Origin of the sequence: Nocardioides marmotae (genome assembly GCF_013177455.1) — a bacterium.
Taxonomy (GTDB): domain Bacteria; phylum Actinomycetota; class Actinomycetes; order Propionibacteriales; family Nocardioidaceae; genus Nocardioides; species Nocardioides marmotae.
The window spans coordinates 4,190,243-4,246,498 of sequence record NZ_CP053660.1 but is presented as its reverse complement, the minus strand read 5'-3'; the positions used below and the strand labels follow the sequence as shown (position 1 = coordinate 4,246,498).

Annotated in this window: 54 protein-coding genes and 2 pseudogenes (2 of these 56 only partly in view); 30 read left to right on the top strand and 26 right to left on the bottom strand. The window is 74.3% G+C overall.

Annotated elements, in window-relative coordinates:
• The 11 genes from HPC71_RS20155 to HPC71_RS20105 form a co-directional block, all read left to right on the top strand.
• A protein-coding gene (locus HPC71_RS20155) for a TetR/AcrR family transcriptional regulator (protein ID WP_253943820.1) crosses the window boundary here: on the top strand, positions 1–307 show its final stretch. 350 nt of this gene lie to the left of the window's left edge; only the last 307 of its 657 coding nucleotides appear in the window; its start codon lies beyond the left edge, outside the window; the stop codon is at positions 305–307.
• A complete protein-coding gene (locus tag HPC71_RS20150) occupies positions 304–1,110 on the top strand; it encodes a TIGR03084 family metal-binding protein (RefSeq protein ID WP_154616553.1) in 807 nt (268 codons plus the stop codon). Before HPC71_RS20155 ends, HPC71_RS20150 begins: the two co-directional genes overlap by 4 nt.
• Positions 1,103–2,875, top strand: coding sequence for an acyclic terpene utilization AtuA family protein (locus HPC71_RS20145; RefSeq protein WP_171897108.1), 1,773 nt, complete (start codon positions 1,103–1,105; stop codon positions 2,873–2,875). The genes HPC71_RS20150 and HPC71_RS20145 overlap by 8 nt, the downstream gene beginning before the upstream one ends.
• Positions 2,872–4,041, top strand: coding sequence for an acyl-CoA dehydrogenase family protein (locus tag HPC71_RS20140; RefSeq protein WP_253943819.1), 1,170 nt, complete (start codon positions 2,872–2,874; stop codon positions 4,039–4,041). The genes HPC71_RS20145 and HPC71_RS20140 overlap by 4 nt, the downstream gene beginning before the upstream one ends.
• A 65-nt stretch (positions 4,042–4,106) precedes the next feature.
• Positions 4,107–5,663: an acyl-CoA carboxylase subunit beta gene (locus HPC71_RS20135; RefSeq protein ID WP_154612694.1), complete on the top strand. Its 1,557-nt coding sequence runs from the start codon at positions 4,107–4,109 to the stop codon at positions 5,661–5,663.
• A 5-nt stretch (positions 5,664–5,668) separates the two neighbouring features.
• On the top strand, positions 5,669–7,594 hold the full coding sequence (locus HPC71_RS20130; protein WP_154612459.1) for an acetyl/propionyl/methylcrotonyl-CoA carboxylase subunit alpha: 1,926 nt from the start codon (positions 5,669–5,671) through the stop codon (positions 7,592–7,594).
• The gene (locus tag HPC71_RS20125) at positions 7,591–8,772 is read left to right on the top strand and encodes an acyl-CoA dehydrogenase family protein (protein ID WP_154612460.1); all 1,182 of its coding nucleotides are present in this window, start codon (positions 7,591–7,593) and stop codon (positions 8,770–8,772) included. Before HPC71_RS20130 ends, HPC71_RS20125 begins: the two co-directional genes overlap by 4 nt.
• Before the next feature lie 520 nt (positions 8,773–9,292).
• Positions 9,293–9,886 (top strand): hypothetical protein, encoded by a 594-nt coding sequence (locus tag HPC71_RS20120; RefSeq protein WP_154616554.1) that lies wholly within the window; start codon positions 9,293–9,295, stop codon positions 9,884–9,886.
• The gene (locus tag HPC71_RS20115; RefSeq protein WP_154612462.1) at positions 9,883–10,191 is read left to right on the top strand and encodes a hypothetical protein; all 309 of its coding nucleotides are present in this window, start codon (positions 9,883–9,885) and stop codon (positions 10,189–10,191) included. The genes HPC71_RS20120 and HPC71_RS20115 overlap by 4 nt, the downstream gene beginning before the upstream one ends.
• Positions 10,188–11,969 carry an alpha/beta hydrolase gene (locus HPC71_RS20110; RefSeq protein WP_154616555.1) on the top strand — a complete coding sequence of 594 codons (1,782 nt, stop codon included), beginning with the start codon at positions 10,188–10,190 and terminating at the stop codon, positions 11,967–11,969. The genes HPC71_RS20115 and HPC71_RS20110 overlap by 4 nt, the downstream gene beginning before the upstream one ends.
• On the top strand, positions 11,966–12,478 hold the full coding sequence (locus HPC71_RS20105; RefSeq protein ID WP_154616556.1) for a hypothetical protein: 513 nt from the start codon (positions 11,966–11,968) through the stop codon (positions 12,476–12,478). Before HPC71_RS20110 ends, HPC71_RS20105 begins: the two co-directional genes overlap by 4 nt.
• Positions 12,479–12,525: 47 nt before the next feature.
• Here the strand turns inward: HPC71_RS20105 and HPC71_RS20100 are convergent, their stop codons facing one another.
• From HPC71_RS20100 to HPC71_RS20085, 4 genes are all read right to left on the bottom strand, one after another.
• Positions 12,526–13,254, bottom strand: a complete 729-nt coding sequence (locus HPC71_RS20100) for a VIT1/CCC1 transporter family protein (RefSeq protein ID WP_171897107.1) — start codon at positions 13,252–13,254, stop codon at positions 12,526–12,528.
• 16 nt (positions 13,255–13,270) lie between these two features.
• Positions 13,271–14,338, bottom strand: a complete 1,068-nt coding sequence (locus HPC71_RS20095) for a DUF2776 family protein (RefSeq protein WP_154616557.1) — start codon at positions 14,336–14,338, stop codon at positions 13,271–13,273.
• A 136-nt stretch (positions 14,339–14,474) separates the two neighbouring features.
• A complete protein-coding gene (locus HPC71_RS20090; protein WP_154616558.1) occupies positions 14,475–15,647 on the bottom strand; it encodes an acyl-CoA dehydrogenase family protein in 1,173 nt (390 codons plus the stop codon).
• Positions 15,648–15,689: 42 nt separating this feature from the next.
• A complete protein-coding gene (locus HPC71_RS20085; RefSeq protein WP_171897106.1) occupies positions 15,690–16,544 on the bottom strand; it encodes a 3-hydroxybutyryl-CoA dehydrogenase in 855 nt (284 codons plus the stop codon).
• A gap of 127 nt (positions 16,545–16,671) precedes the next feature.
• Here HPC71_RS20085 and HPC71_RS20080 point away from each other — a divergent pair, with 127 nt between their 5' ends.
• On the top strand, positions 16,672–17,349 hold the full coding sequence (locus tag HPC71_RS20080) for a TetR/AcrR family transcriptional regulator (RefSeq protein WP_253943818.1): 678 nt from the start codon (positions 16,672–16,674) through the stop codon (positions 17,347–17,349).
• A 22-nt stretch (positions 17,350–17,371) separates the two neighbouring features.
• On the opposite strand, the gene HPC71_RS20075 is transcribed toward HPC71_RS20080, so the two are convergent.
• Positions 17,372–18,391, bottom strand: a complete 1,020-nt coding sequence (locus tag HPC71_RS20075; protein WP_154612469.1) for an LLM class flavin-dependent oxidoreductase — start codon at positions 18,389–18,391, stop codon at positions 17,372–17,374.
• A 14-nt stretch (positions 18,392–18,405) separates the two neighbouring features.
• Positions 18,406–18,723 carry a hypothetical protein gene (locus HPC71_RS20070; RefSeq protein WP_171897105.1) on the bottom strand — a complete coding sequence of 106 codons (318 nt, stop codon included), beginning with the start codon at positions 18,721–18,723 and terminating at the stop codon, positions 18,406–18,408.
• 345 nt (positions 18,724–19,068) lie between these two features.
• On the opposite strand from HPC71_RS20070, the pseudogene HPC71_RS20065 reads away from it, so the two are divergent.
• The 4 genes and pseudogenes from HPC71_RS20065 to HPC71_RS20055 form a co-directional block, all read left to right on the top strand.
• Positions 19,069–19,887, top strand: a pseudogene (locus HPC71_RS20065) (SGNH/GDSL hydrolase family protein); the annotation flags it as partial.
• An 83-nt stretch (positions 19,888–19,970) separates the two neighbouring features.
• Positions 19,971–20,123, top strand: a pseudogene (locus tag HPC71_RS21280) (hypothetical protein); the annotation flags it as partial.
• A 242-nt stretch (positions 20,124–20,365) separates the two neighbouring features.
• Positions 20,366–21,160 (top strand): inositol monophosphatase family protein, encoded by a 795-nt coding sequence (locus HPC71_RS20060; protein WP_154616562.1) that lies wholly within the window; start codon positions 20,366–20,368, stop codon positions 21,158–21,160.
• A gap of 102 nt (positions 21,161–21,262) precedes the next feature.
• Positions 21,263–21,850 carry a hypothetical protein gene (locus HPC71_RS20055; RefSeq protein WP_154612472.1) on the top strand — a complete coding sequence of 196 codons (588 nt, stop codon included), beginning with the start codon at positions 21,263–21,265 and terminating at the stop codon, positions 21,848–21,850.
• Positions 21,851–21,908: 58 nt separating this feature from the next.
• Here the strand turns inward: HPC71_RS20055 and HPC71_RS20050 are convergent, their stop codons facing one another.
• From HPC71_RS20050 to HPC71_RS20020, 7 genes are all read right to left on the bottom strand, one after another.
• Positions 21,909–23,357, bottom strand: a complete 1,449-nt coding sequence (locus tag HPC71_RS20050) for an MDR family MFS transporter (protein WP_253943817.1) — start codon at positions 23,355–23,357, stop codon at positions 21,909–21,911.
• A gap of 112 nt (positions 23,358–23,469) precedes the next feature.
• Positions 23,470–24,237 carry a tyrosine-protein phosphatase gene (locus HPC71_RS20045; RefSeq protein WP_154616563.1) on the bottom strand — a complete coding sequence of 256 codons (768 nt, stop codon included), beginning with the start codon at positions 24,235–24,237 and terminating at the stop codon, positions 23,470–23,472.
• Between the two features lie 52 nt (positions 24,238–24,289).
• On the bottom strand, positions 24,290–25,057 hold the full coding sequence (locus tag HPC71_RS20040) for an anti-sigma factor (protein ID WP_154616564.1): 768 nt from the start codon (positions 25,055–25,057) through the stop codon (positions 24,290–24,292).
• A 1-nt stretch (position 25,058) separates the two neighbouring features.
• Complete coding sequence (sigK, locus tag HPC71_RS20035) at positions 25,059–25,658, bottom strand: ECF RNA polymerase sigma factor SigK (RefSeq protein WP_171897103.1); 600 nt, start codon at positions 25,656–25,658, stop codon at positions 25,059–25,061.
• Positions 25,659–25,697: 39 nt separating this feature from the next.
• Positions 25,698–26,366 (bottom strand): fasciclin domain-containing protein, encoded by a 669-nt coding sequence (locus HPC71_RS20030; protein WP_154616565.1) that lies wholly within the window; start codon positions 26,364–26,366, stop codon positions 25,698–25,700.
• 127 nt (positions 26,367–26,493) lie between these two features.
• Positions 26,494–27,513, bottom strand: coding sequence for a CNNM domain-containing protein (locus tag HPC71_RS20025; RefSeq protein WP_154616566.1), 1,020 nt, complete (start codon positions 27,511–27,513; stop codon positions 26,494–26,496).
• On the bottom strand, positions 27,513–28,871 hold the full coding sequence (locus HPC71_RS20020) for a hemolysin family protein (RefSeq protein WP_154616567.1): 1,359 nt from the start codon (positions 28,869–28,871) through the stop codon (positions 27,513–27,515). The genes HPC71_RS20025 and HPC71_RS20020 overlap by 1 nt, the downstream gene beginning before the upstream one ends.
• A 192-nt stretch (positions 28,872–29,063) precedes the next feature.
• On the opposite strand from HPC71_RS20020, the gene HPC71_RS20015 reads away from it, so the two are divergent.
• Positions 29,064–30,617: a molybdopterin-dependent oxidoreductase gene (locus HPC71_RS20015; protein ID WP_253943816.1), complete on the top strand. Its 1,554-nt coding sequence runs from the start codon at positions 29,064–29,066 to the stop codon at positions 30,615–30,617.
• A gap of 716 nt (positions 30,618–31,333) precedes the next feature.
• On the opposite strand, the gene HPC71_RS20010 is transcribed toward HPC71_RS20015, so the two are convergent.
• Positions 31,334–32,599 carry an HNH endonuclease signature motif containing protein gene (locus HPC71_RS20010; RefSeq protein WP_154612479.1) on the bottom strand — a complete coding sequence of 422 codons (1,266 nt, stop codon included), beginning with the start codon at positions 32,597–32,599 and terminating at the stop codon, positions 31,334–31,336.
• Between the two features lie 255 nt (positions 32,600–32,854).
• On the opposite strand from HPC71_RS20010, the gene HPC71_RS20005 reads away from it, so the two are divergent.
• Entirely contained in the window at positions 32,855–33,604 is a 750-nt protein-coding gene (locus HPC71_RS20005; RefSeq protein WP_154612480.1) for an enoyl-CoA hydratase-related protein, read from the top strand.
• Positions 33,605–33,862: 258 nt separating this feature from the next.
• Here HPC71_RS20005 and HPC71_RS20000 read toward each other — a convergent pair whose 3' ends face one another.
• Positions 33,863–34,870: a hypothetical protein gene (locus HPC71_RS20000; protein ID WP_154612481.1), complete on the bottom strand. Its 1,008-nt coding sequence runs from the start codon at positions 34,868–34,870 to the stop codon at positions 33,863–33,865.
• 169 nt (positions 34,871–35,039) lie between these two features.
• Between HPC71_RS20000 and HPC71_RS19995 the strand changes: the two genes are divergently transcribed.
• The 5 genes from HPC71_RS19995 to zwf all read left to right on the top strand — a co-directional run bounded on the left by HPC71_RS19995 (position 35,040) and on the right by zwf (position 42,756).
• Positions 35,040–37,265: a HelD family protein gene (locus HPC71_RS19995; protein ID WP_154612482.1), complete on the top strand. Its 2,226-nt coding sequence runs from the start codon at positions 35,040–35,042 to the stop codon at positions 37,263–37,265.
• A 266-nt stretch (positions 37,266–37,531) separates the two neighbouring features.
• The gene (locus HPC71_RS19990) at positions 37,532–39,457 is read left to right on the top strand and encodes an anthranilate synthase family protein (RefSeq protein ID WP_154612483.1); all 1,926 of its coding nucleotides are present in this window, start codon (positions 37,532–37,534) and stop codon (positions 39,455–39,457) included.
• A gap of 4 nt (positions 39,458–39,461) precedes the next feature.
• Positions 39,462–40,031 carry an anthranilate synthase component II gene (locus HPC71_RS19985; RefSeq protein ID WP_171897102.1) on the top strand — a complete coding sequence of 190 codons (570 nt, stop codon included), beginning with the start codon at positions 39,462–39,464 and terminating at the stop codon, positions 40,029–40,031.
• Positions 40,028–41,290: an anthranilate synthase component I family protein gene (locus HPC71_RS19980; RefSeq protein WP_253943815.1), complete on the top strand. Its 1,263-nt coding sequence runs from the start codon at positions 40,028–40,030 to the stop codon at positions 41,288–41,290. The genes HPC71_RS19985 and HPC71_RS19980 overlap by 4 nt, the downstream gene beginning before the upstream one ends.
• 14 nt (positions 41,291–41,304) lie before the next feature.
• Positions 41,305–42,756, top strand: coding sequence for a glucose-6-phosphate dehydrogenase (zwf, locus tag HPC71_RS19975; RefSeq protein ID WP_216656665.1), 1,452 nt, complete (start codon positions 41,305–41,307; stop codon positions 42,754–42,756).
• A gap of 28 nt (positions 42,757–42,784) precedes the next feature.
• Here the strand turns inward: zwf and HPC71_RS19970 are convergent, their stop codons facing one another.
• From HPC71_RS19970 to HPC71_RS19955, 4 genes are read right to left on the bottom strand one after another with little or no spacing between them, the layout of a single operon-like run.
• Positions 42,785–43,630 carry an acyl-CoA thioesterase domain-containing protein gene (locus HPC71_RS19970; RefSeq protein ID WP_154616569.1) on the bottom strand — a complete coding sequence of 282 codons (846 nt, stop codon included), beginning with the start codon at positions 43,628–43,630 and terminating at the stop codon, positions 42,785–42,787.
• Positions 43,631–43,677: 47 nt separating this feature from the next.
• Positions 43,678–44,271 carry a DUF3558 family protein gene (locus tag HPC71_RS19965; RefSeq protein ID WP_154616570.1) on the bottom strand — a complete coding sequence of 198 codons (594 nt, stop codon included), beginning with the start codon at positions 44,269–44,271 and terminating at the stop codon, positions 43,678–43,680.
• Positions 44,268–45,671, bottom strand: a complete 1,404-nt coding sequence (locus HPC71_RS19960; RefSeq protein ID WP_154616571.1) for a sensor histidine kinase — start codon at positions 45,669–45,671, stop codon at positions 44,268–44,270. Before HPC71_RS19960 ends, HPC71_RS19965 begins: the two co-directional genes overlap by 4 nt.
• Entirely contained in the window at positions 45,668–46,366 is a 699-nt protein-coding gene (locus tag HPC71_RS19955; RefSeq protein WP_171897101.1) for a response regulator transcription factor, read from the bottom strand. The genes HPC71_RS19960 and HPC71_RS19955 overlap by 4 nt, the downstream gene beginning before the upstream one ends.
• Before the next feature lie 195 nt (positions 46,367–46,561).
• On the opposite strand from HPC71_RS19955, the gene HPC71_RS19950 reads away from it, so the two are divergent.
• Positions 46,562–48,862, top strand: a complete 2,301-nt coding sequence (locus HPC71_RS19950; protein ID WP_171897100.1) for a PQQ-dependent sugar dehydrogenase — start codon at positions 46,562–46,564, stop codon at positions 48,860–48,862.
• 3 nt (positions 48,863–48,865) lie between these two features.
• On the opposite strand, the gene HPC71_RS19945 is transcribed toward HPC71_RS19950, so the two are convergent.
• The 4 genes from HPC71_RS19945 to HPC71_RS19930 are packed head-to-tail and all read right to left on the bottom strand — an operon-like array spanning position 48,866 to position 51,359.
• Positions 48,866–49,738, bottom strand: a complete 873-nt coding sequence (locus HPC71_RS19945; RefSeq protein ID WP_154612489.1) for a fructosamine kinase family protein — start codon at positions 49,736–49,738, stop codon at positions 48,866–48,868.
• 1 nt (position 49,739) lies between these two features.
• The gene (locus tag HPC71_RS19940; protein WP_154616573.1) at positions 49,740–50,240 is read right to left on the bottom strand and encodes a low molecular weight protein-tyrosine-phosphatase; all 501 of its coding nucleotides are present in this window, start codon (positions 50,238–50,240) and stop codon (positions 49,740–49,742) included.
• Positions 50,237–50,629 (bottom strand): phage holin family protein, encoded by a 393-nt coding sequence (locus tag HPC71_RS19935; protein WP_171897099.1) that lies wholly within the window; start codon positions 50,627–50,629, stop codon positions 50,237–50,239. The genes HPC71_RS19940 and HPC71_RS19935 overlap by 4 nt, the downstream gene beginning before the upstream one ends.
• A gap of 55 nt (positions 50,630–50,684) precedes the next feature.
• On the bottom strand, positions 50,685–51,359 hold the full coding sequence (locus HPC71_RS19930; RefSeq protein WP_154612491.1) for a GntR family transcriptional regulator: 675 nt from the start codon (positions 51,357–51,359) through the stop codon (positions 50,685–50,687).
• A gap of 120 nt (positions 51,360–51,479) precedes the next feature.
• Between HPC71_RS19930 and HPC71_RS19925 the strand changes: the two genes are divergently transcribed.
• Positions 51,480–52,370, top strand: coding sequence for a dimethylarginine dimethylaminohydrolase family protein (locus tag HPC71_RS19925; RefSeq protein WP_253943813.1), 891 nt, complete (start codon positions 51,480–51,482; stop codon positions 52,368–52,370).
• Positions 52,371–52,418: 48 nt separating this feature from the next.
• Here HPC71_RS19925 and HPC71_RS21205 read toward each other — a convergent pair whose 3' ends face one another.
• Positions 52,419–52,541: a hypothetical protein gene (locus HPC71_RS21205; protein WP_257866244.1), complete on the bottom strand. Its 123-nt coding sequence runs from the start codon at positions 52,539–52,541 to the stop codon at positions 52,419–52,421.
• A 101-nt stretch (positions 52,542–52,642) separates the two neighbouring features.
• Here HPC71_RS21205 and HPC71_RS19920 point away from each other — a divergent pair, with 101 nt between their 5' ends.
• Genes HPC71_RS19920 through HPC71_RS19900 form a run of 5 tightly spaced genes read left to right on the top strand, consistent with a single transcriptional unit; the run spans position 52,643 to position 55,809 of the window.
• Positions 52,643–52,975: an SAV_915 family protein gene (locus HPC71_RS19920; protein ID WP_216656485.1), complete on the top strand. Its 333-nt coding sequence runs from the start codon at positions 52,643–52,645 to the stop codon at positions 52,973–52,975.
• A complete protein-coding gene (locus HPC71_RS19915; RefSeq protein ID WP_154612492.1) occupies positions 52,972–53,280 on the top strand; it encodes a hypothetical protein in 309 nt (102 codons plus the stop codon). The genes HPC71_RS19920 and HPC71_RS19915 overlap by 4 nt, the downstream gene beginning before the upstream one ends.
• Complete coding sequence (locus HPC71_RS19910) at positions 53,277–54,464, top strand: hypothetical protein (protein WP_154612493.1); 1,188 nt, start codon at positions 53,277–53,279, stop codon at positions 54,462–54,464. The genes HPC71_RS19915 and HPC71_RS19910 overlap by 4 nt, the downstream gene beginning before the upstream one ends.
• Before the next feature lie 12 nt (positions 54,465–54,476).
• A complete protein-coding gene (locus HPC71_RS19905) occupies positions 54,477–55,247 on the top strand; it encodes a PH domain-containing protein (protein ID WP_154612494.1) in 771 nt (256 codons plus the stop codon).
• 10 nt (positions 55,248–55,257) lie between these two features.
• Positions 55,258–55,809 carry a VanZ family protein gene (locus HPC71_RS19900; protein ID WP_154612495.1) on the top strand — a complete coding sequence of 184 codons (552 nt, stop codon included), beginning with the start codon at positions 55,258–55,260 and terminating at the stop codon, positions 55,807–55,809.
• Positions 55,810–55,828: 19 nt separating this feature from the next.
• Here the strand turns inward: HPC71_RS19900 and HPC71_RS19895 are convergent, their stop codons facing one another.
• Both HPC71_RS19895 and HPC71_RS19890 read right to left on the bottom strand, forming a co-directional pair.
• Entirely contained in the window at positions 55,829–56,131 is a 303-nt protein-coding gene (locus HPC71_RS19895; protein WP_154612496.1) for a hypothetical protein, read from the bottom strand.
• Positions 56,128–56,256, bottom strand: the 3' portion of a protein-coding gene (locus HPC71_RS19890; RefSeq protein WP_154616574.1) for a DUF7674 family protein. 270 nt of this gene lie beyond the right edge of the window; the window shows 129 of its 399 coding nt (coding positions 271–399); its start codon lies beyond the right edge, outside the window — the gene reads right to left on this strand; the stop codon is at positions 56,128–56,130. The genes HPC71_RS19895 and HPC71_RS19890 overlap by 4 nt, the downstream gene beginning before the upstream one ends.

The window sequence follows — 56,256 nt, the reverse complement described above, 5'->3', positions numbered from 1 at the left end:
GTGGGTCGCCGCGCGCACCGACGAGACGCTGCTCGAGGCCGTCGCCCCGCTCGAGCAGCGGATCGGCCGCGAGACCCACCAGATGGCCGTCGAGCTGCTCGGGGCCGACGAGTCCCGGCCGGGCGTCCGCGAGCTGGTGCAGGCCACGCTCGACCTGGTCCGCGGCCTCGGCCTGGCCAACACGATCACCGACGACGCGCGCCGGCGCCGCCGGATCCTCGACCAGTGGGCCGACACGCTCGACGAGGCCCTGGCCGGGGGAGCCCGCGACGCCCGCGACGCCCGTGACACGGAGGGGGAGCGATGACCCTGCTCGAGGACCTGCTGGCCGACCTGCGCGCGGAGGGCGACCAGCTCGCCGCCGTCGTGAGCGGCCTGGACGCCGACGGCTGGGCGCGACCCACCCCTGCGCCGGGCTGGTCGGTCGCGACCCAGGTGGCGCACCTGGTGTGGACCGACGAGGTGGCCCTGCTCTCCGCGCTGTCCGCGGCCGGGGACGAGACCGCCACGGTCGCCTGGACCGCGCTCGTCGGGCAGGCCGCTGCCGACCCCGAAGGCTTCGTCGACGCCGGCGCCCACGAGATCGCCCGGTTGGCCCCGCAGGCGCTGTTGACCCGCTGGGGCGCGGCCCGCGTGGCGCTCGCCCGCGTGCTGCGCGACCTCCCGGCCGGGGTGAAGATGCCGTGGTTCGGCCCGCCGATGTCGGCCGCCTCGATGGCGACCGCGCGCTACATGGAGACCTGGGCGCACTCCCTCGACGTCCACGAGGCGCTCGGCCTCGAGCCGACCGTGACCGACCGGGTGCGCCACGTCGCGCACCTCGGCGTCCGCACCCGCGACTTCTCCTTCGCCACCCGCGGCCTGACGCCGCCCACCGAGGAGTTCCGCGTCGAGCTGGCCGCGCCCGGCGACGCGACCTGGGCCTGGGGCCCCGAGGGCGCCGCGCAGTCGGTGACCGGCTCGGCCGCGGACTTCTGCCGCCTGGTCACCCAGCGCGTGCACCGCACCGACACCGACCTGGTCGCCGTCGGCGCCGACGCCGACCGCTGGCTGGACGTGGCCCAGTGCTTCGCCGGGCCCCCGGGAGAGGGGAGGCGGCCCCGTGGCTGACCCGACCCCCACCACCGGCCCGATCCGGATCGGCAACTGCTCGGGCTTCTACGGCGACCGGCTCTCCGCGATGCGCGAGATGCTCGAAGGTGGCCAGCTCGACGTGCTCACCGGCGACTACCTCGCCGAGCTGACCATGCTCATCCTGGGCAAGGACACGATGAAGGACCCGTCCCTGGGCTACGCCCGGACCTTCGTGCGCCAGCTCGAGGACTGCCTCGGCCTCGCGATCGAGCGCGGCACCCGCATCGTCAGCAACGCCGGCGGGCTCAACCCCGCCGGGCTGGCCGACAAGGTCCGCGAGATCGCCCGCGGCCTGGGCCTCGACGTCGCGGTCGCCCACGTCGAGGGCGACGACGTCCGCGCGCTCGGCCCTGCGATCGGCGCGGAGGGCGCGCTGACCGCCAACGCCTACCTCGGCGGCTTCGGCATCGCCGCCGCCCTGGGCGCCGGCGCCGACGTCGTGGTCACCGGCCGGGTCACCGACGCCAGCCTGGTCGTCGGCCCCGCCGCCGCGCACCACGGCTGGACGCCGTCGTCGTACGACGAGCTGGCCGGCGCGGTCGTCGCAGGCCACGTGCTCGAGTGCGGCACGCAGGCCACCGGCGGCAACTTCTCCGGCTTCCGCGAGCTGATCAAGAGCGGCCGGATGGACCCGACGCGGCCGCTCGGCTTCCCGATCGCCGAGGTCGCCGCCGACGGCTCCAGCGTCATCACCAAGCACGCCGGCACCGGCGGCGCGGTCACCGTCGACACCGTCACCGCGCAGCTGGTCTATGAGATCCAGTCCACCCGCTACCTGGGCCCCGACGTCACCACCCTGCTCGACACCGTCCGGCTCGAGGAGGTCGGCGAGGACCGGGTCGCGGTCACCGGCGTTCGCGGCGAGGCCCCGCCCGAGCAGCTCAAGGTCTGCGTCAACGAGCTCGGCGGCTTCCGCAACACCGCGGAGTTCGTGCTCACCGGCCTCGACGTCGACGCCAAGGCCGACTGGCTGCGCGAGCAGCTGGCCCCCGCGTTCACCGCGGAGTCGGTCGACTGGACCCGCACCGCGCTCCCGCCCGCGGACGCCGACACCGAGGAGGGCGCCTCGGCCCTGCTCCGGGTCACCGTCATGGACCCCCAGGCCGGCCCGGTCGGCAAGGCGTTCACCGGCCCCGCGGTCGAGCTCGCGCTGGCCTCCTACCCCGGCTTCACCATGACCGGGCCGCCCGCCCAGCCCACGCCGTACGGCGTCTACCGCCCGGTGTACGTCGACCGCGCGGACGTCACCCACACGGTCGTCCATCCCGACGGCCGGCGCGAGGTGGTGCCCGACCCGCCGACGGCCCCCGCGGCCGCGGCCGAGGAGGCGGCCGACGCCGGCCGGCGGCCCTCGCCGTACCCGGCGCCGCTGGACTCCCTGACCCGCCGGGCCCCGCTCGGCACCTTCGTCCACGCCCGCTCGGGCGACAAGGGCGGCGACGCCAACCTCGGGCTGTGGGTCGCCCGGACCGGTGACGCCGCGCTGGACGAGGCCCGCACCACCTGGCTGGCCAAGCTGATCACCCCGCGCAAGGTGCGCGAGCTGGTCCCCGAGGCCGCCGACCTCCCGCACGACGCCGTGGAGGTCTACCTGCTGCCGAACCTCGGCGCGGTGAACGTCGTCATCAAGGGCCTGCTCGGGCGGGGGGTCGCCGCGTCGACCCGCTTCGACCCTCAGGCCAAGGGGCTCGGCGAGTGGGTCCGCTCGCGCGTCGTGCACGTCCAGGAAGGACTGCTGTGAACAACCAGGCGACCCAGAACCAGAGCGAGAACCCGAGCGACCACCGGCAGGCGCTGACCGAGCTGGGGGCGGAGTTCACCCGCCGCGAGGTCGCCCCGCGCCTCGCGGAGTGGGAGGCCGCCCGGGAGGTCCCGCGCGAGCTGCACCGCAGCGCCGCCAAGCAGGGCCTGCTCGGGATCAGCTTCCCCGAGGAGCAGGGTGGCGAGGGCGGCGACCTGCTCGACACGGTCGCGCTCCAGGAGGGGATGCTCTCCGCCGGTGCCTCCAGCGGGCTGCTCTCCGCGCTGTTCACCCACGGCATCGCGCTGCCGCACACGTCCGCGCACGGCTCGCCCGACCTGGTCGACCGCTACGTCCGCCCGACGCTGGCCGGGGAGAAGATCGGCTCGCTCGCCATCACCGAGCCCGGCGGCGGCTCCGACGTCGGCAACCTGCGCACGACCGCGGTGCGCGATGGCGACCACTTCGTCGTCAACGGGTCGAAGACCTTCATCACCAGCGCCACCCGCGCGGACTTCGTGACCACCGCGGTGCGCACCGGCGGCCCGGGCGCCGGCGGGGTCAGCCTGCTGGTCGTCGACACCGACACGCCCGGCTTCAGCGTCACCCGCAAGCTGGAGAAGATGGGCTGGCACTGCTCGGACACCGCCGAGCTGTCCTACGTCGACGTGCGGGTGCCGGTGGGCAACCTGGTCGGCGAGCAGGACGCCGGCTTCTGGTACATCGCCGAGCAGTTCGTCGTCGAGCGGATGGCCATCGCCGTCCACGCCTACGGCATCGCCGCCCGGTCGCTCGCGCTGGCCAAGGAGTACTGCCAGCAGCGCGAGACCTTCGGCGAGCCGCTCATCAAGCGCCAGGTCGTGCGGCACAAGCTGGTCGAGATGCACCGCCAGGTCGAGGTCGCCCGGGCCTACACCCACGCGGTGGCGCGCCGCCACGTCGCCGGCGAGAGCGTCATCGCCGAGGCGTGCCTGGCCAAGCAGACCGCCTGCGAGACCGCGACCTTCGTCTGCCACGAGGCCGTCCAGCTCTTCGGCGGCGCGGGCTACATGAACGGCACCGAGGTCGAGATGCACTACCGCGACGCCCGCCTGCTGCCCATCGGCGGTGGCGCCACCGAGGTGCTCACCGACCTCGCCGCCAAGCTGCTCGGCTACACCAAGTGAGTGGCGGGGTGACCGAGGCCGAAGGCGGGGTGACCGACCGCGCGGCCCCGACGAACCGGGAGGCGATGCTCACCAAGCTCGCCGACCTCGACGCCGAGCACGCGAGGGCGGTCGCGGGCGGCGGCGAGCGGTACGTCGAGCGCCACCACGCCCGCGGGAAGCTCACCCCCCGCGAGCGGATCGAGCTGCTCCTCGACGAGGGCTCGGCCTTCCTCGAGCTCTCGCCGCTGGCCGGCTGGGGCTCGGACTTCACCGTCGGGGCCAGCGTGGTCACCGGGATCGGCGTCGTCGAGGGCGTGGAGTGCCTCGTCGTCGCCCACGACCCGACCGTCAAGGGCGGCGCGTCGAACCCGTGGACGCTGAAGAAGATCTTCCGCGCCAACCAGGTCGCGGAGGAGAACGGGCTGCCGACCATCTCCCTGGTCGAGTCCGGCGGCGCGGACCTGCCCACGCAGAAGGAGATCTTCATCCCCGGCGGGCGGCTCTTCCGCGACCTCACCCGCTCCAGCGCCCGCAAGGAGCCGACGATCGCGCTGGTCTTCGGCAACTCCACCGCCGGCGGCGCCTACGTCCCCGGCATGTCCGACTACACCGTCATGGTCCGCGAGCAGGCCAAGGTCTTCCTCGGCGGCCCGCCCCTGGTCAAGATGGCCACCGGCGAGGAGGCCGACGACGAGTCGCTCGGCGGCGCGGAGATGCACGCGCGCACCTCCGGCCTGGCCGACTACCTCGCCGAGGACGAGCGCGACGCCATCCGCATCGGCCGGCGCATCGTCGCCCGGCTCAACTGGCGCAAGGCGGTCGACCGGCCGGCGGCGGTGACGTACGCCGAGCCCGACGCCGACCCCGACGGCCTGCTCGACCTGGTCCCCGCCGACCTCAAGGAGCCCTTCGACCCCCGCGAGGTCATCGCCCGCGTCGTCGACGGGGTCAGCACGGGGAACGGCGTCGCCTTCGACGAGTTCAAGCCGCTCTACGGCACCTCGCTGGTCACCGGCTGGGCCCGCATCCACGGCCGGCCGATCGGCATCCTCGCCAACGCCCAGGGCGTGCTGTTCTCCGAGGAGGCGCAGAAGGCGACCCAGTTCGTCCAGCTCGCCAACCAGACCGACACCCCGCTGCTGTTCCTGCACAACACCACCGGCTACATGGTCGGCCAGGAGTACGAGCAGGGCGGGATCATCAAGCACGGCGCGATGATGATCAACGCGATCTCCAACTCCACCGTGCCGCACCTGACCGTGGTGATGGGCGCGTCGTACGGCGCCGGCAACTACGGCATGAACGGCCGCGCCTTCGACCCCCGGTTCCTCTTCACCTGGCCCTCGGCGAAGTCCGCCGTCATGGGCCCGGCCCAGCTCGCCGGGGTGATGAGCATCGTCGCGCGGGCCGCGGCGGAGGCGAAGGGCCGCGACTTCGACGAGGCCGGCGACGCCGCGATGCGGCAGTTCGTCGAGGCCTCGATCGAGGAGCAGAGCCTGCCGTTCTTCCTCTCCGGGATGGTCTACGACGACGGGGTCATCGACCCCCGCGACACCCGGACCGTGCTCGGCATCTGCCTGTCCGTCATCGAGAACAAGCCGATCGTCGGCACCGACCGCTTCGGCGTCTTCAGGATGTGAGCCGGATGATCACCAGACTCCTCGTCGCCAACCGCGCCGAGATCGCCGGCCGCGTCTTCCGGACCTGCCGCGACCTCGGCATCGAGACCGTCGCGGTCCACTCCGACCCCGACGCCCACCTGCCCTACGTCCGCGAGGCCGACCTCGCCGTGCGGCTGCCCGGGTCCACGCCGGCCGAGACCTACCTGCGCATCGACCTCGTGCTCGACGCCGCCCGGCGGGCGGGCGCGGACGCGGTCCACCCCGGCTACGGGTTCCTGTCCGAGAACGCCGACTTCGCCCGCGCCGTCCTCGACGCCGGGCTGGTCTGGGTCGGCCCCGCGCCGGAGTCGATCGAGGCGATGGGCTCCAAGATCCGCGCCAAGGAGATCATGCGCGCCGCCGGCGTACCCGTCCTCGAGGCGCCCGAGCAGCCCACCGACGCCGACCTGCCGCTGCTGGTCAAGGCCTCCGCCGGCGGCGGTGGCCGCGGCATGCGCGTCGTGCGCACGCTGGCCGACCTGGGGACCGAGGTCGCCCGGGCCCGGGAGGAGGCGGCCTCGGCGTTCGGCGACGGCACCGTCTTCGTCGAGCCGTACGTCGAGCGCGGCCGCCACGTCGAGGTCCAGCTGGTCGGCTCCGTCGTCTTCGGCGATCGCGACTGCTCGGTCCAGCGCCGCCACCAGAAGGTCGTCGAGGAGTCGCCCGCCCCGGGCATCCCCGACGAGGTCCGCGCCGCCATGCACGAGGCGGCACGCACGGCCGCCGAGGCGATCGACTACCGCGGCGCCGGCACCGTGGAGTTCCTCTACGACCCGGCCACCGAGCGGTTCTGGTTCCTGGAGATGAACACCCGGCTCCAGGTCGAGCACCCGGTCACCGAGCTGGTCCACGGGGTCGACCTGGTCGCCCTCCAGCTGCGCGCCGCCGAGGCCGGCCCGTCCGCGGGGCAGGCTGGTGTTCTCCAGGCCGGCCTGCCGCAGGGTCACGCGATCGAGGTGCGGCTCTACGCCGAGGACCCGGCCGCGGACTACCAGCCGCAGAGCGGCACCCTGACCACCTTCGAGGTCCCGGCCGCGCCGGGCATCCGCGTCGACGCCGGCTTCGCGTCCGGCTCGGAGGTCTCGACCCACTACGACGCGATGCTCGCCAAGGTCGTCGCGCACGCGCCGACCCGCGAGCAGGCCGCGCGGACGCTCGCCGGCGTGCTCTCCCGCGCCCGCATCCACGGCCTGGTCACCAACCGCGACCTCCTGGTCGACGTGCTCCGCTCGCCGGCGTTCCTCGCCGGGGACCTCAGCACCGCGTTCCTGGGTGATCGAACGTTCGACCAACGCCCCGAGCATCCCCAGGACCCCGACGCCGCCGTCGCCGCGGCCCTCGCGCTCGCCGAGCGGGCCGGCGCGGCCCGCGCCGTCCAGCGCGGGATCCCCGTGGCCTGGCGCAACGTGGTCAGCCAGCCCCAGCGCACGGAGCTCGAGCAGCGCGACGGCACGGTCACCACGGTCGAGTGGCTGGGCACGCGCGACGGGTACCTCGTGGACGGGCTCGCCGTCGTCGCGGCGGCCCCGAGGCAGGTCACGCTCGAGCGGGACGGCGTGCGGACGACGTACGACGTCGTGGTCGGCGGGCCCGCGGGCGCCGAGACCGTCGACGTGGACTCGCCGCGCGGTCACGTCCGGCTGGTCCGGGTGCCGCGGTTCGTCGACCCCGCCGACCAGGTCGCCAGCGGCAGCCTGCTCGCGCCGATGCCCGGCACGGTCGTGCGGGTCGCGGTGGAGCAGGGACAGCAGGTCCGGGCGGGCGACCCCGTCCTGGTCCTGGAGGCCATGAAGATGCAGCACACCGTGGCGGCGCCGACCGCCGGCACGGTCACCGAGCTCCCGGTCACCACCGGGCAGCAGGTCGCAGCCGGCGAGGTGCTCGCCGTCGTCGAGGAGGAGCAGGCATGACCACCACCCCCATCGCCCACGCGTTCGCCGAGCCCGAGGAGCGCCAGGAGCTGCGCAAGGCGGTCTTCGCGCTGGCCTCGAAGTACGGCCACGAGTACGTCGCAGAGAAGGCCCGCACCGGCGGCAAGACCACCGAGCTGTGGCAGGACATGGGCCGCCACGGCTTCCTCGGCGTCAACATCGCCGAGGAGCACGGCGGCGGGGGCGGCGGCATGGGCGACCTGTCGGCGGTGCTCGAGGAGGCCGCGGCCGCCGGCGCGCCGATGCTGATGATGGTGGTCTCCCAGGCGATCTGCGGCTCGGTCATCGGCCGGTTCGGCACCGAGGAGCAGAAGAAGCGCTGGCTGCCCGACATCGCCTCCGGCGCCTACACGATGGCCTTCGCCATCACCGAGGCCGACGCGGGCTCGAACTCCCACAACATCACCACCACCGCCACGCGCGACGGCGACGGATGGGTGCTCAAGGGCCAGAAGACGTGGATCTCCGGCGTCGACGAGGCCCAAGGCATCCTCGTCGTCAGCCGCGCCGCCGACGCGAAGACCGGCAAGCTCAAGCCCTGCCTGTTCGTCGTCCCGACCGACGCGCCGGGGCTGGAGAAGCAGCCGCTGGAGATGACCTTCGACGCCCCCGAGAAGCAGTGGACGCTGTTCTTCGACGACGTCCGGCTCCCCGCCGACGCGCTGGTCGGCGACGAGGACGCCGGGCTGCTCCAGCTCTTCGCCGGGCTCAACCCCGAGCGGATCATGGGCGCGGCGTACTCCAACGGCATGTCGCGCTTCGCCCTCGCCAAGGCCGTCGAGTACGCCAAGACCCGCAAGGTCTGGAAGGACCAGCCGATCGGCACCCACCAGGGCATCGCGCACCCGCTGGCGAAGGTCAAGATCGAGCTCGAGCAGTCCCGGCTGCTGCAGCAGAAGGCCGCCGCGCTCTACGACGCCGGTGATGACATGGGCGCGGGTGAGTACGCCAACATGGCCAAGTACGCCGCCGGCGAGGTCGCCTGCAACGCCACCGACATCGCCGTGCACACCCACGGCGGCTCCGGGCTGACCCGCGAGCTGGGCCTGGCCAACATGCTGGTCGCCGCCCGCCTCGGCCGGATCGCCCCGGTCAGCCGGGAGATGATCCTCAACTTCGTCGCCATGCACTCCCTGGGCCTCCCCAAGTCCTACTGAGGCCCCGCGCTGTTGGTTGAGCAGCGAGCGCCAGCGTCCCCCGTTGGTTGAGCAGCGAGCGCCAGCGAGCGTGTCGAAACCCGGTGAGGGATCTGCGGCCTCAGGCTCTGCGCCTCTCACGGGGTTTCGACACGGTCGGCGCTGGGGCGCCTCCCTGCTCAACCAGCAGGAAAACGCCGGCGTCCTCCGCTGTTGGTTGAGCAGCGAGCGCCAGCGAGCGTGTCGAAACCCGGTGAGGGACCTGCGGCCTCGAGCCCTGCGCCTCTCACGGGGTTTCGACACGGTCGGCGCTGGGGCGCCTCCCTGCTCAACCAGCTGGAAAGCGCCGGCGCCAGCGAGCGTGTCGAAACCCGGTGAGGGACCTGCGGCCTCAGGCCCTGCGCCTCTCACGGGGTTTCGACACGGTCGGCGCTGGGGCGCCTCCCTGCTCAACCAGCGGGAAAGCGCCACCCGGTGAGATGCCCGCGGCGCCGGGGTGCCCGCGGGTGTGGACGCGGACGCGGGCGGGTATGCAGCCGACATGCCCAGCCCGCGCACCGAGCCCTTCGTCACCGGGGACGAGGCGGCCGAGCAGGTGGCGAGGGACCCGTTCTGGTCCGTCGTACGCCGCCGGCACCCCGACGTCGACGTCGTCGTCCTGCCGGCCACCGCTGCGGCCCGGCCGGACCCCGCTGAGGTCGCCGCTCTCCCCGCGGTGGACCCGGCCGCAGAGGCCGAGCGCGGCGAGGCCGACGCCCGCGCGACGTGGGCGGTCCTCGTCGGCGCCGAGCCGAGCGACGTGCGGGGGCGCTGGACGGCCGGGCGCGCCGCCGGCACGTCCCGCCTCGAGACCACGCTCCGGCTCGACGACGTCGACCCGACCGCCGCGGTCGCCGCCGTGGGGCGCGCCGGGGAGACCCTGACCGGCGAGGGCTGGCACGTCCTCGCGCCGGCCGACGGCCTGCCCCGCGCCCTCGCCGGCCGCGGCACCGGGCTGAGCCGCACCGAGCTCCAGCTGGTGCACGCGCCGGCCGAGGCCCGCCTCGTGCTCCGCCTCCGCTCGGCCGACGTCCACCTCGCCGAGCCGACCGAGCCGACCGAGCCGACCGAGCCGACCGGGGAGGCCCACGCGTGAGCACCATGGGCGCCGACTACAACCAGCTCTCCCTCGGCAGCACCAACTGGCTCGCCCTCGCCGAGCTGATGACCTCCACCTCCCGCGACCTCGCCGGCCAGGGCACCGGCGCGCTCGCCCCAGGCGTGCAGTCCGCGGCGCAGGCCTTCCTCACCGCGTGGTCCGGGTACGCCGCGGAGAGCTCGACGCTCGCCACCGGGTTCGCCGACGCGCTCGACGCCCGGGTCACCGACTACAGCACCACCGACCAGGGCGCCGAGAGCGGGTTGACCGACCTCGACGGACGTCTGGGGCCGGCCCGATGAGCGTCGTGATCGAGGTGCCACCGTCCCAGCCGGAGACCGTGGTCAAGCCCGAGGGCAACCCGGCGGGGGCCGACACGCTGGCCGAGGGGCTCTACACCGCGGCGGGCCGCTACGAGGAGTTCTCCGACGAGACCGCGCAGATCCAGTGGATCGGCGGCTGGTACGGGGACGCTGCCGACGCCTACCGCGAGGCGACCACCGAGGCCGGCGGCGAGCACGCGTCGATGGCGACGACGGTGCAGCGCGTGGCGCGGGCGGTGACGGCGTACGCCGACACCCTCCGCGACCTCCTGCGCACCTACGAGGAGCAGGTCGACCGCAAGGAGGCGCTCGACGGCCGGCGCACGGCGCTCATCGCCGACATCAACGCCACCGCCGAGGCGACGCCCGAGGTGGTCGCGGCGCTGCGGGAGCGGGCGACCGAGCTGCGGGGCGACTACGCCGAGCTGGTCACCGACCACGACGACCTCCAGCGGCGGGTCCGCGAGGCCGAGACGCTGCTGCGGCAGGCGTTCGAGGCCGCGACGTCCCTGGACGAGGCGCTCTCGGCGGACGGCGGCGTGCCGCAGTCGGCCCAGAACGCGATGGACAAGCCGGGCGCCCCGGGCTCCGGGGCGACCCCCGAGCAGGTCCGCGACTGGTGGGACGGGCTCACCGAGGCCGAGCGCGAGGCCGTCGTCACGGCCTACCCCGAGCGGATCGGCGCGGCCGACGGGCTGCCCGCCGCGGTCCGCGACGACGCCAACCGGGTCGTCCTCGACGACGACCTCGCGACGCTCGGCTCCAAGGCCGAGGACGGCACCATCTCCCCCGCCGAGGAGCGCGTGCTCGCCAACGCCGAGCAGGCGCGCCAGGCGCTCGAGGACGCCGACGCCTTCGAGGACCCGATCACCGGGGAGCGCCCCGGCGGGCTGCTGCACCTCTACGACCCCGGCGCCTTCGACGGCGACGGCCGGGTCGCGATCGGGGTCGGCGACCTCGACACCGCCGACGACGTCGCGGTCTTCACCCCGGGCATCACGACCACGATGGGCGACACCACCAGCTACACCGGCCAGATGATCAACCTCTACGAGTCGACCCGCTACAACGGGGACGGCTCGTCGGTGGCGACGCTGTTCTGGCTCGGGTACGACGCGCCCGACGCGTTCTACGATCCCGCCACGGCCACCGAGGGCCGGGCCGAGGACGGCGGGCGCCGGCTCGCGGACATGGTCGACGGGCTGCGCGCCTCCCGGCCCGACGACCCGGCCCACCTGACCGCGATCGGGCACAGCTACGGCTCGACCACGACGTCGTACGCCGCCGGGGACTTCGACCTCGCCGCCGACGACGTGGTGCTCATCGGCAGCCCGGGCGCCGGCCCCGCGGGGAACGCCGGGGACTTCAGCGTCGGGGCGGACAACGTCTACGTCGGCCGCGACAGCCGCGACATCGTGGCGGTGCTCGGCGACGAGGGCTGGATCGGCAAGGGCGGCCTCGGGCTCGGCACCGACCCCTCCTCCGACGACTTCGGCGCGACCCGGTTCGAGGCCGAGGACGTCGACCGGGGCCCGATCCGCAACTGGGACGACGCGCACGGCTCCTACCTGCACCACGACAGCGAGTCGCTCTACAACATCGGTCTGATCGTCGACGGGCACGGGGACCAGGTGAACGTCGCCGAGCACAGCTACGACCCCTGGTACGACGTCGCCCGCGACCCCGAGTGGGACCGCGACCCGTCCAGCGACGTGCCGGGCGAGTCGCAGACGCGGGACCGCAGGATGGTGCCGTGAGGCGGCTGGCCGGACTGGTGCTGGCCCTGACGACGACGGGAGTGCTGATGGCCGGCTGCGGCGACCCGAAGGTGTCCCCGGAGGAGGGCGCGGAGGGCACGGCCGCCTCGCGCGCCGAGGTCGAGGAGGCGGTGCGGGAGGTCGCCGACGTCGCGCGCGGCGCCGGGCTGGAGGTGGGGAGGCTGACCGGCGGGTGGTCGGTCTGCACGCCCGAGCCGCCGTCCCTGGAGTACGACGCCGGCGGTGGCGGCGATCCGGGCGACCTGTCCCCGGCCGCGATGGTCGCGAAGGTGACCGACGCGCTCGAGGCCGCCGGCTGGAAGGTCGAGAACGCCGGCACCGACCCCCGCCCCTACGGAGTCCTCACCCGGGGAGACCTGCGGGCCAGCGTCGGCGTCTCCCGTCGCTACCCCGGCCAGGTCACCGTCGGCGTCGTCGGCCCCTGCGTGGACACCACGAACGAGCAGGACGACCTGCTGGGCGAGACCTACGACGTGCCGCTGGACTGAGCGCCCCGCGCCGGGCGGCTCGGCACCAGGGGCGCTCACCAGGGGCGCTACACGGCGCCGGTGGTGCCGACCAGCGAGCCGATGCCGTAGGTGATGCCCATCGCGAGCAGGCCGCCGCCGACGTTGCGGACCACCGCCCGGCCTGGGGGGCTGCCGCCGGCCCGCGCGGCGACGTACCCGGTGCCGGCGAGGGCGACCGCGACCGCGGCCACCGTCAGCGGGGTGCGCAGGTCGCCGGGGAAGAACGCGATGGCCAGCAGCGGCAGCAGCGCGCCGACGATGAAGCTGGCCATCGAGGCGAAGGCGGCGTGCCAGGGGTTGGTCAGGTCGTCGGGGTCGATGCCGAGCTCGGCGTCGAGGTGGCTGCGCAGGGGCGCGGTCTCGGTCAGCTCGACCGCGACCTTCCGTGCCAGCTCGGGGGAGAGGCCCTTGGCCTGGTAGAGCCCGGTCAGCTCGTCGAGCTCGGCCTCGGGCATCTCCTCGAGCTCGCGGGCCTCCTTGGCGATGAGGGCGCGCTCGGTGTCGCGCTGGGTGCTGACCGAGACGTACTCCCCGGCCGCCATGCTCATCGCGCCCGCGACCAGCCCGGCGAGGCCCGCCACCACCAGCGTCCCCCGGTCGCCGGTCGCGCCGGAGACGCCGACGACCAGACCGGCGGTGGAGACGATCCCGTCGTTCGCGCCGAGGACGGCCGCCCGCAGCGCGTTGAGCCGGCTGGCGACGGACGCGTCGTGCGGTTCGGCCCGATGGGCTCCCGGAGGGGTGGTGGCGCGCACCCGGCCATCCTCCCGCTCAGTCGGATGTGGAGGACGTGCCGCTCTCCAGGATCGAGACGATCGAGTAGAGGGTGAAGCAGACGGCGCCCAGCCCGACCAGCACGTGCGCGGCGATGAAGACGTTGGTGTCGGTGAACGCGGCCTGGAAGACGAACGCCGCCAGGAACAGGCAGCTCAGCGCGGTCACGATCGGGATCAGCGGCACGCGGTTCGCCAGGCTGAACGTCTGCCGCCACACCAGCGCGAGCAGCCCGACCTTGCTGAGGATGCTGAAGCAGACCAGCCCCAGGCCGATGAGCACGAACCCGGGGGTGCGGTAGTACGGCTCGTCGTCGAGGACCAGCAGCACGATCCCCCAGAGCATCGCGGCCGCGCCCATCACGATCACCAGCCAGGGCCACAGCACCCGGTCGCGCGGGCCGTAGGAGTCCTGGACCTGGCGCAGGATGCTCCACACCAGCCCGATCAGGCTCGTGCAGATCATCGCCAGGCCGCTGACCACGTGGCCCACGGTGAACCGGCTCGGGGAGGTGGGCAGCGCCAGGTTGGTGATCGCGAAGGCCCAGGCGGTCGCGGCGAGCAGCACCGGGAGGGCCTCGAGCACGACCACGGCGCCCCGGGAGAAGCCCGCCGGGGGCGGGGTCCGGTCACCGGCGGGCTTCGCGGAGTTGGCCGGGATGAGGGAGAACTTCGTGGAGGCGGTGGCGACGGTCGCCACGCAGCCGCAGATCAGGCCCACGCCGAGGACGACGTGCCCGGCGACGTACGCCGGGTCCTGGCCGCTGCCCGAGGCGCCGGTGAAGAGGTAGGCGCCGTACGCCACGGTGACGACCGCGGACAGGTAGCCGAGCGCGGGGTAGAGCACCTCGTCGACGCGGTTGAAACGCTTGATGAGCTGCCGGATGATCGTGGCGGCCGTGCAGAACAGGCACAGGCAGATCGCGGCGAGGGCGATGAGCACCCGGCCGGCCACGTAGTTCCCCGGCGCGTCGGCCGCGGTCCAGACGTAGGCGCCGAACCCGATGCAGACGGCCATCATGGCCAGCGGGATGGCCCGGAAGATGACGCTGACCCAGTAGTTCATGACGACACACCCTCCGTACGTCGGAGCAGGGCCTCGGGGTGTCGACCGGACGGCCCGCGTCCACCGGCCGTCTTCCAGTGAAGCACGGCCCGCCCGATCGTGGTCGCGCCCGCGGAGCCGCGGGGGCGCCGGTCGCTCAGATGCTCGACTGCACCCCGGCGAGGAGCTGGCGGGCCATCACGATCCGCTGGACCTGGTTGGTGCCCTCGTAGATCTGGGTGATCTTGGCATCGCGCATCATCCGCTCGAGCGGGTAGTCGCGGGTGTAGCCGTAGCCGCCGAGCACCTGGACCGCGTTGGTGGTGACCTCCATGGCCACGTCGGAGGCGAAGCACTTGGCCGCGGCGCCGAAGAAGGTGAGGTCGGCGTCGCCGCGCTCGGAGCGGCCGGCGGCGGCGTACGTCATCTGGCGCGCGGCCTCCACCTTCATGCCCATGTCGGCGAGCATGAACTGCAGGCCCTGGAAGTCCGCGATCGGCTTCCCGAACTGCCGGCGCTCCTTGGCGTAGGCCAGCGCGTGGTCGAGCGCGCCCTGGGCGACGCCGACGGCCTGGGCGGCGATGGTGACGCGGGTGTGGTCGAGGGTCTTCATCGCAGTGGCGAAGCCGGTGCCCTCGGCGCCGATCATCCGGTCCGCGGGGATGCGGACCTTGTCGAGGTAGACCTCGCGGGTGGGGGAGCCCTTGATGCCGAGCTTCTTCTCCGGGGCGCCGAAGGAGACGCCCGGGTCGGACTTCTCGACCACGAACGCCGAGATGCCCTTGGAGCGCTTCTCGGGGTCGGTGACGGCGAGGACGGTGTAGTACTCCGAGACGCCGGCGTTGGTGATCCACCGCTTGACGCCGTCGAGCACCCACCCGTCGCCGTCGCGCACCGCGCGGGTGCGCATCGAGACGGCGTCCGAGCCGGCCTCGGGCTCGGAGAGGCAGTAGGAGAAGCCGCCCTCGCCGCGGGCGAGCGCGCCGAGGTAGTGCTTCTTGAGCTCCTCCGAGCCCGCAATCTGCACCGGGAGCGAGCCGAGCTTGTTCACGGCCGGGATCAGCGAGGCGGAGACGTCGGCGCGCGCGACCTCCTCGATCACGATGACCGTGGCGAGCGCGTCGGCACCGGCGCCGCCGTACTCCTCGGGGACGTGCGGGGCGTGGAAGTCGGCCGCGAGCAGCGCGTCGGCCGCCTCCTGGGGGAAGCGGGCCTGCTCGTCGACCTCCGCGGCGTACGGCGCCACCTTGGCGTCGCAGAGCGCGCGGACGGCCTCGCGGACGGCGCGGTGCTCCTCGGAGGTGTCGTAGAGGGGGAAGTCGGTGCTCATCGGTGCGTTCTCCGGTGGATCGGGTGGTGGATCAGCGGTGGATCAGTAGGTGTAGAAGCCACGGCCGCTCTTGCGGCCGAGCAGGCCGGCGTCGACCATGCGCTGGAGCAGCGGCGGGGCGGCGTACAGCGGCTCCTTGAACTCCTCGTAGAGCGACTCGGCGACGGCCTTGGTGGTGTCGAGGCCGATCAGGTCGGCCAGCGCGAGCGGGCCCTGCGGGTGCGCGGCGCCGAGCACGAGGCCTTGGTCGATGTCCTCGGCGGAGGCGAAGCCGGACTCGTACATCCGGATCGCGGAGAGGATGAAGGGGATCAGCAGCGCGTTGACGACGAAGCCGGCGCGGTCCTGGCAGTCGATGGCCTGCTTGCCCAGCCGGTCCTGGACGAAGGCGCGGCTGCGCTCGGTGGTCTCCGGCGCGGTCAGCAGGCTCGGGACCAGCTCGACGAGCTTGAGCACCGGCACCGGGTTGAAGAAGTGGATGCCGAGCACGTGCTCGGGGCGCTGGGTGACCACGCCGAGCTTCATGATCGGGATCGAGGAGGTGTTCGAGGCCAGGATCGCCTGGTCGTCGGTGAGCGTCTTGTCGAGGGTGCGGAACAGGTCGACCTTCGCCGCCTCGTCCTCGACGATCGCCTCGACGACGAGCTGGCGGTCGGCGAGCGCGTCGAGCTCGGTGACCGGCCGGATCCGCGCGAGCACGTCGTCGGCGGAGCCCTCGGCCGCGGTCAGCTTGCCCTTGGCCTCGGCGCGGCGCAGGGACGCCTCGAGCCGCGAGCGGCCCCGGTCCAGCGCTGCCTGGTCGGCGTCCACGACGACGACGTCGAGGCCGGCGCGTGCGCTGACCTCCGCGATACCGGCTCCCATGAGCCCGAACCCGACCACTCCTACGCGCTCCACGCCTGCGTCCCTCCTCCGCCCGGGCCACCGTGGCACCGGATGCCGCGGTCACGGTACTCCGTACCGTCTAGGCTGCGGGCAGCAGGCCGGGGGAGCACCGGTCGAGCACGAACGGGAGGTGGGGGCGGTGCCGGAGTCGAGCACGCGGGAGCGCATCGTCGATGCGGCCTTCGACCTGTTCGCCGAGCGCGGGTACGACGCCACGACGGTCGAGGACATCGCGGCGCGGGCGGGGGTCGGGCGCACGACGTTCTTCCGGCAGTTCCGCTCCAAGGAGCACGCGGTCTTCCCCGACCACGAGCAGCTGCTGAGCGCGATCGGGGCACGCCTGGCGACCGCGACGCCGCGGACCGCGGTGGTCGGCGTCTCCGAGGCGGCCGCGCTGGTGCTCCAGCACTACCTCGACGAGGGCGAGCGGGCGCGTCGCCGCTACCGGCTGACCCGCACCGTGCCGGCGCTGCAGGAGCGCGAGCGGGCGGGGATCCGGCAGTACGAGCGGATCTTCGCCCGCCACATCCACGGCTGGCTCGGCGGGACGCCGGAGAGCCTGCTGCGCGCCGAGCTCATCGCGAACGGCGTGGTCACCGGGCACAACCACGTGCTGCGGGCCTGGCTGCGCGGGCAGCTGGCCACCACCGGCGACGCCCGCCGCGCCTTCCGCGCGGCGATGGCCGAGGTGGAGTCGCACGTCGACGTGCCCGGCCGCGAGGCCGCCACCGCCGAGCCGCTGCCGGCCGTGCTGGTCCTGCGCGACGCCGCCGACCTCGACCGGTTGCTGCCCCAGATCCGCGACCTGCTGGCCTGATCCGGGATGCCGGAGCGGGCGCTCAGCGCCAGCCGAGGGCGGGCGCGACGTGCTCGACGACCGCCTGGAGCACGTGGGCGTTGTAGTCGACGCCGAGCTGGTTGGGCACGGTGAGCAGCAGCGTGTCGGCTGCGGCGACCGCCTCGTCCTCGGCGAGCTCGCGGACGAGCTGGTCGGGCTCGCCGGCGTACGTCTTGCCGAACCGCGCCCGGCCGCCGTCGATCATGCCGACCTGGTCCTGGCTGCGGGACTCGTGCCCGAAGTAGGCGCGGTCGGCGTCGCTGACGATCGGGAAGATGCTGCGGCTGACCGAGACGCGCGGCTCGCGGGGGTGGCCGGCGTCGGTCCAGGCCTTGCGGTACCGCTCGATCTGCTCGGCCTGGAGCCGGTGGAACGGCACGCCGGTGTCCTCGGTGAGCAGCGTGGAGCTCATCAGGTTCATGCCCTGCTGCGCGGTCCACTCCGCGGTCGCGCGGGAGCCGGCGCCCCACCAGATCCGGTCGCGCAGGCCCGGCGCGTGCGGCTCGAGGCGCAGCAGCCCGGGCGGGTTGGGGAACATCGGGCGCGGGTTGGGCTCGGCGAAGCCCTCGCCCTCGATGACCTGGAGGAAGACCTCGGTGTGCCGGCGGGCCATGTCGGCGTGGTCCATGCCCTCCGGCGGCTCGTAGCCGAAGTAGCGGAACCCGTCGACGACCTGCTCCGGTGACCCGCGGCTGATGCCGAGCTGCAGCCTGCCGCCGGAGATGAGGTCGGCGGAGCCGGCGTCCTCGGCCATGTAGAGCGGGTTCTCGTAGCGCATGTCGATCACGCCGGTGCCGATCTCGATCCGGCTGGTGCGCGCGCCGACCGCGGCGAGCAGCGGGAAGGGCGAGGCGAGCTGCCGGGCGAAGTGGTGGACCCGGAAGTACGCCCCGTCGACGCCGAGCTCCTCGGCCGCGACCGCGAGGTCGATCGACTGGAGCAGCGCGTCGGAGGCCGACCGCGTCTGCGACTGCGGCGAGGGCGTCCAGTGGCCGAACGACAGGAACCCGATGTTCTTCATGGTTGGTTGAACATTCACTCGTCGGTGGATGTTCCGCCCTCGCGTCGCTCGTGCAGCCGCTGCTGGGCCTCGCCCAGGAACTCCAGGCACGGGGCCTGCTCCCCGGGGTGGCGCTCGACGAGGTGGAAGGACCAGCGGTCCATGGCGGCGAGGTAGCCGTTGTCGGCGCCGGGGCGGTACGCCGACCAGGGCTTGCCGCCGCGCACGGTGCAGGAGGTGCAGCTGATCTTGTAGACCAGCTGGTCCTCGGTGTCGACGTCGACGGTCACCCGGGCGAGGGGGCCGGCCTGGACGGCGGCGCGTCGGCCGCGGGCGGATCGGCTGGCGGTCACGCCACCGAGCCTACGGTGCCCGCGCCGCGGGCGGTGGGCCGGTGGGCCGGCGTACGACGGTGGCGCGCACGAGCCGTTCCACCCGACGAACCAGCCGCTGCGCGGGTCCGGGTCGGACGGCACGTGCGCGCTCCGCCGTACCTCGGTCAGCCTCGCCGGCCGCTGCTCCGGAGGGGTGACCAGGGTCCACGCTAGGCGTCCCGAGGGCCGCGACGCGGGAGAACGGCGGGTACTAGGACCATCGGGCAGGGCCGGCACGCACGCCAGCGAGCCCGCCCGGCTGGCCGACGCGGCGTACCGTGTCCGGGCCCACACGCCCCGCCGCCCGTCCGGAGAGCCGCACCCATGCCCCGTCGCACCACCAGGTCCCTGGCGAGCCTCGCCTCCCTCTCCGCGGTCAGCGCCGCGTTCCTCGTCGCGGGCGCCGGCCCCGGCGCCGCCGCACCTGCCGGACCGACGTACGTCGCCCTCGGCGACTCCTACGCCTCCGCGGCCGGCGTCGAGCCGGTGGACCCGACGGCGCCGGTGGAGTGCCAGCGCTCGAGCCGCAACTACCCGCACGTGCTCGCCGCGCGCACCGGCGCGGCCCTCACCGACGTGACCTGCGGCGGGGCGGACACCTCCCACTTCCGCACCTCCCAGCACCCCGGCGTCGCGCCGCAGCTCGACGCGCTGTCGGCCAGCACCACGCTGGTCACGGTGACCATCGGCGGCAACGACGGCGGCGTCTTCGGCGACGCGATCCGCGAGTGCAGCATCGCCGGCTTCTCCACCGGGGGCGCGGGCAGCCCGTGCCGCGACGCGAACGGCTCGGCCTACGAGGACATCGTCCGCGACGCGACGTACCCCGCGCTCGTGCAGGCGCTCACCGACGTCCGTGAGCGCGCGCCGCGGGCGCAGGTCGGCGTGCTCGGCTACCCGTGGATCCTCCCCGCCGAGGGCAGCTGCTTCGGCCGGATGCCGGTCGCCGAGGGCGACGTGCCCTACCTCCGCGGGCTCCAGGCCACCCTCAACGACGCCGTGCGCCGCGCGGCCGAGGCGACCGGCGCGACGTACGTCGACCTCGCGGGCGTCTCCGAGGGCCACGACGCCTGCCAGCCCGCCGGGACCCGCTGGATCGAGCCGGTCTTCGGCGGCACCAACCCGGTCGTCGTGCACCCCAACGCCTTCGGCGAGGAGCAGATGCCGAGGCCGCGATCCGCACCCTCGGGCTGCCCGTCGCCCCCGCCCCGTCCGCCGGCGACCGGGTGCTGCGCCGCTTCGACGGCCTCGTCGCCCACCAGCGGATCCGCGCGGACCGGGCGCGGGCGCTGCGCCGCCCGGTCCAGGCCGTCGTGCGGTACGCCGCCGGCGGGCGCGACGTCGCCGCCGCCCGCCGCCTCGAGGTCTTCCGCGACCGCGTGACCCGCGAGCGGCGCGCCGGCGAGCTGACCCGGGTGCAGGCCCGGGCGCTGAAGCGCTTCAGCCACCGCGCCGCGGACTGGCTCGGGGTCTGAGCACCGCTCGCCCGGCCGAGCGGCTAGCGTGCAGGCGGTCCGGTGGCAGACGGCGCGGAAAGGTGACGACATGGCGAGCGACGCGGAGGACGCGCGGTCCACGTCGGGCACCTGCGCCCGCGCCGGCCGGGAGAGGGACGGCGCCGATGCCTGAGCTCGGCACCGCCGAGGTGCTCGCGATGCTGGAGGAGGTCGCCGACGAGGTCATCACGCCGCGGTTCCGGCGGCTGGCCGAGGGCGACGTCTCCTCCAAGTCGCACCCGGGCGACCTGGTCACCGTGGCGGACCGGGAGGCCGAGGTCCTCATCACCCGGCGGCTCACCGCGGCCTATCCCGACGCGCTGGTGCTCGGCGAGGAGGCCGCGTCGGCCGACCCGACGGTCCTCGACCGGTTCCGCTCGGCCGAGCACGCCTTCACCGTCGACCCCGTCGACGGCACCCGGAACTTCGTCAAGGACTCGCCGGACCACGCGGTGATGGTGGCCGAGCTGCGCGGCGGCGACGTCGTGCGCAGCTGGATCTGGCAGCCGCAGCACCGGGCGGCGTACGTCGCCGAGCGGGGCGCCGGCGCGTGGCGCAACGACGTGCGGGTGCACCGTCCGCCCGTGGGCGACGGCCTGCTCGGCATCACCTCGCGCCGCGGCTGGATCGGCCGCGCGCTCGGCACCCTGCGGACCCTCGAGCTGTCCTGGCGCTGCTGCGGGGTGGACTACCCCGCGATCGTCGACGGCCGCGCCGACTACGCGCTCTACAAGAAGACCAAGCCGTGGGACCACGCCCCGGGCTCGCTGCTCGTCGCCGAGGCCGGCGGGCACGTCGGGACGTTCCGGGGCGAGCCGTACCGGCCGCAGGGCCCGCCGCCGTCGGGCCTGGTCGTGGCGGCCGACCGGGCGACGTACGACGTCGTGCGCGGCCTCGTCCCGGCGCTGCCCGGCCTCTGAGCCGACCGGGCTCCCGGCAACCGATCGCCTCCCGGCCGCAACCGGACGGCTCCGCGGAGCGTCCTCCCTGGTGAAGGACGTTCCCCCACACCAGGAGTCACCATGTCCAGCTTCATGTCCCCCACCACCCGCCGCTCGATGGCGGCCGCGACGGCCGTCGGCGCCGCGGCCCTCGTGCTCGCCACCCCGGGCGCCGCGCACGCCGCGACCTCGACGTTCACCGACAAGGCCGGCGACATCGGCCCCGGCGTCGACCTGCTCTCGGTCAAGGTCGTGAACGGCGAGACGAACCTGCGCGTCGTCACGACCCACCGCGACCTCGTCCCGTCCTACCGATCCGCGGCCGGCGGCGCGGTCTACCTCGACACCGACCTCGACAGCAAGGGGCCGGAGCACGCGCTGGTCGGCGGCTACTTCGACGGCACCGACTACGCCCTCGTCGAGGTCGACGGCTGGGGCGACCGCGACGGCGAGCGGGTCGAGTGCGACTACGCCAGCCGCCTCGACTACGACGCCGAGACGGTGCGCTCCCGGTTCTCCCAGGACTGCTTCGCGGGCGACGACGCCGCCGACGACAGCACCGACGTGCGGGTCGAGGTCCGCGTCAGCGGCGCCAAGAAGGACGGCGGCACGGCCGTCGACTGGCTGGGCACCCCGCGCACGTTCAGCAAGGCCGTCGCCCGGGGCTGAGCGCCCCCAGACGACGACCGGGCGACGACCAGGCGACGACCCGGCGACGGCCCTCGGCTCAGGCGGACGGGGCCTGGGCCGACGGGGCCTGGGCCGACGGGGCGTGGCCCGAGGAGACCGGGGCGGGCGCGGTGCCCCGCACGAGCAGGGCGACCAGCACCGCCACGGCGGAGATGACGCCGCCGTAGAACAGCGCGGCGTGCACGCCCTCGGCGGTCGCCTCGACCAGGGAGGCCCCGGCCTCGGCCTCGCTCACCGAGCGGCGCGTCATCACCGTGACGAACAGCGCCGTGCCGGCCGCACCGGCGACCTGCTGGATCGTCGAGACGGTCGCGCTGCCGTGGGAGTACAGGCGCGGCGGCAGCGAGCCCAGCGCCGAGGTCATCAGCGGGGTGAACATGAGCGCCAGGCCGATGCTCAGCAGCACGTGGATCGCGACGACCGTGCCCTGCGAGGTCTCGGTGCCGAGGCTCGAGAGGCACCACAGCGCCACCGAGGAGATCGCGGCGCCCGGCGCGACCAGCGGACGCGGGCCGACCCGGTCGAAGAGCCGGCCGACGAACGGCGCGAGCAGGCCCATGGTCAGGCCGCCGGGCAGCAGGACCAGGCCGGTCTCCAGGGTGGAGAGGCCGAGGACCTGCTGGAGGTAGATCGGCAGCAGGATCAGCGTGCCGAACAGCGCCATCATGCTGACCGCCACGAGCAGCACGGCGACGGTGAAGGTGCGGCTGGCGAAGGTGCGCAGGTCGAGCAGGGCCCGCTCGCGCAGGCTGAGCTGGCGCCAGGTGAACAGCGCCAGGGCCACCCCGCCGACCACCAGCGGCAGCCACACCGGCACCGTCGTCTCGCCCGACGCGGCCTCGCCGAAGCTGCTCAGGCCGTAGATCACCCCACCGAAGGCGAGGGCGGAGAGCACGACGGAGAGCACGTCGAGCGGGATCGCGCGCGGCTCGGTGACGTTGCGGACCCAGGCGGTGCCCAGGGCCAGCGAGACCAGCGCGATCGGCAGCACCAGCCAGAACATCCAGCGCCAGTCGAGCTGGTCCAGCACGATGCCGGAGATGGTGGGGCCGATCGCCGGGGCGACCGAGATGACGATCGAGATCGTGCCCATCATCCGGCCGCGCCGCTCCGCGGGGACGATGGTCAGGATCGTGGTGATGAGCAACGGCATCATCAGCGCGGTGCCGACGGCCTGCACGACCCGGGCCGCCACCAGGACGGCGAAGGTCGGCGCGAGGGCCGCCAGCAGGGTGCCTGCGGTGAAGGAGATCATCGCCGCCATGAACACCCGGCGCAGCGGGTAGCGCGTCAGCAGGAACCCGGTCACCGGGATGACCACCGCCATGGTCAGCAGGAACGCCGTGGTCAGCCACTGGGCGCTCGTCGCCGGGACGTCGAACTCGCGCATCAGCTCCGGCAGCGCGACGCCCATGATCGTCTCGTTGAGGATCACCACGAACGCCGAGCCGACCAGCAGCGCGATCAACCGGCCGGGCCGGTCCACGATCGGGGGTGAGGTCGTTCCGGGGGGAGTCGGGGCGGGAGCGGTCGCGGTCACGACGGGTCACAACGCCCTCGCGCCGGGCGATGTTCCCCCGGGGCAGGAGGCGTGCGCCTCACTCGCGCAGGCGGTCGAGCAGCGCGCCGAGGTCGGCGGGCGCGACGCCGAGGCCGTCGAGGGCGTAGCCGCGCAGGTCGCCGTACGACGCCGCGACGGCGTCGTACGCGGTGCGCAGGTAGGCCTCGTCGGCGACCATGACCGCCTCGTAGACCTCGACCTTGTCCGGGCCGAGGTTCTCGCGGATGAGGCCGAGGTACTTCTCGCGGGTTGCGGAGGAGAAGGTGTTGGTCAGCAGGTAGTCCTCGACGACGACCTCGTCCGGGACGCCGAGCAGGCCGAGGACGACCGCCGCGGCCCAGCCGGTGCGGTCCTTCCCGGCGGTGCAGTGGAACAGCTGCGCGCCGTCCGTGGTCGCGACCCGGGTGAGCAGCGCGCCGAAGGCGGCGCGGGCGTCGGGCTCCTCGACGAAGGCACGGTAGACGCGGTGCATCGCGGCCAGCGACTTCTCGCCGGTGGTCAGCGCCGCGACCTCGTCCATCGGGATGCCGCCGACGGCCAGGTGGTGCCAGGCCGCGCCGGGGACGGGTACGTCGGGGTGCGCCTCGACCTCGCGGGCGCCGCGCAGGTCGTAGACCGCGGTGATGCCGAGGCCGCCGAGGGAGTGCGCGTCGGCGTCGGTCAGCTGCAGCTCGTTGGACCGGAACAGCACGCCGCGGCGGACCCGGCCACCGTCGGCGGTGGGGTGGCCCGACCCGGCCACGTCGCGGAAGTTGTCGGCCGAGGCGAGCCGGACCAGCTCCTCGCCGATCTGCGGTTCGCTCATCCGCGCAGCCTAGGTTCCCCGCCGACCGCGCGGCGGGGAACCGACCAGGCGATCAGGTGAACTCCACCAGGAGCACCGGCTTCTCCTTCGACGGCACGACCGAGCCGCCGGCGGGCTCGACGGTGATGCCGAAGCCGTCGGCCGTGGCCGGGTCGCCCTGCAGCGGGACGACGTTGTCCGGTCCCTCGGGCATCAGCCCGGCCGAGACCATCGTGTCGTCGTGCTGGAGCCAGGCCTGGTAGACCTTGCCGTCCGGCGCCGGGCCCATGTCGTGGGTGACGACGACGGCCTCGTTGAGCGAGGGCGAGCGGTAGAGCACGGCCTCCGCGCCGTCGGGGAAGCGGTGCCGGAAGGTCTGGACGTCGTCGGCGGCCTTGATCCGGTCGACCGCCGAGAGCCGCGGGGCCTCGGAGGAGTCCTCGGACCACGGCTGCTGGGCCACGACCGTGCCGCCGACGCCGACCGCCATGACGGCGGCGGCCGCCGCGACCATCGTGAGCCAGCGACGGCGCGGGCCCCGGGTCGAGGGCGTGGTGGGCGCCGGCGACGCCGGGAGGCCCTCGCCGGTGGGGGCGTGCGGGGGTACGACGGGGGGCAGCGGACGCACGGTGGCGATCCCGGCGAGGACGCGGTCGCGCAGCTCGGCGCTGGGCGTGGTCATCGTCGTCTCAGCCAGCAGGGCGGCGGTCTCGCGCAGCCCGTCGACCTCCTCGCGGCAGGCCTCGCAGCCGGCGAGGTGCCGCTCGAACTGGGCGCGCTCGATGTCGTCCAGCGCGTCGACGGCGTAGGCGCCGGACAGGGCGTGGATGTCGTCGCTCATGTCAGCTCCCTACTCCCATCGTGTCTCGCAATCGGATCAGCCCGTCGCGGATCCGGGTCTTGGCGGTGCCCACCGGCAGCTCCAGCATCGTGGCCACCTCGGTGTGGGTATAACCCCCGAAGTACGCCAGCTCCAAGGCCTCGCGCTGGACCGGGGTGAGGCTCCCGAGCGCGGTGCGCACCCGGCGGGCCTCCAGCGAGGCGTGGGCGGCCTCGGCGGTGGCGTCGTGCGGCACCGGCTGGTTCTGGTGGTGGTAGTTCTGGTCCCGTCGCGTGGAGGCCTCGGCCGAGCGGACCCGGTCGACGGCCTTGCGATGGGTGATCGTGAGCAGCCACGAGAGCGGGCTGCCCCGGTCGGGGTCGTACCTGCTGGCGGTCCGCCAGATCTCGAGGAACGCCTCCTGGGCGACCTCCTCGGCCTGGGCGGGGTCGCGGACGACCCGGACCGCCATGCCGACCACCCGCGAGCAGGTGGCGTCGTAGAGCTGCGCGAAGGCTTGCTGGTCCCCTCGCCCCGCCGCCCGCAGCAGGTCGGCGAGGTCGGGCGCGACGGGCGAACCCTCGGCGGGTCCGCCCGGCGCGACGGGCCTCAGGTGTTCCACCCGATGATCCTGTCAGTCGTCCGCAAGGAGTGGTGTGCCTCAGCCCTGGGGCATGAGGACCTGGTCGATGACGTACACCGTCGCGTTGGCGGTCGGGATGTTGCCGCACAGCACGGTCGCGCCGTCGACGGTCATGCCCGAGGTGTCGCCCTCGACGGTGATGGTGTCCTTGTTCAGCGTGTCCTGCTTGCCCACGACGGCCTCGGGGTCGAGCTGGCCGGCGACCACGTGGTGCGACAGGATCGCGCCGAGCTTCTTCTGGTCCTTGAGGAGCGCCTGCAGCTGCTTCTCCGGGATCGCGGCGAACGCGTCGTTGGTGGGCGCGAAGACGGTGAGCGCCTCGGCCGAGTTGAGGGTGTCGCCGAGGCCGTCGACCGCGCCGACGGCGGTCACGAGGGTCTCGAGCAGCGGGTTGTTGGACGCAGCCGTGGCGACCGGGTCCTGGACCATGCCGTCGAACGAGCCGGGGCCGTCGGCCGGGACCGCGGAGCACGCGTCGCCGAAGGTCTGGGCGGCGGCGCCCTCGGCCGCCATCGTCTCCTCCTCGCTGGGCGAGGACATGGTCTCCGAGGGGCTCTCCGCGGCGCTGCTGCTGCTGCCGTCGGAGGCGCTGTCGGAGTCGTCCTCGCTGCTGCAGGCCGCGAGGCCGAGGGAGAGCGAGATGGCCGCGGCCGCGACGCCCGTGCGGCGCAGGGTCTGGAGCTTCATGGTGGAGCCTTCCTGGGAGGGTCACTGCGCACCGTCGAGGCGCGCTGTCGGGGGTTGTTCGGCCCCGCCTCCGCAACGGATTGGTGCGACCCGGGCCCGCGGGTCGGGCCCAGGTCGCACCGGCGGCTCAGGCCCGCTGGTCGGCCATCGGCAGCAGCCGGCGCAGCAGGTCGGCGACGGTCACCACGCCGGGCAGCCGGGGCGGCCCGCCGAGGTCGGTGACCACCGCGAGCTGGTTGCTCGTCTCCCGCATCCGCGCCAGCGCGGCGTACACCGTGGTGTCCGCCGGCAGCCGCAGCAGCGGCCGGGTCAGCGGCCCGAGCGGTGCGTCCTCCGGCTCCTCGAGGGTGTCCCGGACGTGCACCAGGCCGATCGCGTCGTCGCCGTCGGCGACCAGGATCCGCAGGTGGCCCGAGCGGCGGCTCGCGGCCTGGACGTCGGCCACGCGCGCCGTCGCCGGCACGGCGGTCGGCGGCGCCGGGCGGACCAGCTCGCCGATGGTCAGCGTCTCCAGGTCCAGCGCGCCGGAGAGCTGGGCGGAGTACGACGCGTCGAGCGCGCCGACGTTGGCCGAGTGCTCCACCAGCTGACGCAGCGCGGCCGGGTCCTGACCGGCGGCCATCTCGTCGACCGGGTCGACGCCGACCCGGCGCAGGCACCAGTTCGCGGCGTCGTTGAGCAGCCGGAGCATCGGCCGGGTCGCCCACATGAACGCGCGCATCGGGATCGCGAGCATCGTGGCCGACCGCTCGGGGTGCGCGATGGCCCACGACTTCGGGGCCATCTCGCCGACGACGAGGTGGAGGAAGGTGACCACGACCAGCGCGAGCACGAAGCCGGCGACGTCGGCCAGCCACAGCGCGGCGCCCCAGCCCTCGAAGACCGGGGTCAGCCAGTGGTGCACGGCCGGCTTGGTGATCGCACCCAGCGCCAGGACGCTGATGGTGATGCCGAGCTGGGAGCCGGCGAGCAGGACGGTGAGCTCGGAGGAGCTGCGCAGCGCGGCGCGGGCGGAGCGGCTGGAGGCCGCGGCGTCCTCGAGCCGGTGCTTCTTGGCCGCCATCAGCGCGAACTCGACGGCGACGAAGAACGCGCTGGCGGCGATGATGAGGACGGTGGCGACGGCCACCACGATCGGGTTCTCCATCAGGACTCCTCCCCGGTCCCGGCGGGGACCAGCGTGATCCGCAGCAGGGCCGGGACGTGCTGCTCGACCTCGACCACCTCCATCCGGGCGTGCCGCGCGTGCGGCTCCCCCTCGTGGACCAGGTCGGCGGGGTCGTCGGGGAGCCGGATGTCGACGACGGTCCCGACCTCCGGGAGCCGGCCGTGCTCGGCGATGACCAGGCCCGCGAGCGTCTGGTAGTCGCCGGTGGGCAGGTCCTGGTCGAGGGTGCGCTCGACCTCGTCGAGGGGCTGGTCGCCGGCCACGAGCCAGGAGCCGCCGGCGTCGTCGAGCACGACCCGGACCTGCTCGTCGTGCTCGTCGGTGAGCTCGCCGACCAGCTCCTCGGCCAGGTCCTCCACCGTCAGGGCGCCGACGAACCCGCCGTGCTCGTCGATGACCGCGGCCAGCTCGTTGCGGCTGTGGACGAGCTCCTCGAGGGCGTCGGGCAGCGCCATCCGGGTCGGGACGACGAGGGCGGGGCGGGTCAGGTCGGCCAGCTGCGCCCCGGCGGGGGCGTCGAGGACGTCGGCGAGGTGGACCACGCCGAGGACCCCGCCGGCGGCGTCGAGCACCGGGTAGCGGGAGTGGCCGGTGGCCATCAGGCGGCGTACGTCGGCGACGGGCGTGCCTTCCGGGACGGTGCCGACCCGGGGGCGCGGCACCATCGCGTGCTCGACGTCGCGGGTCGGGAAGTCGAGGATCCGGTCGAGCAGCACCGAGAGCTCCTCGGGCAGGTCACCGGCCTCGCGGGAGTCGGCGACGATGTGCTCGAGGTCGCGGGCGGTCGCGGAGTGCTCCACGTCGTGGACCGGCTCGATGCGCAGCGCGCGCAGGAGCAGGTTCGAGGACTGGTCGAAGACCCAGATCAGCGGGCCGGTGGCCTTGAGGTAGGCCAGGGTCGAGAAGGCGAGCCGGTCGGCGACCGGGCCGGGGCGGGCGATCGCGAGGTTCTTGGGGAACAGCTCGCCGAAGAGCATCTGGACGAAGGTCGAGAAGACCAGCGCCAGGACCGTGCCGACTCCGACGCCGACCGCGGTCGGGACCCCGACGCCGCCGAGCATCGTGCCCAGCGAGTCGCCGATGAGCGGCTCGGCGACGTACCCGACCAGCAGGCCGGTGACGGTGATGCCGAGCTGGGCGCCCGACAGCATGAACGAGGTGCGACGCGTGACCTTCAGCGCGCGGCGGGCGGTGGCGTCGCCGGCGGCGGCGCGGGCCTTGAGGCGGGAGCGGTCCACCGCCATGTAGGCGAACTCCTGGGCCACGAAGTAGCCGGTGACGGCGGTGATCGCCAGCACGACCAGCAGGCCGAGGAGGAGGGAGAGGAGCGGGGTCATCGGCCACCGGGTCCCGCGTCAGTGACGCTTGTTCGGGAGCGGGCGGCCAGGACTGGTCGAGGTTTCTTGCGCATGGTCCTCGGTCAACGGCCGGTGCGCGGGCCGAGTTCCTGGCCTCCGCGTGGCCGGGCGTGGGCTGCGTCGCAGTCCGGTCATTCAGTCCGGGGTGAGGTCCGCTCCGAACGACTGCCCGTGAATCGACTCCTCGCCGCCCTGTCCGGCGTCCTCGCCACGCTCGCCGGCGTGGCCGCCGGGCACCTCGCGGCCGCTCTCCTCGACCCGGCGACCTCGCCGGTCCTGGCGGTGGGCTCGCAGGTCATCGACCTGACGCCCACCCCCGTCAAGGAGTGGGCGATCAGCCAGTTCGGCACCCGCGACAAGCCGATCCTCATCGGGTCGGTCCTCGTCGGGGTGGTCCTGCTGGCGGCCGTCGCCGGCCTGCTCGCCCGCCGGCGCTTCGCGTACGGCGCCGCCGTGTTCGTCCTGCTCGTCGCCGTGCCCGCCGTCATCGCCGTCACCCGGCCCACCGCCGGCGTCTCCGCGGTGGCGCCGAGCCTGGTGGCGCTCGTCGTCGGCCTCGCCGCCCTCGCCTGGCTGGTGCGGGCGGCGGCTCCTGCGGCCGTCGGTGGCCGGGTCGGTGCCCCCGCTGAGGACCGTGTCGAGGACCGCCCGGGGGAGGCCGGCGGGCCGTCCCGCCGCGGGCTGCTCGTGGCGATGGGCGTCGTGGCCGGCGCCGCGGCCGTGCTCGGCGGCGCGGGCCGCTGGGTCGCGTCGTACCGCACCCGCGCCGTCGCCATCGACCTCCCCGCCGCCGCGAAGCCGCTGCCGCCGCTGCCCGAGGGGCTGGAGGAGCGGTTCGCCGGGATCACGCCGCTGCAGGTGGCGAACAGCGACTTCTACCGCGTCGACACCCGGCTCGACGTGCCGATCGTCGACGTCGAGGAGTGGACGCTCACCATCGACGGCGACGTCGAGGAGGAGGTCACCTTCACCCTCGACGACATCCTCGCCATGGACCTGGTCGAGAAGGACATCACGCTGACCTGCGTGTCCAACAGCGTCGGTGGCGAGTTCGTCGGCGGCGCCCGCTGGCTCGGCGTACCGCTGAACGAGCTGCTCGACCGCGCCGGCGTCGGCACCCGCGCCGACCAGATCCTCTCCACCGACGTCGACGGCATGACGATCTCCACGCCGTTGGCGCTCGCCACCGACGGGCGCGACGCGCTGCTGGCCGTCGGCATGAACGGCGAGCAGCTCCCGCGCGAGCACGGGTTCCCCGCGCGGATGGTCATCCCCGGCCTCTACGGCTTCATCAGCGCCACGAAGTGGGTCACCCGGATGACCCTGACGACGTACGACGCGGAGACGGCGTACTGGACCGACCGCGACTGGGCCACCGAAGCCCCCATCAAGCCCTCCAGCCGGATCGACACCCCCCGCGCGCTCGCACCGCTCGACGTCGGTGAGGTCGTCGTCGGCGGTGTCGCGTGGGCCCAGCAGAACGGCGGCGTCGGCACCGTCCAGGTCCGCATCGACGGCGGTCCCTGGCAGGACGCCGAGCTCGGGCCCGACGTCGGCAACGACTACTGGCGGCAGTGGTTCTACCGATGGGACGCCGCCTCCGGCCAGCACCGGATCGCCTCCCGCGTGGTCGACGGAGACGGCGGCCCGCAGTCCCCCGCCCGCGCCAACCCCTTCCCCGAGGGCTCCAGCGGCATCCAGGAGCTCATCGTCACCGTCGGCTGAGGCCGCACTTCCCGCTCCGTCGGTCGAGCAGCGAACCTTGGCGGCCACCCGTTGGTCGAGCAGCGAGCCTTGGCGGCACCCGTTGGTCGAGCAGCGAGCCCTGGCGAGCGTGTCGAGGCCCGGTGAGGTGCGCAGGGCCTCGGGGTGGTCGTCCGGCTGCCGGGTGGTGCGTTGTAGAAGGACTTTGAGAAGGACGTGGTTGCTCGCCGCTGGGGTCGAGGCACCTGGGCGCGGTTGCTTGTCGGCTCGCGGCAGGCGCGGGTCGACCGTTGTGGTTGCGGTGGTCGGGGGATGCGCCCTGCGTCCCGCTGGTCGAGCAGCGAGCCCTGGCGAGCGTGTCGAGGCCCGGTGAGGTGCGCAGGGCCTCGGGGTGGTCGTCGGGCTGCCGGGTGGTGCGTTGTAGGGAGACTTTGAGAAGGACGTGGTTGCGCGCCGTCGTGGTCGAGGCACCTGGGCGCTGTTGCTTCTCGGCTCGCGGTTAGCGGGGGTCGACCGCTGTGGTTGCGGTGGCCGAGGGATGTGCCCTGGGTCCCGCTGGTCGAGCAGCGAGCCCTGGCGAGCGTGTCGAGGCCCGGCGAGGTGCGCAGGGCCTCGGGGTGGTCGGAGCACGTGGGCGCGGCTGCTTGTCGGCTCGCGGTGGGTGGGGGTCGACCGCTGTGGTTGCGGTGGTCGAGGGATCTGACTGCGGGGCGGACCTGGTCCGTCGGCTGGTCGGCCTATGTCCTTCGGTGGAAGGCGACCTTGCCGTCGGGGAGGTGGGTGGTCTCGAAGGCTGGGTCGTGGATCCGGGCGTGGTGTCTGGGGCAGAGGTTGCGGGCGTTGGCCAGGTCGGTCGTGCCGCCGTGTGACCAGGGCTGGTCGTGGTGGGCGTGGCAGAGGTGGGCTGGCCAGTCGCAACCGTCTGCGGTGCAGGTCGGCTGGGTCAGGTTGAGCCCGCGGCGCTGGGCGCCTGAGAAGAGTCGCGTCCTACGGCCGAGGTCGAGCAGCTCGGACCTCGAACCGAGCACCGCCGGGATCAGTCCCGCCTCGCAGGCCAGCCGACGTGCGGTCGCCGCGGAGATGACCCCGCCGTCGTCCAGCACACCGGGCGCGAGCCCACCGACGAGTGACTCGAGGTCCATCGTGACCACGACGGTCGCGTTGAGGCCACCGAGCTTCGGGAGCCCGTCGGTGGGGAGCCGTTCGAGGAACTCACAGAACGCATCCCCCATCCGCTCCGGCGAGGGCCGCCGCTCGACCTGCTCCGCCTCGGGGTCTTCGGTGCGGGTAGCGGTCTGGTGCTTGGGTGCGGCGTATGCGAGGAGGGTCTTGTGGAGCATCGCGGCGTGCAGCTCGGGGATGGAGAACTTCCCGCGCACCGAGCCCTTCCCATCGGGGCACATGGTCAGCCAGGCGTTGGCGCGGGCCTCGCGTTCTTCCCGTTCGAGGGCGCGGGCGTCGCGGGCCTCGCCGATCTCGGGCGCGACCACGGTCAGGACGTGCTTGGCGAGCACCGCAAGCGTCTTCGGGTCGAGGTGGGCGGCCTCGTCGAGGAGGTGCTGCTCAGCGCGGGCGGGGACGGTGGGGTCCTCGAGGTCGTCGGGGAGCCGATCGACACACGACGTGATCACCCGGGCGTGGTCGACCGAGATCGCGCCCTCGACCAGCGCGGCCGAGGTGGGCGCATGCCGGTCCAGTGATTCCGCCAGCCGCGCCCGGCCCTTGGCCACCCGCCGCTCCTGCCGGGTGCGGTGCGCCCACCAGGCGGCGGTGTCGGTCGCCCCGGCTCGTTCGCCGGCGTGGCGCCGGTCGGCCTCGGCGACCAGTCGGAGTGCGAGGGCGTCGGCCTGCGCGCGGAGCTTCTCGGCTTCGAGGATGGTGGCTTCGACGTCCTCGTCGGACATCGACCACAGGTCCGCCGTGGCCGCCTGGCGGGTCTTGCGGCGGGACTTCGCGACAGCCCGGCACACGGTGTGTGCGTGGTGTCGCGAGTCCTTGGCCATGGGTCTACTCAAGCACCGACCACCGACAGTCAAAGTGCTGTTTCCCCAGGTCAGGCCGCATGTTGAGACGAGACTTCAGTGAGTTTCTGAGGTGTCCAAGCGAGCCAGGGCCTGGTCGCGCACCGCGAGCCGGGAGGCGACCGCGACCACGGCGTACCTCTCCCGCTAGCTGCTCCCGCCGAGACCACCCACCGCCCGCAGGCCGCAGCCGAGCCCGCGGGGACGGGAGGGGTGTGGTCCGGCAGGATCACGGCCATGTCCGACGAGCTGGTCCACTACGCGGTCGCCGACGACGTCGCGACCATCACCCTCGACTCCCCGCACAACCGCAACGCGCTGTCCGGGCAGCTGGTTCGGGAGCTCGGCGAGCGCCTGGAGCAGGCGGAGTCCGACCCGGCGGCGAAGGTGGTGCTGGTGCGCGCGGAGGGGACGGTGTTCTGCTCCGGCGCGGACCTGTCCGAGGCCTCGGCGGCGGGGTCGGAGGACGCGCCGCGGGGGATCGTGCGGCTGCAGCGCCTGATGGTCGGCTCGACCAAGCCGGTCGTGCTGCGGCTCCAGGGCGCGGTGCGGGCGGGCGGGATCGGCCTGGTCGCGGCCGCGGACGTGGTCGTGGCCAACGAGGACGCGACCTTCGCGCTGACCGAGGTCAAGCTCGGCCTGGCGCCGGCGGTGATCTCGCTGACGGTGCTGCCGCGGCTGACGTCGCGCGCGGCGGCGTACACGTTCCTGACCGGCGAGACCTTCACCGGCACCGAGGCGGAGCGGATGGGGCTGGTGACCCGTGCGGTGCCCGCGGCCGAGCTCGACGCCGAGGTTGCGCGGGTGTGCGCGTCGCTGGCGACCGGCGCGGTCCAGGGGCTGCGCGAGACCAAGGCGCTGCTCGCGCACGACCTGCTGGAGCGGATCGACCGGCTCGGCGACGACGTGGCGGCGCAGAGCGCGCGGCTCTTCGGCTCGGCCGAGGCCCGCGAGGCGATGACGGCGTTCCTGTCCCGGAAGAAGTGACCCGGCAGAAGTAGCCCGGAACAAGAACCGAGAAATAGACGAAGCCCGTCCGGCGGTCCCCCAAAGGCGCCGGACGGGCTTCGACGGGCGAAGACGCTCGGCGCCCCCCGACGCCGCACGCGAGCCATCCCCCCGGTGGCTCGTGTCGTTCTCCGCTTTTTCGACAGGTTGCCCTGCCGAGTAGGACGCTACGAGAGCGCGGTCCACACGACGTCCACGGCCGGGCCAGCGTTCGGTAACAGTTGGCGAGCGCCGCCCTCAGGAGCCGGTGCCCGCCGCGAGACCGGCCAGCGCGGTCGCGAGCGCGGGCGACGTGCCGAGCCGCTGGTCGTCGAGCCGGACCGCGTCGCAGTCGCCCCCGGCGAGCCCGAGGTCGTACGTCGCCCCGTCGTGGCCCGCGAGCAGCACGACGTACGACGCGGCGCCGGGGTCGGGCGTGCACGCCGGCGGGGTCGGGTCGAACGCGCCCAGCGCCAGCAGCCGCACCCGCTCGGCCTCGGTGGGCCGCAGGGGCGTGCCGACCGGGTCCGCCCCCGGCCGGTCGTAGCGGCACACGACCGCCTCGGCCACCCCGGTGGCGGCGAGCCCGGTCGCCGGTCGCCGGGTGATCGCGGACGGGAGCGCGGGCGGAGCGGCGGGACAGGTCGGCGACGGAGCGGGCGCCACCGACCCGCCGGCCCCACCGGACCCCCCGGACTCCTCGAGCGCCAGCGCGGTCATCAGCTCGCGGAAGACGCGGCCGCCGGGGACGACGCGGGTGCCCGGGCCGGGCCGGGTGTAGGCGGCGCACTCCGAGGTCTCGCCGTACACCTCGGCGACGGTGCCGTCGTCGAAGCCGACCTGCACCGCGAACTTCGTCGCCGACGGCGTCGGCCGGCACGGCCCCACGGGGCCCTCGCTGCGCTGCCAGCCGCCGACCAGCGCGGCGGCGCCGTCGGAGAGCACGGTGTCGGGGACCAGCGCCGAGCCGATCGGGCGCGGGTAGGAGCCGCCGACGACGCAGAAGCGGGCCCAGGAGGCGTCGCCGAGCAGGAAGTCGGGGTGGTCGAGCCCGCCGTCGGCCCGGGTGCGGCACTCGGTGGAGACCTCGACCGTGCCGGGCGCGGCCAGCGGCGCCTCGGGCCGGGAGGCCTCGACCCAGCGCGGCGCGAGCGGCACCGCCACGGCGAGGGCGGCGACCACGGCGACGGCGCCCGCCACCCGGGCGCGGCGCAGCCAGCGCGCGCCCCCCGGGCCGTCCGCGCCGTCCCCCGCCCCGGCCGTCATGGCGGGCAGGATCGCACAGCGCGGCGGCGTCGGGGCCCCCGCACGCGACGTTCTGGTGAACCGGTCGGCGAGCCCGGGCGGGCCCGGTTAGGCTTGAGGACTTGCCGCTCCGGGTGCGACGACCGGGTGGCGGAGCCAGCGGGGACGTCGCACGAGTGGAGACCGAGCGTTGTCGGAAGCAGCAGCAGCCAGCCAGCACGACCAGCAGGACCAGCACGTCGCGGAGCGGGAGGTCGCGGCGGAGCAGGCATTCGTCGACCGCGTCTACCGACAGCTGAGCGAGTCGGCCGACGCGGCGCGGCAGCTCGCCCAGGAGGGCCACCAGCGTGGCCGCCTCGGCCACGAGGGCGGCCTCGTCGAGCGCGACGCGATGGTCTTCCAGGCCGCGAAGCGGATCGCCCAGCTCGACGCCGCCCACGAGGGCCTGGTCTTCGGCCGGCTCGACCTCGAGCCCGAGGTCGACACCGCGCCCCGGTACGTCGGCCGGATCGGCCTGCGCGACGCCGACCGCGACTCCCTGCTGATCGACTGGCGGGCGCCCGCGGCCGCGGTGTTCTACCAGGCCACGGCCGCCGAGCCGCACCACGTCATCCGCCGCCGGGTGCTGCGCTGCACCGGCCCGCAGGTCGTCGGCGTCGAGGACGAGCTGCTCGACGCCGACGCGCTGGAGCGCTCCGGCCTCGACCTGCCGATCGTCGGCGAGGGCGCGCTGATGGCGCAGCTCTCCCGCGCCCGGGACCGGTCGATGCACTCGATCGTCGCGACCATCCAGGCCGAGCAGGACAAGGCGATCCGTGCGCCCTCCAAGGGCGTCGTCACGATCTCCGGCGGCCCCGGCACCGGCAAGACGGTCGTCGCGCTGCACCGCGCGGCGTTCCTGCTCTACACCGAGCGGCGCCGCTACGAGACCGGCGGCGTGCTCGTCGTCGGCCCCAGCGGGGTGTTCATGCGCTACATCGAGCGGGTGCTGCCCAGCCTCGGCGAGACCGCCGTCGCGCTGCGCTCGCTCGGCGAGGTCGTCGACGGCGTCCGCGCCACCCGCCACGACGAGCCGGCGGTCGCCGACGTCAAGGGCGCGGCGCGGATGGCCGAGCTCATGCGGCGTACGGCGCGGCAGCAGGCCCCGGGCAGCCCCACCGAGTTCCGCATCTTCTACCGCGACGACACGATCGTCCTGGACCGCGGCCTGCTGGGTCGGCTGCGTCGCCAGCTGATGTCGCAGGGCCGCCGCAACAAGCAGCTGCCGCGGGTCGCCCCCACGCTGCTCGACGCGATGTGGCGGCAGGTGCGTGGCGAGCGCGGCCGGGACCGCGGGCGCGAGTCGTTCCAGGAGGAGATGCTCTCCGACCAGCGGTTCGTCGACTTCGCCGTCGCCTGGTGGCCGCCGCTGGACGCCCCGACCGTGCTCGGCTGGCTGCGCGACCCCGACATCCTGGCCCGGGTCGGCGAGGGCGTGGTCAGCGCCGAGGAGCAGCGGCTGCTGCTCAAGTCGTGGTCCGGCGCCTCGGACCTCTCGGTCGCCGACGTCGCGCTCCTCGACGAGCTGCGCTACGCCCTCGGCGACGTGCCGGCCAAGCCCGAGGACGACCGCGACGACCCGCTCGCGGTCATCGAGGGCGCGGTCGACCTGCAGGAGCTCACCACCGCCGCCGACCGCGAGTACGCCCCCTCCGGCCGCGCCTGGGCCCCGCCGCAGCACCGGATCGAGGACGACGGCTTCGCCCACGTGCTCGTCGACGAGGCCCAGGACCTCACCCCGATGCAGTGGCGGATGGTCGGCCGCCGCGGCCGCGCCGCCTCCTGGACCATCGTCGGGGACCCCGCCCAGTCGTCCTGGCCGGTGCGGGAGGAGGCCGAGGCCGCCCGCGCCGAGGCGCTCGAGGGCAAGCGGATCCACTCCTTCCACCTCTCGACGAACTACCGCAACTCCGCGGAGATCTACGCCTACGCCGAGGCCTACGCCCGCCGCGTCGGGCTCGACGCCGACCTGCCCACCGCGGTCCGCTCCACCGGCGTCGAGCCGGTCGAGGTGACCGGGGTGGCCGACCTCGAGGCCGCCACCCGCGAGGCCGTCGTCGACGTCGCGGGCCGGGTCGGCGGCACCGTCGGCATCGTCGTGCCGGTCGCCCGCCGCTCGGAGGTCAACTCCTGGTTGGCCTCCTGGCCCGAGCTCGCCGACGCCGCGCCCAGCGCGCGCGCCGCCGTCGACTCCTCGGTGACCCCCTCGGGGGAGGACCGCGTCGTCGTGCTCACCGGCCTCGACACCAAGGGCCTGGAGTTCGACGGGATCGTCGTCGTCCGCCCCCAGGAGATCGAGGACGAGTCGCTCACCGGCCGCGCCACGCTGTACGTCGTGCTCACCCGCGCCACCCAGCTGCTCACCACGATCAGCTGACGTCGCCGCTGGTCGAGCAGGCGGCCCCCGCTGGTTGAGCAGGCGAGCGCCAGCGAGCTGTGTCGAAACCCGGTGACCGTGGCCGAGGCCGTGCGCCCCTCACCGGGTTTCGACACGCTCAGGCCGTCAGACGGCCTTCGCTGCTCAACCAGCGGTGCGGGCCTTCGCTGCTCAACCAGCGGTGCGAGCAGGCGGTGCGGGCCTTGGCTGCTCAACCAGCGGCGACGGGGCAAGGAGACCCGCGGGCGACAACTAGAGTTCGCGCCATGACGAGCACGCCGAACGCCCGGGACGCCATCGCCGCGCTCCAGGGGCACGAGGCGTGGGCGATCATCCGGCGCTCGACGCGGGCGGGTGACCGCGACAGCGTCGGCCTCGTCGGCGGCAAGCGCTCGGTGGTCGAGTCGCTGCTCGACGTACCGCTGGAGGAGGGTGTGCCGGAGGCGGGCCACATCGCCGACCGGCTGCTCGCGGTGCCGTTCCGGCAGGTGGCCGAGCGGGGCTTCGAGGCCCACGACGACGGCACCCCGCTGGTGGTCGTCGACGTGGAGACCGAGCTGGAGTTCTCCGTCGCCGAGGTGGTCGAGGCGATCGACGAGGTCGAGGTGACCTTCGCCGACCGCGGCGGCTTCGAGACCGACGACGAGGAGTACGGCCGGCTCGTCGAGGCGATCATCCGCGACGAGATCGGCCAGGGCGAGGGCGCCAACCTCGTCGTCGGCCGCCACTACCGCGCGAAGGTCGACGCCTGGGGCGCCGAGGCGGCCCTCGCGGTCTTCCGCCGCCTGCTCGAGCGCGAGCGCGGGGCGTACTGGACCTTCCTGTTCTTCACCGGCGACCGCTACCTGATCGGCGCCAGCCCCGAGCGACACGTGTCGATCCACGGCGGCGACGTGCGGATGAACCCGATCAGCGGCACCTTCCGCATCCCCCGCGAGCCCGACGCCGACGTCAAGGGAGGGCTGCTGGAGTTCCTGCGCGACGAGAAGGAGATCTATGAGCTCTTCATGGTCGTCGACGAGGAGCTGAAGATGATGTGCGACATCTGCAACCAGGGCGGCCAGGTGCTCGGGCCGTTCCTGAAGCCGATGAGCCGCCTCGTCCACACCGAGTACCTCCTCGCCGGCCGCACCGACCGCGACCCCCGCGAGGTCCTGCGCGACACGATGTACGCCGCGACCGTCACCGGCAGCCCGGTGGAGAACGCCTGCCGGCTGATCAAGGCCTACGAGACCGAGGGGCGCGGCTACTACGGCGCCGCGCTGGCCGTGCTGGGCCGCGACCCCGAGGGCGGGCCGGTCGTGGACAGCCCGATCGTCATCCGCACCGCCGACGTCGACCTCGACGGCAACCTCAAGGTGACCGCCGGCGCGACGCTGGTGCGCGACTCCGACGCGGCGTACGAGGTCGCGGAGACCCACGCCAAGGCCGGCGGCATCCTCAGCGCCTTCGGCCTGGTCCCCGCCGCCCCGACCCCGGACGTCAACGTCGCGGAGCTGGTCAACGACGAGGACGTCCTGCTCGCGCTCAACGCCCGCAACCGGCGGCTCTCCTCGTTCTGGCTCACCGACCAGGGCGGCTCGGCCCCCGACCCGCGGCTGGCCGGCCGCAGCGCGGTGATCCTCGACGGCGAGGACGACTTCGTGAACATGCTGCGCCACGTCCTCGGCGTGCTCGGCATGACCAGCACCGTCGTCCGCCACGAGGAGTACGTCGCCGGGTGCCTCGACGGCTTCGACCTGGTCATCGTCGGGCCGGGCCCGGGCGACCCGCGCGACGACGCCGACCCCAAGATGGCCAACCTGCGCGCCGCCGTCGCGGAGCTGCTCGCGAAGGAGCGGCCGTTCCTCGCGGTCTGCCTGGGCCACCAGGCGCTCTGCCACGAGCTCGGCATCCCGCTGGCCTACAAGGACATCGTCTTCCAGGGCACCCAGTCGCCGGTGACCCTCGAGGGCCGCACCGAGCGGGTCGGCTTCTACAACACCTTCGTGGGGCGGGTCGGCGACGGCGACGCGCTGCCCGAGGGCGTGCGGGTCGACACCGACCCCGCGACCGGTGACGTGCACCACCTGGCGGGCCCGCACTACCGCGGCATCCAGTTCCACGCCGAGTCGATCCTCACCGAGCGCGGCTACGACCTGCTGCACGACTACGTCGTCGCGCTGCTGCTCGACCGGCCCGGGGACGCCTGAGGCCGTGGCCCCGGACGTGGTGGTGGTCGACCACCACGACTCCTACACCTGGAACCTCGTCGACCTGCTCGCCCAGGTCACCGGCGCCCTCCCGCGGGTGGTCCAGCACGACGAGGTGACCGCGGCCGAGGTGCTCGCCCACGAGCGGGTGGTGCTCTCGCCGGGGCCGGGCCGCCCCGACGACCCGGCGGACTTCGGCGTCGGTCGGGAGGTCCTCCGGGCCGCGACCCGGCCGGTGCTGGGCGTGTGCCTGGGCATGCAGGGGCTCGTGGCGGCGTACGGCGGTCGCGTGGAGCGGGTCGAGCCCGCCCACGGCGTCGTGGCGCACGTGACCCACGACGGCCGCGGCGTGCTGGCCGGCCTGCCGCAGGGGTTCGCCGCGGTCCGCTACCACTCGCTGGCCGCCACCGTCGTGCCCGACTGCCTCGAGGTGACCGCCCGCTGCGAGGACGGCACCGTCATGGGCGTGCGACACCGCACGCTGCCGCTCGAGGGCGTGCAGTTCCACCCCGAGTCGGTGCTCTCCGAGCACGGCCTGCGGATCGTCGCCTCCTTCCTCGCGGGGCCGACGTGACCGGCCGGACCGGGGACGCAGTGGCCGAGCGGGCGTTCGCCGAGGTCGCCGCGGCCCACCGGCGCTGCTTCTGGTTCGAGGCCGGGTCGATGCTGGGGTGGCTCACCGACGACGACGTCTCGCTGTCCTACGCCGCCGCCACCCGCACGGTCACCCGGCACGCCGGGGGCCGGTCCGAGGTGGTCGCCGAGGGTGCGGACGTCTTCGCGGTGCTCGAGGCCGAGCTCGCCGCCGGCTCGCCGGAGGACCAGTGGTTCGGCTACCTCGGCTACGCCTGCCGCCCGGACCTGCCGGCCCGGCCGGCGCAGGGAGTGCCCGACGCGGTGTGGATGCGGCCCTCCCACGTCCGCCGGGTCGCCCCCGCCGGGTCGGCGCCGGCAGCCGCGCGCACCGTGCCGCCCGCCGCCGCGCCGGCGCCCGGGTGGTACGTCGAGGCCTTCGAGAAGGTGCAGGAGGCGCTGCGCGGCGGGCACAGCTACGAGGTCAACCTGACCCACCGCGAGCGGGTCGCCGACGCGGTGGACCCGGTGACGGCTTACCTCCGGCTGCGCGCGCTCAACCCGGCGCCGTACGCCGGCTTCCTCCAGCACGACGTGCCCGGCGCCCGGGCGTGGCTGCTCTCCAGCAGCCCCGAGCGGTACGCCGCCGTGACGGCCGACCCCGGCGGCGGGCGCACCCTGGAGACCCGGCCGATCAAGGGCACCACCCCGCGCGGCACGACGCCGGCCGAGGACGCGGCGGCGGCCGAGCGGCTGCGGACCGAGCAGCGCTACCGCGCCGAGAACCTCATGGTCGTCGACCTGCTGCGCAACGACGTGGCCTCCGTGTGCGCGCCCGGCTCGGTCGAGGTGCCGGCGCTGATGGAGGTGGAGTCCTACGCGACCGTGCACCAGCTGGTCTCGACCGTCCGCGGGCGGCTGCGCCCGGAGGTCTCCACCGTCGGTGCGCTGCGCGCGCTCTTCCCCGCCGGGTCGATGACCGGCGCGCCGAAGCGGCGGACGATGGAGGTCATCGACGCGGTCGAGGCCACCCCGCGCGGGGTCTACGCCGGCGCGTTCGGCCGGGTCGCCGCCGACGGCACCGCGGACCTCGGCGTGGTCATCCGCAGCCTGGTCACCGCCGGCGACGGCTCGTGGGAGCTGGGTACCGGTGGCGGGGTCACCGTCCACTCCGACGTCGGGTCCGAGCACGCTGAGGCACGATGGAAGGCGGAGCGGCTCCTCGCCGTCTTCGCGGACCGAGGAGGCAACCCCCCGTGAGCACCGTCGAGAGCCTGGCCAAGCCGCACGTCATCGTGCTGTTCGGCGCCACCGGCGACCTGTCCCGCCGCAAGCTGCTGCCCGGGCTGCTGCACCTCTTCGAGGCCGGGCTGCTGGCCGACACCCGGATCGTCGGCACCTCCCTGGAGGAGGTCGACACCGCCCACTTCGAGTCCTTCGCCCGCGAGGCCTGCGAGGAGTTCGGCGACGGCACCATCGACGACGCCCGCTGGGCGCCGTTCGGGAACCTGCTGAGCTACCTGCCGCAGTCGGCCGGACCGCAGGCGCTCGCCGACGAGGTCGCCCGCGCCGAGGAGACCCTGCCCGGGCCCGAGGAGCGCAAGCGCCGGCTGCACTACCTCAGCGTGCCGCCCAAGGCCGCCCTCGACGTCGTCCACCAGCTCGACAAGGCCGGGCTGGTGGAGCGCTCGCGGATCGTGATGGAGAAGCCGTTCGGCACCGACCTGGCCTCGGCGGTCAACCTCAACGCCGAGCTGCACGAGGTCTTCGACGAGCAGCAGATCTTCCGCATCGACCACTTCCTCGGCAAGGAGGCGGCCCAGAACATCCTGGCCTTCCGGTTCGCCAACGGCCTCTTCGAGCCGATCTGGAACCGCAACTTCATCGACCACGTCCAGATCGACGTCCCCGAGACGCTCGGCCTCGAGGGCCGCACCAAGTTCTACGAGTCCACCGGCGCCTACCGCGACATGGTGGTCACCCACCTGATGCAGGTCCTGGCGTTCATGGCGATGGAGCCGCCGACCTCGCTGGAGCCGGACCCGATCAGCGACGAGAAGAACAAGGTCTTCCGCTCGATGAAGGCGATCGACCCCCACGACGTGGTGCGCGGTCAGTACGCCGGCTACCGCGGCAAGGAGGAGGTCGCCGACGACTCCGACACCGAGACCTTCATCGCGCTCAAGGTCGAGATCGACAACTGGCGGTGGGCCGGCGTGCCGATCTACCTGCGGACCGGCAAGAAGCTCGCCGAGAGCGCCCGGATCATCTCGATCGCGTTCAAGGAGCCGCCGCTGTCGATGTTCCCCGCGGGCTCGCAGGCCGGCATGCAGGGCCCGGACCACCTGACCTTCGACCTCGCCGACCAGTCGCGGATGTCGCTGTCGTTCTACGGCAAGCGGCCCGGCCCGGGGATGAAGCTGGAGAAGCTCTCGATGCAGTTCGCCACGCACGAGACGTCCTCCTCCACGGCCGTGCTGGCGGCCTACGAGCGGCTCATCCACGACGCGATGCGCGGGGACCACACCCTGTTCACCACCGCCGAGGGCATCGAGACGCTGTGGGAGAAGTCGACCGCGCTGCTCGAGACGCCGCCGCCGGTGCGGACCTACCAGCCCGGCACGTGGGGCCCGAACGCGATCCACCAGCTCGTCGCGCCGAACGCGTGGCGGCTGCCGTTCGAGCGCGGCTGGCGGACGCCGGCCCCGGACGGCACCGACGCCTGACGCCGGGCACGTCAGGCTCGGATCGAGCTCAGGCGCCCGACGTCGTACGCCGTCCGTCGTCCTCCCACTGCTCCTTGCCGAGGTCGACGGTGCGGCGGGCGTTGGCCAGCGAGGTGAGCACGATCGTGCCGAGCGGCCCCTCGCGGTCGAAGACCGACGCGGTGCCGACGGCGATCCCGTCCTGCTCGAGCCGGTCGACCGCCTGCAGCCCGATCTCGGTGCCGGCCGGGCGGCGGACGAGGGTCAGGGTGATGTCGGTGTTGATGTGCTCGACGCCGCGGGTGCCCCAGTTGGTGACCAGGCTGGCGCCGTCGGCGATGGCGGCGGCGGCCTGGAACGCGGTGGCGGGCTCGCCGGCGACGACCGGCACGGCGCTGTTCCACGAGGTCTTGCGGGAGGCGTTCTGGTGCTCGCGGAAGTCCTGGGACCACCCGGCGTCGCTGTGGAGGAACGGCACGTGCGGCTCGGTGGTCGGCGGCGCGACGTCCTCCGGCGGCGGCGAGGGGTGCCCGCCGGGGGACCACACCTCGCCCTCGGTGGAGCCGGTCGGCTTGAGGAACAGCGCGCTCGCCCGCGCGACCGCCCGGCCCTCCTGGTGCGCCACGACGTCGATCAGCGCGAGCCGCGGGCCGACCCGGACCACGTCGGTGGTGAAGGTCATCGGCGCCCGGCCGGCGGGGCGGAACAGGTCCGCGGTGTAGCGCGCGGGGTGCAGGTCGGTGCGCCCCTCGGCCTCGATCCGCTGCTCCAGCGCCCGGGCCATCGCCCCGCTGACCGCGACGCCGTGCAGGTGGTCGCTGCCCCAGCTGCTGACCGCGAGGTCGGTGGCGACGAGGTTCTCGCCGTCGTCGGAGGTGAAGAAGGCGAGCTCCATGGGCGGCATCCTGGCAGGCGGCTGCCCCCGCTCAGTCGGCGGCGCGCTCAGTCGGCGGCGCGTTCCGGCGCGCGCTCGGAGAGCAGCCGCAGCATCCCGCGGGTGGCCCGCACCAACCGGTCGCGCTCGTCGGGGTCCAGCACGATCGCGTTGACCGACTCGATCAGCCCGCCGGTCTGCACGAAGCCGGTGACCACGGCCGCGTCGTCGGTGACCTGCTCGACGGTGCGCGCGGCCTCGGCCGTCGGGACGTCGACGTCGCGGACCTTGCCGGCCACGTCGGCGCCGATGCTGTCCCAGGCCTCGGCGAAGGAGCCGTCGAACCACAGGTAGTTCACGTCGATCGTGGCGCCGCCCTCGGCGACCGGCACGAACGTGCACCGCATCGCGCCGGGCTCGCCGACCTCCTCGCGGACCTCCTCGCCGAGCAGGCGGCCCACCTCGGCGGCGGTGAGGTCGTCGCAGGGGTTCCACGACGCGACCGGCGTCGACGCGCCCGTGCCGGGGTCGCTCCCGCCGTGCGGGGACGACGCGCCGGCCTCACCGGATCCGCCGCCGTTCCCGCTGTCGGCGTCGCCCGAGCCGCACCCGGCGAGGAGCAGCAGGGGGACGAGGGGTGCGGCGAGCAGCGCGCGCCTCATCCGCGGCCGCCCGTCCAGAGGTGCGCCCCCGAGGGGGGAGGCGCGGCGGGGGCCGGGGCGGGCAGGGTGAGCACGAAGCGCGCCCCGCCGGCGGGGGAGCGGTCGACCTCCACCGTGCCCGCGTGCCGGTCGGCGACGCGCGCCACGATCGAGAGGCCGAGCCCCGAGCCCGGCATGCCGCGGGACTCCTCGGCGCGCCAGAAGCGGTCGAACACGTGCGGTCTGTCCTCCTCCGAGATGCCCGGGCCCTCGTCGTCGACGGTCAGCACGCCGCCCGCCAGCCGGACGGTGACGGTGCCCCCGGGCGGGCTCCACTTGGCGGCGTTGTCCAGCAGGTTGGTCACCGCGCGCTCGAGCGCGGCGGAGTCGCCCACGACCTCGAACGGCTCGACGGCGACGTCGAACTCCAGGCCGGGCGCCCGGCGGCGTACCCGCGCCAGGGCCTGGTCGACGACCTCCGCGAGGTCGACGGGGGCCACCACGTGGGCGGCCTCGTCGTCGCGGGAGAGCTCGACGAGGTCGCCGATGAGGGTGGTGAGCTCCTCGATCTGGGCGTGGACGTCGGCGAGCAGCTCGGCGCGGGCGCCCTCGGGCAGCACGCCGGCGGTCTCGGCGTCGGCCTGGGTGAGCAGCTCGATGTTGGTGCGCAGCGAGGTCAGCGGGGTGCGCAGCTCGTGCCCGGCGTCCGCGACGAGGCGGCGCTGCCGGTCGCGGGAGGCGGCCAGTGCGGTGAGCATCTCGTTGAACGCCGTGGCCAGGCGCGCGACCTCGTCGTCGCCCTCGACCTCGATCGGGTCGAGGTCCTCGGTGCGGGCGATCGCCTCCACCTCGCTGGTGAGCCGCCGGACCGGGCGCAGGCCGTTGCGGGCCACCGCCCAGCCCGCGACGCCCGCGGCCACGACGCCGAGCAGGCCGAAGACGAGCATGACCACGCCGAGCCGCGCCAGCACCTGCTGCTGCGGCTCGAGCGACTGGGCCACGACGAGCGCGCCGCCCTTGCCGGCCGGCACCGCCACGACCCGGTAGTCGCGCCCGCCGGCGTAGATGGTGCGGGCGGTCCAGTCTCGGTCGCCGGTGGCGACGTCCCGCTCGGCGTCGAGCTGCATGGGGGGCAGCTGGTCGTAGGTGCGGTAGCTGCCGTCGGAGTAGACGAAGGCGATCCGCACGTCCGCGGCGCCCAGCGCCCACGAGGGCAGCTGGTAGTCGTTGGTGAGCTCGGAGAGGAGCGGGTACTTCGCGGCGGCGTGGGCGCGCTCGAGCAGGGAGTTGTCCAGCGTCGACTGCAGCTGGACCCGGACGGTCATGAACGCGCCGACGGCCACGAAGGCGACCGCGAGCCCGACGGCGATGGTGGTGAGCAGGGTGACCCGGCCGGCGAGCGAACGCAGCAGTCGGCTCATGCTTCCTTCAGCACGTAGCCCACGCCGCGGACGGTGTGGATCAGCCGCGGCTCGCCCTCCGCCTCGGTCTTGCGGCGCAGGTAGCCGACGTACACCTCGAGGGAGTTCGCGGTGGTCGGGAAGTCATAGCCCCAGACCTCCTCGAGGATGAACGACCGTTCGAGCACCCGCCGGGGCCGGCGCAGGAACATCTCCAGCAGCGTGAACTCGGTCCGGGTCAGCTCGATCAGCCGGTCGCCGCGGCGCACCTCGCGGGTCGCGACGTCCATCGAGAGGTCGGCGAAGGACAGCACCTCGTCGGGGTCGTCCTCGGCGGGCACGACCCGCCGCAGCAGCGCGCGCAGCCGGGCGAGCAGCTCGGCGAGCGCGAACGGCTTGGTCAGGTAGTCGTCGGCCCCCGCGTCCAGGCCCTCGACCCGGTCGCCGACGGCGTCGCGGGCGGTGAGCACGAGGACGGGTACGTCGTTGCCGGCCGCGCGCAGCGCGCGGGTGGCCTCGATCCCGTCGAGCCGCGGCATCATCACGTCCATCACGACCACGTCGGGGGAGACCCGGCCGATCGCGGCCAGCGCCTCGGCGCCGTCGTTGGCGGTGGCCACCTCGTAGCCGTTGAACTCCAGGGACCGCCGCAGCGACTCCCGCACGGCCTTGTCGTCGTCGACGACGAGGACGCGGGGCTTGGCGGTCGGCGGCACCCGTCCATCGTGCCAGTCCGGCCTGAGTCCGCGCTGAGAGCGACCCCGCCCGGCGGGGTGGGTCGTAGCCCGAAGCGCCCCGCGGGGTCGGTGCCGCGCCCTAGGCTGCGCGCAAACCTGGGGGGTCTCATGTCGCACCGTGCGCTCACAGCCACGCTCGTCTCGTCCGTGCTCGCGTCGTTGACGGTGCTGGGGGTGACCACGCCCGCGCCGGCCGCGCCCGCCCCCGGGGAGACCGCCGCCGACCAGCAGCGGGTGGTGGTGCCGGCGCGAGCCGCCGACCCGGTCCTGCCCGACCGGTTCCAGGAGGAGGTCGTGCTCGGCGGCCTCGACCAGCCGACGGCTGTCGACTTCGGGCCGGCCGGCGAGATCTTCGTGGCCGACAAGGCCGGCGTCGTCCGGGTCTGGGAGTCCCCGGAGGCCCAGCCGGTGCAGGTCGTCGACCTCAGCACCGAGGTGCACAACCTCTACGACCGCGGCCTGCTCGGCCTCGCGGTCGACCCGGGCTTCCCCGAGCGGCCCTACCTCTACGTGCTCTACGCCTACGACCACGTCCTCGGCAGCGCCGAGCCGGCGCCGCGGTGGGGCGTCCCCGGGGTCTCCTACGACGACTGCCCCGACCCCGAGGACGGCGGGCCGGGCGCGGAGGACATGGGCTGCGTGGCCAGCGGCCGGCTCTCCCGGCTGACCCTCGCGAAGGTGCCGGGCGGGTGGCGCGCCTCGGGGGAGAAGCGGGTCATGCTCGAGGGCTGGTGCATGCAGTACCCCTCGCACGCGACCGGCTCGCTGCACGTCGGCCCCGACGGTCACCTGTGGGCCAGCGGCGGCGAGGGCGCGCACTACCTCGAGGTCGACCGCGGCCAGCTCGGCGCGCCGTACTGGCCCGGCGGCAACCCGTGCGGGGACCCCGCCCGCGAGGGCGGCTCGCTGCGCGCCCAGGACGTCCGCACCACCGGCGACCCCACGGGACTGTCCGGTGCGGTCGTCCGCATCGACCTGGAGACCGGCGAGGGCGTGCCCGGCAACCCGTTCGCGGGCCGGGCCGAGGAGAACGCGCGGCGGATCGTGGCCTACGGCATGCGCAACCCGTTCCGCTTTGCCTTCCGCCCCGGCACCGGCGGCACGGACCCGGAGGTCTACGTCGGCGACGTCGGCCAGGGCGGCTGGGAGGAGATCAACCGGCTGCGGCCCGGCGGTCCGGCGGAGAACTTCGGCTGGCCCTGCTTCGAGGGGCCCGACCGCAACGCCGGCTTCGACCCGCTCGACCTGCCGCTGTGCGAGTCGCTCTACCGCGACGGGAGCGCCGCGCAGCCGTTCTACGCCTATCCGCGCACCGGCGCGATCGCGGGCGAGTCCTGCCCGACGGGCTCGGCGTCGATCTCGGGGCTCCAGTTCGGCGCGAGCGCGACCTACCCGTCGGCGTACCGCGGGGCGCTGTTCTTCTCCGACTACTCCCGCCAGTGCATCTGGGTGATGGGCAAGCGGGCCGACGGCTCGCCGGACCCGCGCTCGGTGCGCCCGTTCCTCGAGGGCGCCGCCAGCCCGGTCGAGCTGCTCACCGGGCCGGAGGGCGACCTGTACTACCTCAGCCTCGGTGTGGACGCCCAGGGCTACCCCGCGGCCGGCGCGGGCTCCCTGCGCCGGGTCCGGTACGTCGCCGGGAACCGCCCCCCGGAGGCGCGGATCGAGTCGCGCACCCCCGTCTGGGGGCCCTCTCCGCTCGACGTGGTGCTCGACGCGTCGGTCTCCACCGACGCCGAGGACGACATCCTCGGCTACCGCTGGGACCTCGACGGCGACGGCGAGTTCGACGACGCGGACAGCCCGGAGGTCTACACGACGGTGACCGGCGCCGAGGACGTCACCGTCCGGGTCCGGGTGACCGACGGCAACGGCGGCGAGGACATCGGCGCGATCGTGCTGCACCCCGGCGACGCCGGCCCGCCGGTGCTCACCATCGCCTCGCCCGCGCGCGACCTGCGCTGGGCGGTCGGCGACCGGATCCCGCTGGCGGCGACCGCCACCGACCCCGACGGCACCGAGCCGACCGTGACCTGGTCGGTGGCGCTGGCGCACTGCCCCAACGACGTGTGCCACACCCACCCGCTGCAGACCGCGGTCCCCGGCGACACCCTGGTGCGCGCGCCCGACCACGAGCACCCGTCCTACCTGCTGGTCTCCGCGACCGCGACCGACGGCCGCGGGCTGAGCACGACCGAGTCCTTCCGCCTCGACCCGCGCACGGTGCGGCTGCGCTTCCGGACCAAGCCGGGCGGGCTGCCGCTCTCGATCGCCGGGGTGCGCCGCGCGAAGACCTGGACCGGCACCTTCATCGTCGGCTCGCGGGTGACGGTCACCGCGCCCAAGCGGCACCGCCGGGACCGGGCGAGGTTCGTGTTCAAGCGCTGGTCCGACGGCGGCCGCCGCACGCACACCTACGTCGCGCCGGCGCGGCCGGCGACGCTCACCGCGGTCTACCGCCGCCAGAAGAAGTAGGGATCAGCGGTAGCGGGCGGCGGCGGCCGCCGCCCGCGGGCCGTACCCGCCGCCGAACAGGCAGGCGTGCACCAGGAGCGGGAAGAGCTGGTGCAGCGCGAGCCGGTCCTCCCAGCCCTCGGTGAGCGGGGTGACCTCGGCGTAGGCCTCGATCATCTTGGGCAGGTGCGGGAGGCCGAAGAGGGAGAGCATCGCCAGGTCCATCTCGCGGTGCCCGCCGTACGCCGCCGGGTCGACCAGGTGCACGCCGTCGACGCCCCACACGACGTTGCCGTTCCACAGGTCGCCGTGCAGCCGCGCCGGCCCCTCCTCGGGCAGCAGCGCGGGCAGCTTCCCGACGACCGACTCGACGGTCGCGGCCTGCTCGTCGGTCATCGCGCCGCGGTCGCGGGCGAGCTTGAGGTAGGGCAGCACCCGGCGCACGGCGTAGAACTCCGCCCACGTCGGCGCGGGCCGGTTGGGCAGCGGCAGCCGGGCGATGTAGGTGTCGCGGTGCTCGCCGCCCGGCCCCGCGCCGTACGCCGCCGCGCCGGCCGCGTGGGTGGCGGCGAGCGCCCGGCCCAGGTCGGCGGCGGCGTCGGCGGTCTGCTTGCCCGGCTCGATCCACCGCATGACCAGGCACTCGCTGTCGACGCCGAGCACCTCGGGGACCCGGGCGCCCCCCTCGACCTCGCCGAGCCAGCGCAGCCCGCGGGCCTCGGCCTCGAAGAAGTCGGCGGGCGCGTGCGGCATCGTCTTCATCAGCGCCGTGGTGCCGTTGCTGAGCCGCAGCTTGGTCGCGGTGGCGGTGTCGCCGCCGGCGACGGGGGCCGTGGCCACCACGGCAGCGCCGAGGAGTCCCTCGGCGCGGCGGGCGACCAGCGGCTGGCGAGCCATGTCAGGGGCGTCCCAGCAGGCGCTGCAGGGCGACGACGACGGCGTCCGACGTCCGCTCGACCATCTCCAGCACCTCCTCGAAGCCCTCCGGGCCACCGTAGTACGGGTCGGGAACCTCGCTGCCGGGGGCGACGGGGTCGAAGGCGCGGAAGAGCATGACCCGCTCGCCGGGCCCGCCGATGTCGGCGAGGTTGGCGCGGTCCATCGCCAGGACGAGGTCGTGCTCGTCGAGCCACGACGGCGCGAACTGCTGCGCGCGGTGCCGCGTCGCGTCGTACCCCGCCTCGGTCAGCGTCGCCGCCGCCCGCTCGTCCATCGGCTTGCCGACGTGCCAGTCGCCGGTGCCGGAGCTGACCACGCGCACGACGTCCGCGAGCCCGGCCGCCTCGAGGCGCTGCTCGAGCACGACGTGGGCCATCGGCGAGCGGCAGATGTTGCCCAGGCAGACCAGGGCGATCGAGTAGCGGCCGGGGGTGCGCGGTGCCGGTGCGGCCGCGGTCATCGGCGCTCGTCCCCGACGAAGGCGTCGACGACCCAGGTCATCACGGTGATCACGATCGCGCCGCCGACCGCGGACCAGAAGCCGTCGACGCGGAAGCCGAGGTCGAGCTGGCGGGCCAGCCACCCGGTCAGCTCCAGCATCGCGGCATTGATGACCAGCAGGAACAGCCCGAGGGTGACGATGACGAAGGGCAGCGAGAGCAGGGTGATCACCGGCTTCACCACCGAGGTCACCACGCCGAGGATGAGCGCGACCAGCAGCAGCGTGGGCCACTTGTGCTCCAGCTCCGCGGTGCCGCTCGAGGGTCCGGTGAACCGCACGCCGTCGACGAGCCAGGCCGCCGTCGCCAGGGCGATCGCGTTGGTCAGGAGCCAGATGACGAAGCGCACCCCGTCATCCTTGCAGCCGTCCTCGCAGCCCCCTCCCGGGCGGCTCCGGCCCGGCTCAGTCCTCGAGGCCGAGCGCCTCGATGATCGCGACCTCGGCGTCGGCGAGGTGGCGGTCGAGGAAGGCGGAGGCGGCGGGCAGGTCGCCGGCCTCGAGCAGGTCGAGCAGGGCCCGGTGGGAGTCGGCCTGGTCGTGGGCGTTGCGGCGGATCCGGTCGACCTGGGCCAGCGCGAGCTTGAGCTCGGTGACCAGGTGCTCGGCCATCTGGACCAGCCGGGGGGAGCCGGTGAGCCCGACGAGGGAGACGTGGAAGGCGAGGTGGCGCTCGTTGAGCAGCTGGTACGACGCGCCCTCGGCGACCGCGGAGGTGTAGGCGACCAGCGTGGTGCGGACGCGGTCGCGCAGCTCCTCGGGTGCCTCGGCCCACCGTCGTACGCCGGCGCCCTCGAGCACCGCGCGGGCGCGGCAGACGTCGCGCACCGAGGCCGGGTCGGGGCTGGTGACCGAGACCCCGCGGTGCGGCTCGCGGGTCGCGAGCCCCTCGGCGACCAGCACGGTCAGCGCCTCGCGGACGGTCGGCCGGGAGACGCCGAGCGAGCCGGCCAGGGCGACCTCGCGCAGCGCGGTGCCGCTCTCCAGTTCGCCCTCGAAGACGGCGCGCCGCAGCTCCTGCGCCACCCGGTCGACGGTGGAGGAGTGGTCGAGGCTCAGCGTGCCGAACGGCTCGGACATGTCGCCATCCTCCCTCACGCGCGGGGGCTTGTGGTTCGCGCCGCCGTGCCCCACACTCGCGCTTGTCAGATTGTCTGACAATCGCGGGCACCGCTTCGCGAGCCGAACCGGGGGGTGCTCGTGGAGCAGCTGCAGTGGGGTCGTCACTACGTCGCGGTAGAGCCGACGCACTTCCGCGTCGACTACGCGATCAACCCGTTCATGGACCCCGCGGTCCAGCCCGACCCCGAGCGCTCCGCCGCGCAGTGGGCCGGGATGGTCGGCACCCTCGAGCGGCTCGGCGCCCGCGTCGACGTGCTGGCGCAGCGGCCGGACGCGCCGGACATGGTCTACGCGATGAACCTCGGCCTCGGCCTGGTCCGCCCCGACGGCTCGCGCCACGTCGTCATGTCGCACATGCGCCACGCCGAGCGGCGGATGGAGGGGCTCACGGCCCAGCCGTGGTTCGCGGCCTCCGGCGCCACGACGTCGTACGTCGGTCGCGACGGCGTGGGCGCGCACCTCGAGGCGGGCGACGCGTTCGCCTACCGCGGCGACCTGGTCGTCGGCTACGGACCGCGCACCGAGGAGCTCGCGCTCAAGCACCTGGCCACCGACCTCGGCGTGCGGGTGCGCGGCCTGCGGATCACCCACCCGGGGATGTACCACCTCGACCTGGCGTTCTGCCCGCTCGACGAGCGCCGGGCGATGGTGTGCCCGGCCGCGCTGGACGACGCCTCGGCGGCGGCGCTGCTCGACCTGGTGCCCGAGCCGCTGGTGCTGACCGAGGAGGAGGCGCTGAGCACGTTCTGCGCCAACTCCGTCGTCGTCGGCCGCACGGTCCTCATGCCGGCCTGCCCGCCGCGGGTGCGCGCGCAGCTGGAGGCGTGGGGCTTCGCCGTGGTGCTCGCCGACGTCTCGGAGTTCCACAAGGGCGGCGGCTCGATCCGCTGCCTGACCAACCCCGTCGACGTCGCGCTGGGCCGCGACCTGGCGGTCGTCCCCGGGGGCGAGGTGCTCCTGCCGGACTGACCTGCCGGACTGATCTGCCGGACTGATCTGCCGGACTGATCTGCCGGGCTAGCGGCAGCCGGGCGTCGCGCAGCTGGTGGTGGTCAGCTCGGCCTGCGGGGCATGGCCGACGGCCAGCACGGCGAGGCTGGTAAGCAGCAGGCCGAGGCCGAGGTCGCGAGCGAGGGACACCGCTGGATCCTAGGGGCGGCGCGGCCGCGCCGGAGGGGTTTCGCCGAGGAGCATCGGGGTCATCCTGGAGCGGGACCCGTCGTCGACCACCGGAGTGCTCCGTGACCACGCCAGCCGACCCGACCGACCCGACCGCCCCCCGGGGCGACAAGCCGATCCCGCCGGTGCTCTACCTGCCGGTCCGCCCCGGCTCGACCGAGGAGGCCCCCGAGGTCGAGATGCGCCGCCTCGCCGACGGGCGGGTGGCCCTCATGGTCTACACCGCCCTGGACCGGCTGGTCGGCTGCTGCGGCCCGCACCAGCCGTGGGTGCTCTACCGCACCGACCAGCTCGGCGAGCTCGACCGGGCCTCGCCCTACGACGTCGTCGCCCTCGACCAGCCGCTCCCGCGGGAGCTGTGGCACCAGGCGACCCAGGGGGCGGGGCAGTCATGACCAACATCCAGATCACCGATGCCGACGCCCGGGCCATCGCCGCGCTGCACGAGTCGGGCGCGGAGGGCATCGAGGGCACCGCGGAATCCGTCCCGGACAAGGTCGACGGCGGGGAGGCCGCGGCCGTGCTCGGCAAGATCCTGGCCAAGCTGGTCACCGACGCCGACGACCTCGCGATCGCCAACCGCGCCACCGCCGGGGTGATGCGGTCGGTCGCGAACGACTACTACGACACCGACGCCGAGGTCGGGTCGGCCTTCGCCGACCTGGTCGCCGACGTCGACCCGGGGGGTGCGCACCCGTGATCGACACGACGGTCGACGGCAGCGAGTCCTCGGTCCGGTCGGCGGCGACGTACCTCGGCGACACGCTGAAGACGCAGGTCGTCGATGCCGGCGACGACGCGCAGTCGGCGCGGTCGCGGGCCCTGTCGTCGTGGGACGGCGACGCCTCGACGTCCTTCCGAGCCTTCGCCCGCCAGCTCGTCGAGGCCGCCGACGAGCAGGAGGAGCACCTGCGGGAGGCTCGGCAGAAGTTCGATGCGTACGCCGGCCGGCTCGGGCGCATCAAGGACCGGATGCGCGAGCGGCGCCAGGAGGCCCGCGGGGCCGGCCTGGTCGTGAACGGCATGGTCATCGAGACGCCCGCGGACGCGGTCGGCCCTGGCCCCCTCGGGGCGGATGCGACGCCGCGGCAGGCCGACGCCCACGCCGAGGCGACCGCGGCGTACGAGGCCCAGAAGGCCAAGATCGAGACGTACAACCGACTCCTCGGCGAGGTGCAGGACGACCACGAGGCCCACACCGACTGGATCCGCGACAACCTCAGTACGTTCTGGTCGACCGTGCACGGACCGAGCCTGGCGACCACCGCCGCCGACGTCCTCGCGGGCATGCCCGCAGCGCTCACCGGACTCGGGATCGACCTGCACGAACGGAGCCTGCGCGAGAACGCCGCCGCGGCCCGCGAGGAGAGCAAGCGGCTGCGCCAGGAGGCCGAGGAGGCCCGGGACGCGCGTCGCTCGGGCAACCCGGCCCGGCGCGCTGCGGGCGAGGGCGTCGACATCGCGGACAACCGCGGCACGGCGCGTGCCCTGGACGCCCTGGCCGAGGGCACCGAGCGGATCGCCCGCCGGCTGCCCCTGATCGGGGGACTGGTGACGGTCGCGGTCGCCGGCGGCGAGATCGCGGGCGGCGAATCACCGTCCTCGGTCATCGTCGGTGAGGCGGGCGGCATCGTCGGCGGCGTCCTGGGCGGCGCGGCGGTGGTGGGCGGTGCGGCCCTGCTCGGCGTCGGCGCCCCGGTCATCGCGGTGGCCGCCGGCGCGGCCGTCGTCGGCGTGGGCGCGGGGATGGCCGCTCAGTACGCCTATGAGAACTGGGTGCCCGACGAGGTCCGCGACAAGATCGACGACGGCCTGCGCGACTTCGGCAACGGGGTGGCCGACGTCGCGGGGGACGTCGGGGACGCGCTGACCTTCTGGGACTGAGAGGGTCGAGACGTGGACCAGCAGACGACCCAGCCAGCCCGCCGGCGCGTGGTGCGCCTCCCCGCCGGCCTTCCCGGACCGCGGGTGCCGTGGGGGCGCGCGGTCGGCACGCACCTGCTCATCGCCGTGGCCGTCGTGCTCGCCGGGGCGGGGGTCTGGACGGCGGCGCCCACCGGCGCCTGGGGCGCGGCCGTGGCGCTCGAGGCCACGGCGCTGCTGCTCGGCGGCTGGGCGCTCGTGCTGCTCGGCTCGACGCTGACCCGGTCGGGTCGGCTGCTCGTCGAGGAGTCCCCCGGCCGGCTCGGCCTGCCCGGCTCGCGGCCGCTCGGAGGCCTCCTCCTCGGGCTCCTGGTCCTCAGCCTGCTGCTGCCGGTGACGCTGCTGGGCGCCCGGATCCTGGGCGAGCCCGTGGGCAGCTCCACCTTCGCGCTGGTGCTGGCCGTGCTGCTGCTCCCGCTCGGCCTGCCGGTGCTGGTCCGGGTGCTCGCCGGGCGCATCCACCTGCCCGCCCTGGTGCTCGACGAGGCGGGGGTGACCTGGCGGGGCTGGAGCAGCGAGACGCGGCTGCCGTGGGCCGACCTGGCGCGGGTCGACCTGGTGGCCGACCCGGGCCGCCGGCTCGTCCTCCGGGCCTCCGCCGAGGAGGTCTCGGTGCCCGTCGGCTTCCTCGCCTCCGACGCCGCGCTCCTCGCCGCGCTGGTCGAGGCGTGCCGCACCGACCGGGGGCGCCGGGCCGCCCTCGGCACCGACGCGGCGCTGCACGGTCTCGGAGCCGGCGGCTAGCCTCCGGGGCGTGTTCCCGGTCGGTGGCGTGGGCGTGATGCTGCTGGGCATCGTCGCGTCCGCGGCCGTGTGCCTGCTGCTCCACCTGGCGCTGCGCCGCCGGCTCGGTGGGTTCCGCGCCGGCTCGATCGCGGCGTTCGTCTGGTCGCTGACGGTGATCGGCTTCATCACGCTCATCCCGGCCAACGGCGCGCCCGGCATCGTCCCCGCCGAGGGCCGGCTGGACTCGTGCTCGTGGGACCTCGGCGGGCCGGCGCCGGAGGGGTTCTGGATCTTCTCCGGCGGCCAGCGGCTGCTCAACACCGTGGTGTTCGTGCCCTCCGGGGCGCTGTTCGTGCTCGCGGCCGCCCGGAGCGCGCGCGGCGCCTTCGTGGTCGCGCCGTTCGGGCTGGCGTTCCTGGCGGCGTGCTCGGTCGGCATCGAGCTCACCCAGCTCGTCCTCGCCCGCCTCGACCGCGCCTGCGACGTCACCGACGTCGTCGACAACGTCCTCGGCGCCGCGATCGGCGTCGGGATCGGCCTGGTCCTCGCGCTGGTGCTGCGGCCCTGGCGCTGGCGCTAGCGGGACCTGGGGGCTCGCGTCACTGCTCGAGGAGCCGTCGCTTCTCTGCGGGGTCCAGCTCCTGCCACGCGGCGTGGGCGTCCGACATGCCGGCGAACGCCAGCGCCTGGAAGCCCGGGTCGCTGACCAGTTCCTGCACGCTGGAACGACCGTCGACGACCCGCTCCACGGCTGCGGCGAGACGTCGCACTGCGGCCTCGTCGCCGATGGCCGACCAGTAGGGCCACGCCGGGTCGCGCCGAGCGAGAAGGTCACGCAAGCCACCGAGCCGGGAGCGGATGAGCTCGGCACCCTCGTCGTCGAGGGGGCGCTGCGCGGTCACGAGCCCTCCAGGCTGGAACGGCCCAGGGTGAACTGGTCCCAGGCGTCGATGTACGCGCGGGACTCCGGTCCCAACACGCCGGCAAGCAGGTCCGGCGCCAGACGGTCCGCCGACACGGCCCCGGC

Excerpts from the sequence above, each read along its gene's own strand:
- HPC71_RS20045 (WP_154616563.1), bottom strand. The coding sequence starts at position 24,237 with ATGAGCGAACCGCAGATCGGCGAGGAGCTGGTCCGGCTCGCCTCGGCC.
- HPC71_RS20005 (WP_154612480.1), top strand. The coding sequence starts at position 32,855 with ATGTCCGACGAGCTGGTCCACTACGCGGTCGCCGACGACGTCGCGACC.
- HPC71_RS20095 (WP_154616557.1), bottom strand. The coding sequence starts at position 14,338 with ATGAACTACTGGGTCAGCGTCATCTTCCGGGCCATCCCGCTGGCCATG.
- HPC71_RS19940 (WP_154616573.1), bottom strand. The coding sequence starts at position 50,240 with ATGACCGCGGCCGCACCGGCACCGCGCACCCCCGGCCGCTACTCGATC.
- HPC71_RS20110 (WP_154616555.1), top strand. The coding sequence starts at position 10,188 with ATGAGCGTCGTGATCGAGGTGCCACCGTCCCAGCCGGAGACCGTGGTC.
- HPC71_RS19970 (WP_154616569.1), bottom strand. The coding sequence starts at position 43,630 with ATGGAGCTCGCCTTCTTCACCTCCGACGACGGCGAGAACCTCGTCGCC.
- HPC71_RS20125 (WP_154612460.1), top strand. The coding sequence starts at position 7,591 with ATGACCACCACCCCCATCGCCCACGCGTTCGCCGAGCCCGAGGAGCGC.
- HPC71_RS20025 (WP_154616566.1), bottom strand. The coding sequence starts at position 27,513 with ATGGAGAACCCGATCGTGGTGGCCGTCGCCACCGTCCTCATCATCGCC.
- HPC71_RS20030 (WP_154616565.1), bottom strand. The coding sequence starts at position 26,366 with ATGAAGCTCCAGACCCTGCGCCGCACGGGCGTCGCGGCCGCGGCCATC.
- HPC71_RS20135 (WP_154612694.1), top strand. The coding sequence starts at position 4,107 with ATGCTCACCAAGCTCGCCGACCTCGACGCCGAGCACGCGAGGGCGGTC.
- HPC71_RS19930 (WP_154612491.1), bottom strand. The coding sequence starts at position 51,359 with ATGTCCGAGCCGTTCGGCACGCTGAGCCTCGACCACTCCTCCACCGTC.
- HPC71_RS20000 (WP_154612481.1), bottom strand. The coding sequence starts at position 34,870 with ATGACGGCCGGGGCGGGGGACGGCGCGGACGGCCCGGGGGGCGCGCGC.
- HPC71_RS20120 (WP_154616554.1), top strand. The coding sequence starts at position 9,293 with ATGCCCAGCCCGCGCACCGAGCCCTTCGTCACCGGGGACGAGGCGGCC.
- HPC71_RS20130 (WP_154612459.1), top strand. The coding sequence starts at position 5,669 with ATGATCACCAGACTCCTCGTCGCCAACCGCGCCGAGATCGCCGGCCGC.
- HPC71_RS19945 (WP_154612489.1), bottom strand. The coding sequence starts at position 49,738 with ATGGCTCGCCAGCCGCTGGTCGCCCGCCGCGCCGAGGGACTCCTCGGC.
- HPC71_RS19990 (WP_154612483.1), top strand. The coding sequence starts at position 37,532 with ATGACGAGCACGCCGAACGCCCGGGACGCCATCGCCGCGCTCCAGGGG.
- HPC71_RS20040 (WP_154616564.1), bottom strand. The coding sequence starts at position 25,057 with ATGAGCGACGACATCCACGCCCTGTCCGGCGCCTACGCCGTCGACGCG.
- HPC71_RS20010 (WP_154612479.1), bottom strand. The coding sequence starts at position 32,599 with ATGGCCAAGGACTCGCGACACCACGCACACACCGTGTGCCGGGCTGTC.
- HPC71_RS19965 (WP_154616570.1), bottom strand. The coding sequence starts at position 44,271 with ATGAGGCGCGCGCTGCTCGCCGCACCCCTCGTCCCCCTGCTGCTCCTC.
- HPC71_RS20060 (WP_154616562.1), top strand. The coding sequence starts at position 20,366 with ATGCCTGAGCTCGGCACCGCCGAGGTGCTCGCGATGCTGGAGGAGGTC.
- HPC71_RS19915 (WP_154612492.1), top strand. The coding sequence starts at position 52,972 with ATGACCAACATCCAGATCACCGATGCCGACGCCCGGGCCATCGCCGCG.
- HPC71_RS20055 (WP_154612472.1), top strand. The coding sequence starts at position 21,263 with ATGTCCAGCTTCATGTCCCCCACCACCCGCCGCTCGATGGCGGCCGCG.
- HPC71_RS20150 (WP_154616553.1), top strand. The coding sequence starts at position 304 with ATGACCCTGCTCGAGGACCTGCTGGCCGACCTGCGCGCGGAGGGCGAC.
- HPC71_RS19960 (WP_154616571.1), bottom strand. The coding sequence starts at position 45,671 with ATGAGCCGACTGCTGCGTTCGCTCGCCGGCCGGGTCACCCTGCTCACC.
- HPC71_RS20020 (WP_154616567.1), bottom strand. The coding sequence starts at position 28,871 with ATGACCCCGCTCCTCTCCCTCCTCCTCGGCCTGCTGGTCGTGCTGGCG.
- HPC71_RS20090 (WP_154616558.1), bottom strand. The coding sequence starts at position 15,647 with ATGAGCACCGACTTCCCCCTCTACGACACCTCCGAGGAGCACCGCGCC.
- HPC71_RS20075 (WP_154612469.1), bottom strand. The coding sequence starts at position 18,391 with ATGAAGAACATCGGGTTCCTGTCGTTCGGCCACTGGACGCCCTCGCCG.